Here is a 55,879-nt window from a genome sequence, read left to right as displayed (position 1 = left end):
GGTGCACGGCGGTTTCATCTCGTTCGCGGACAACAAGCTGTCGCTGCTGGCGGAGATCGCCGAACTCTCGGACGAGATCGACGTCCAGCGCACCGAGCGAGAGCTCGAACGGGCGAAGGCGGAGGGTGACGCTCACGCCGAGCGCCGCGCGGAGATCCGACTGCGCGCGGCGACGGCGAGCTGAACCCAGCCAGCCGTGTGATGACGTCACTCAGCCGCGGCCGGTACCGGAGCAATCCGGTACCGGCCGCGGCTGAGGTGAATGTGGGTGTTTTTTCCGTTCCATTACCTAGGAGACGAGGAGGTCGGTGCCGATGGTCCTCGCTCTGACTGTGTGCGGGCTGGTGGTCTTGCTCGTGGTGATGGGACTGTTCGTCTTCGGCCTGCGACGCAGACTCATCCAGCGCTCGGGCGGCACCTTCGACTGCAGTCTGCGGTGGGACGTACCGGAGAAGACCGACACCAGCGGCAAGGGCTGGAGCTACGGTGTCGCCCGCTACAACGGCGACCGCGTCGAGTGGTTCCGTGTCTTCTCCTACGCCTTTCGCCCGCGCCGCACCCTGGAACGGGCCTCCATCGAGGTGGCCGGCCGCCGTCTGCCCGAGGGCGAGGAGGAACTCGCCCTGCTCTCCGACGCGGTCGTCCTCACCTGCCTGCATCGCGGTACGCGCCTGGAACTCGCGATGAGCGAGGACGCGTTGACGGGTTTCCTCGCCTGGCTGGAGGCGGCGCCGCCCGGCCAGAGGGTGAACGTGGCGTAGGGACGGAAGAGCGCCCCCGGACCGTGGTCCGGGGGCGCTCTGCTGGTCTCGGGGACCGGTGGGCCTTACGACAGGCCGCTGTTGATGGCGTTCACCAGCTCGCCGTTGCCGGTGTCACCGCTGAACTCCCAGAAGAAGGCGCCGCCCAGACCCTGCTGCTTCGCCCAGGACATCTTCGTGCCGATGGTGGCCGGGGTGTCGTAGGACCACCAGTTGTTGCCGCACTTGGCGTAGGCGGTGCCGGCGATGGTGCCGGTGGCCGGGCAGGACGTCTTGAGCACCTTGTAGTCCTCGATGCCCTGCTCGTACGTGCCGTTAGCCGGGCCGGTGGCCGTGCCGCCCGGGGCGTCCTGGGTGACGCCGGTCCAGCCGCGGCCGTACAGGCCGATGCCGATGAGCAGCTTGCTCGCCGGGACGCCCTTGGACTTGTACTTGGCCATCGCGTCGGCCGTGGTGAAGCCGGCCTGCGGGATGCCGTTGTACGAGGTGAGCGGGGAGTGCGGGGCGGTGGGGCCCTTCGCGTCCCAGGCGCCGAAGAAGTCGTACGTCATCACGTTGTACCAGTCGAGGTACTGCGCGGCCCCGCCGTAGTCGGCGGCGTCGACCTTGCCGCCGGAGGTGCCGTCGGCGGAGACGGCCGCCGTGACCAGGGCGCTGTTGCCGAACTTGGCGCGCAGCGCGGCCGCCACGTTCTTGATGGCCGCGGAACCGCTGGTGTCACAGGTCAGACCGCAGGCGTTCGGGTACTCCCAGTCGATGTCGATGCCGTCGAACACGTCGGCCCAGCGGGAGTCCTTCACCAGGTCGTAGCAGGACTGGGCGAAGGCCGTCGGGTTCTTGGCCGCGTCCGCGAAGCCGCCGGACCAGGTCCAGCCGCCGAAGGACCACAGCACCTTGATGTTCGGGTACTTGGCCTTGAGCTGGCGAAGCTGGTTGAAGTTGCCGCGCAGCGGCTGGTCCCAGGTGTCGGCGACGCCGCTGACCGACTGGTCGGCGGTGAACGCCTTGTCGTAGTCGGCGTAGGAGTCGCCGATCGTGCACTTGCCGCCGGTGACGTTGCCGAAGGCGTAGTTGATGTGCGTGATCTTCGCGGCCGAGCCGGACGTCACGATGTTTTTGACGTTGTAGTTGCGGCCGTAGATGCCCCACTCGGTGAAGTAGCCGAGCCGGACCTTGTTGCCGGGCGGGGGAGTGGTGCCGCCGCCGGTGGTGCGCACGGCGACCGAGCCGCTGATCGGGCCGGTCTGGCCCGCGGTGTCGCGGGCCTGGACGCTGTAGGAGTAGTCGGTGCCGGCGGTCAGCCCGGTGTCCGTGTACGAGGTCGTCGTCACGGTCGCGACCGTCCTGCCGTCGCGCAGCACGTCGTAGTTCTTGACGCCCTTGTCGTCGGTGGCCGCGCCCCAGGTGAGCTTCACCGAGGTGTCGGTGATGTTCGAGGCGGTCGGGGTGCCCGGGGCGGAGGGCGGGTTGTCGCCGGGCACGGTGCTGCCGCCGTCACAACTGCCGCCGTTGAGCTTGCAGTTGCTCGGGGAGCCGGCGCCGGCGCCGTTGAAGCCGAAGGAGACGGAGGCGCCCGGGGCGAGGGTGCCGTTGTAGGACTTGTTCTTGGCGGTCCAGTGGGTGCCGGAGCTGGTCACGTCCGCGTCCCAGGCGGAGGTGACGGAGGTGCCGGAGGGGAAGTCCCACTCGATGGTCCACGAACTGATCGCGGCCGTCCCCGAGTTGGTCACCGTCCACTTGCCCTCGAAGCCGGTGCCCCAGTCCTGGGTCTTGGCGTAGGTGGCGGTGGCCGATGTCGCGGCCTGGGCGGAGCCCGCGAGGCCGACAAGGCCGGCCAGCGGGAGCAGCAGGGTCGCGAACCCGGCCGCGGCTCTGTGTCTGAAGCGCATACCGCGCCTCCTCTTGTGATGTCGCCTGCGGGGCGCTGTGGCCGCCCCTTCGGCGGTGGGGGTTGTGGTCGGGGGCGTGACTGAGCCATCACGCCACCGGTGCCGCGAGAATAGAAAGGTCTGGACCACGGGTCAATAGGTCTGGACCACTAGTTCCTTCGGCGCCTCAGAGCCCCAACTCCTGCGCCAAGACCGCCGCTTGCACCCGGCTGCGCAGCTCCAGCTTGCCCAGCAGGCGGCTGACGTGCGTTTTCACGGTGCCCTCCGCGAGGCCCAGGCGGAGGGCGATCCCGGCGTTGGACAGCCCCTCGCCCAGGCATGACAGCACCTCGCGCTCCCGCGGGGTGAGGGTGCCCAGCGCTGCCGGGGCCGCCTTCGGCTCCCGTACCGGCCCGGCGGCGAATGCGGCGATCAGACGCCGGGTGACGGCGGGCGCGACGATCCCCTCCCCGCGCGCCACCGTGCGCACCGCCTCCACCAGTTCGCGCGCCTCGGCGCTCTTGAGCAGGAACCCGGCCGCGCCCGCGCGCAGCGCCCCGAAGACGTACTCGTCGAGGTCGAAGGTGGTCAGCACGAGGACGTCCGCCAGCCGCTCCGCGACCACCTGCCGGGTCGCCGACACCCCGTCGAGAACAGGCATCTGAACGTCCATCAGCACCACGTCGGGCCGCAGTTCGCGGGCCAGCGCCACCGCCTGCTCGCCGTCGGCGGCCTCACCGGCCACGTCGATGCCGGGCGCGCTGCGCAGGATCAGGACCAGCCCGGCGCGGACGGCGGACTGGTCCTCGGCGACCAGGACACGGATCATGCGGGATCTCCTTCGCCGTCACCCAGCGGCAGGGTGGCGCGGACGGTCCAGACGGCGCCCTCGGGACCCGCGGCGAACGCGCCCCCGAGCAGCGCGGCCCGCTCCCGCATCCCGACCAGACCGGCACCGGAGCCCGGGGCGCGGGGTCCGTCCCGGTGCCCGTAGGGACTGCTCACCCGCACCTCCAGCGCACCGGCGCGCCGGGCCAGCGCGACGGTGACCCGGCCCGGGGCCGCGTGCTTGAGCGCGTTCGTCAGCGACTCCTGCACGATGCGGTACGCCGCCAGTTCCACCGACGCCGGCACCTTGCCGTGGCGGGCGTCGAGCGTGACCTGCAGCCCGTTGCCGCGGGCGGTCTCGGCCAGCGCCTGGAGGCCGTCCAGGGTCGGTGCGGCGGCAGGGGACCGCTCGTCCCCGCTGTCGCGCAGGATCCCGATCAGCCGCCGCATCTGAGCCAGTCCTTCGACGCTGTTCTCCCGGATCACGGTGAGCGCCTGCCGCGAGGTCTCCGGATCGTCCAGGGACAGCGCGGCCGTGGAGTGGATGGCGACGGCGGACAGGTGGTTGGCGATCATGTCGTGCAACTCCCTCGCCACCCGGGCACGTTCGGCGACGACCGCCTGCGCGCGGTCCATGTCCGCGAGCAGCGCGGTCTGTTCGGCCCGCAGCCGCTCGGCGACGGCCGTGTCACGGTGGTTGCGGACCACCCAGCCGGTCGCCGCCGGCACCAGGCCGACCAGCGCGACGCCCACGCCGAAGAGCAGTGCCTGCGGTGTGCGCCGTACGACGAGCGGCACGACCGTGCCGAGCACCGTGAGCAGACCGGTGATCCAGGGGATGCGGCGGGCCGAGGCGGGCGGTCCGTACAGCACCGCGGCGTAGACCAGGTCGGTGAACATCACCAGGGTGGCCAGGCTGCCCCGCGTCGGGAGGTCCGCGGCGAGCGCCGCGGTGCCGACGAGCAGGGCGGGCCCCGGCCGGGTGCGCCGCAGCAGTTCGCAGCCCGCCGTCACCAGCAGCGGGACGGCGACCGCCCAGCCCCGGTCCAGGACGGAGGCCGGGTGGTGGCCGGTGCGGGTGTACAGCCCGGCGCCGATCAGCGCCAGTCCGCCGAGCAGCCCGCTCACGGCGATGTACACGTCGTGGCGGTGCGGGCGGAGTCCTCGGGCCATGCGTCCATCCAACACGGGGGACAGGCCCGCCGCCTGATGCCCCGGGAGGGTCCCCGCGTACATCGAAGGATGCACCCGCGGTTCGTCACCGCCGACGACGCGCCGGACGCGGTCCGCCGCGAGCCTGGAGACGCAATCGAGGGGAGCAATAGTGATCGTCGCGCTGATCGTCGCCTGCGAGGTGGGCTTCTGGGTACTGCCGGTGCTGGGCCTGACCGCCCGCCACCTCCTGCGGTGGCGCCGCACCGGCACGGCCCTGCTGCTGTGCGTGCCGCTGCTGGACCTGGTCCTGTTCGTGGCCGGCGCCGTCGATCTGAGGAACGGCGCCGAGCCCGGCTGGGAACACGGCCTGGCCGCCCTGTACATCGGCTTCACCGCCGGCTACGGCCACCGCACCGTCCGCCGGCTCGACGCCCACGCGGCCCACCGCCTGGCCGGCGGTCCGCGCCCGCGGAAGCCGCCCCGCCACGGCCTGGCCCGGGCCCGCCACGAGGGCGGCCTCTGGCTGCGCACCGTGCTCGCGTCGTGCGTCGCCCTCGCCCTGCTCCAGGCGGCGATCCTCTACGTCGGCGACGCGTCCGTCACCGGGCCGCTCAGGGCCTGGCAGGGGACGACGCTGCGCATCGCCGCGATCCACGGGCTGATCGCCTTGTCGTACCTGCTCTTCCCCAAGAAGGCTCAGGCCGGGCCGGCCCGCCCGGACGAGGAGCGCACCCCGGCCGGACGGTGAGCCGGCGCCCTCGGCGGAGCGTGGCTCAGCGTTCGCCGCCCGGTACCCACAACACGTCCCCGGAGGCCTTGTTGGCCGTGCGCGCCAGGATGAACAGCAGGTCCGAGAGCCGGTTGAGGTAGGTCGCGGTGAGCGGGTTCATCGTCTCGCCGTGCGCCTCAAGGGCGGCCCAGGTCGAGCGCTCGGCCCGGCGGACCACCGTGCACGCCTGGTGGAGCAGGGCCGCGCCGGGCGTCCCGCCGGGGAGGATGAAGGAGCGGAGCTTGTCGAGCTCGGCGTTGAAGCGGTCGCAGTCCTCCTCCAGCCGGTCGACGTAGAACTGCTCGACCCGCAGCGGCGGGAACTCCGGGTTCTCCACCACCGGCGTGCACAGGTCCGCACCCACGTCGAACAGGTCGTTCTGCACCCGGGTGAGGACCTCGACGACGTCCTCGCCGAGCCCGCCCAGCGCGATCGCGGTGCCGATCGCCGCGTTCGCCTCGTTGGCGTCGGCGTACGCGGAGATCCGCAGGTCGGTCTTGGCGACCCTGCTCATGTCGCCGAGGGCGGTGGTGCCCTTGTCCCCGGTCCTGGTGTAGATGCGCGTCAGGTTGACCATGGGCCCAATCTAGACGCTCCCGCGCCGGACGCGGTGCGCCGTTTCCGCGGTGGCGCCAACCCGGCCCGGACCGCGCGGAATTCGTGGCCGGGCCCAACTTACCGGACGTGACGGGCGTCTCACGCCCTGAGACAGTGACACGCATTACTTACGGGTCTCAAGGACCCGTGTGAGCGCTAATGTCCGCACAGGAGCGATGCGTAAGCAGCGGGTGAGCGCCAAGCGCTCGCGCGGGTGTCGCGCAGTCCTCGCTCAGTCGTCGTGCAGTTGTTTCGAAGGGGAGTCGTCAGTGGCACGGAAGCTCGCCGTCATCGGGGCCGGTCTCATGGGAGCCGGCATCGCCCAGGTCTCCGCGCAGGCGGGCTGGGACGTCGTCCTGCGGGACGTCACTGACGAGGCACTGAGGCGTGGCACGGACGGCATCAAGGCCTCGTACGACAAGTTCGTCGCCAAGGGCCGGCTGGAGGCGCACGACGCCGACGCCGCCCTCGCCCGCATCACCGCGACCACCGACCTGGACGCGGCCGCCGACGCGGACGTCGTGGTCGAGGCCGTCTTCGAGAAGATCGAGGTCAAGCACGAGATCTTCCGCACCCTGGACAAGCTCGTGCGCGAGGACACCGTGCTCGCCTCCAACACCTCCGCCATCCCGATCACCAAGATCGCGGCCGTGACGGAGCGCCCGGAGCGGGTCGTCGGGGTGCACTTCTTCTCGCCGGTGCCGATGATGCAGCTCGTCGAGCTGGTCCGCGGCTACAAGACCAGCGACGAAACCCTCGCCCGGGCGCGGGAGTTCGCCGAGTCCGTGGGCAAGACCTGCATCGTGGTCAACCGGGACGTGGCCGGCTTCGTGACCACCCGGCTCATCTCGGCGCTCGTCGTCGAGGCGACCAAGCTCTACGAGTCGGGCGTCGCCACCGCCGAGGACATCGACCTCGCCTGCAAGCTCGGCTTCGGCCACGCCATGGGCCCGCTCGCGACCGCGGACCTGACCGGCGTCGACATCCTGCTGCACGCCGCCGACAACATCTACACCGAGACCCAGGACGAGAAGTTCGCACCGCCGGAGCTGATGCGCCGGATGGTTGACGCCGGTGACATCGGGCGCAAGAGCGGGCAGGGCTTCTACAAGCACTGAGACCGCACAGGGGCCACTGGGATCACCCTCAGGGGTGAATTCGGTATCGGTTCGCTTACAAGCAGCAACCAGATCGCCGCGGAAGCAGTCAGAGGTTGCACAGCCACCGCCACGGAGTACGCCACAGCATTCACGGGGAGCGCATATGCACATCAGGGGCGACCACGCCGAGCTGGTCGTCGGGGGCCGCCTCGACGTCCGCAGCGCGGCGGACGCCCGTACGGTCCTGCACTCGGCCGTCGACGACGGCGCCGGGGACCTGGTGCTCAACCTGTCCGAGCTCGACTCCTGGGACGCCACCGGACTCGGCGTGATCATGGGCGTCCACCGGCGGGCCGGGCGCTGCGGCAGGCGGCTGGTGCTGCGGGACGTGCCGCCGCAGATGCAGCGCCTGCTCGTGGCCACCCGGCTGCACCGCATCCTCGCCATCGAGGGCGGCATCGGCGTCGAGTCCCTGCCCCGCGTCTAGGGCCTCTCGTTTGGATCATGCCGGGCTCGCGGGCCCTGGCACCGCGCCTCGCCGCGTTGTCGTCGGTTGGCAGGGCTCCGCCCTGCCGCCCTCCTCCGCCTTGCGATCCACGGCACCAGACCCCGCTCCCTGATCCGGCCTGATCCAAACGAAAGACCCTGGACCAGTACTTTCCAGCCCCGCCCGAACAGGTGTGAACCGGGCGACGGGGGAGACCCGGGCGCACGTCGGCGAACCGTACGTGGTGCGCAATCCTCACGAGACCGTGATGTCTCGGGCCGCGCGGTACCCCGGGCTGTCGTGGATACTGGCCGAAGGTTTAGGGTTCGGTCGCCCGCAGCTCAGCAACCCTCGAGCGGGTCCGGACCAGAAGCGACAGCGCGGTGTGCGGCAAGGCCGGGAGGGGCCGGCCGTGGCCGGCACATGACGCTTTTGGGGGGCTTGGAACCTATGGACCCGAACACCCGGGAACCCGAGGACATGGGCCATGGCGGCGACGGTCACGTGCCGAGCCGGCGCCCACCCAGGGATTCCCTCGCATCCGACTTCGTCCAGCACGCGCCCGCACCGGCCCGCACGGCGCGGCTCGTCTCCGGCGACTTCCTGCTCACCGTCAACCCCGTGGACGGCAGCGAGATAGAGGTCTGCCCGCCCGGCGAGCACCCCGACCGGCCGCGCAAGTACACACCGGCCGAGCGCGCCGAGCACGACCGCGGCGCGGTACCGCCCGCCCTGCCCGGCCCCGCCCCGTCCGCACTGCCGCTCCTGGAGCGCCAGCACGAGCGCGAGCAACTGGTGCGGCTGCTCGCCCGCGGCCGCTCCGTACGCCTGACCGGGCCGGGCGGCTCCGGCCGCACCAGCCTGCTCGACCTCGTCGCCGAGGACTGCGGGGACCTCGCCCCCGACGGCGTCGTCCGCCTCAGCGGCTACCGCCGCACCGCGAGCGACCTGCTGCACGACCTCTTCCACGCCGTGCACAGCGCACAGCACTACCGGCCCGGCCCGGACGAACTGCTTGCCTACGTAGGCGAGATCGGCGCGGTCGTCGTGGTGGACGACATCGAGATCGGCGGCGACGCGCTCGACGAGCTGATCGACGCCACCCCCGAGTGCGCCTTCCTGCTCGGCGCGACCCCGGACGTGCCGGCGCCGTCCGCGGAGTCGGAGATCGAGGAGGTCGCCCTCAGCGGTCTGGACCGGGCCGGCGGCGTCGAGCTCATCGAGCGCGCCGTCGGCCGTGTGCTCACCGAGGAGGAGGCCAACTGGGCCGGAGACCTCTGGTTCGAGTCCGAGGGCCTGCCGCTGCGCTTCGTGCAGGCCGGTGCCCTGCTGAGCCAGCACGACCAGTTGCGGGCCGGTACGAACGCCGTCGAGGAGTTCGGCGTCTTCGAGGACGCGCCGCCCGTGGACGCCGTCCTGGACGACGGCGAAGGCGACGGCCTGCCCCTGCCCTCGCTCGGTGAGGCCGCCGCGCCCGCGCCGCTGCTCGCCTCCCGGCTGAGTGCCTCCGCGCGGGCCACGCTGCGGTTCGCCGTCGCGCTCGGCGGCGAGGTGCCCCACCAGTCGCACCTGCCCGCGCTGATCGGCGACACCCACGCCGACGCCGCGCTGGGCGAGCTGGCGACCTGCGGCCTGGTCGCCCCGGCCGGCCCCCGCCACCGGCTCGCCGCCGGTGTGCTGACCCAGCTCGAAGCCGCCGGATACGGCGAGGACATCGAGGAGCAGGCCCTCACCGCGGCCCGCCACTACACCTGGTGGGCCGGCCACCCCTCGGTCGCGCCGGAGCGGGTGTGCGCCGAGGCGGACGCCCTGCTCGCCGCGCTGGCCGTCCTGGTGCCGCTCACCGCACCCTCCGACGCGGACGAGGAGAGCACGGCCGTACGGCTCGCCCGCGCCGCCGCCCCCGCGTTCGCCGCGGGCCTCGACTGGAACGCCTGGGCGAGGGCGCTGCGTTACGGCACCGAGGCCTCCCGGCTCGCCGGAGACGTCGCCGAACAGGCCTACTTCCACCACGAGCTGGGCATCATCGCGCTCTGCGGCGGTCAGCTCGACCGGGCCCGTGCCGAGCTCGAGGCCTCCATCGGGCTGCGCGGTGCGCTCGCCGACAAGCGCGGCACGGTCGCCGGGCGCCGCGCCCTCGCCCTGGTCGCCGACCGCTCCGGCACGGCAGTGGCCCTCGGCGCGACGGCGGGCGAGGAGGTGCCGGAGGCCCGCACCGAGGTGTCGGCGTCACCGGCGGGCGGGGTGCCCGCGCCCTTCCCGGCGCTGAAGCAGCCCGGCCAGGACGCCTCCACGCTGGTCACCCACCAGGCGTCGGTACCGGGTTCGCCGTCCGAACCGTACGCCCCGGCCAAGCACCGTGTCGGCCTCAAGGGCCTGGCCCGGCGCAACCTCGTGGCGGCCGGCGCGGGCGCGCTGCTCGCGGCCGTCCTCGGCACCGTGGTGACGCTCGGCGCCACCTCCCAGAACGGCCCCGAGACCCCCTCCGACAACCTCAACCCGTCGGCCGGCCAGGACCTGGACGACGGCAGCCTGGGCGTCGACACGCCGAAGCAGGACGGCAGCGGGGGAGGCGACACCGGCACGGCGACCACGCGTCCGACGGATCCGGGCCACGGCACCGCCTCCGGCACGGCCGAGGACCCGGCGCCGGGCGGCGCCGAACCCTCGGAGAGCCTCGAGCCGGGCGGCGACGGCACGCCCAAGTCCCCGAAGCCGTCGGACTCCACCGGATCCGCGGGCGGCGGCACCGGCGGGAAGACCGGTGGGTCGAACGGCGGGTCGGGCGGCGGGAAGACCGGGGGCACGGGCGGCGGCACGCCGGGCGGAGGCAGCGGAAGCCCTTCCAGCGGCGGCGGAGCAGGCGGCCCCACGAGCGGCGGCGGCTCCTCCACCGGAGGCAGCGGCGATCCCACGGGCGGAAGCTCGGGAGATCCCGGCGGCGACCCCTCGGGCGGGACCACCACCGACCCCACCGACGGCGGCGCGTCCGGGGAGCCGTCGGGCGGCACCTCGGCGCCGACGTCCGGCCTGTCGGCCGACACCTCCGAGAGCGGCACGCCTCCGACGGCGTCCGACACCGCGACGGTCGCCTGACGCGCACGGAAACGGGGGCCGGGTCCGTGTCATACGGACCCGGCCCCCGGTGTCGTACGAGAGCCCCGCGGCCGTTCCCGGACCGGCCGGCGCCTGTCGTCAGAACAACCGCAGCTTGTCGTCCTCGATGCCGCGCAGGGCGTCGTAGTCCAGTACCTGGCAGCCGATGCCGCGGTCGGTGGCGAGGACACGGGCCTGCGGCTTGATCTCCTGGGCCGCGAAGACACCGCGGACCGGGGCGAGGTGGGGGTCGCGGTTCAGCAGTTCGAGATAGCGGGTGAGCTGTTCCACACCGTCGATCTCGCCGCGCCGCTTGATCTCGACCGCGACCGTCCGGCCCTCGGCGTCCCGGCACAGGATGTCGACCGGGCCGATGGCCGTCATGTACTCGCGGCGGATCAGCGTGTAGCCCTCGCCGAGCGTGTCGATGCGGTCGGCGAGCAGTTCCTGGAGGTGCGCTTCCACGCCGTCCTTGATCAGCCCCGGATCCACGCCGAGTTCGTGCGAGGAGTCGTGCAGGACCTCCTCCATCGTGATGATGAGCTTCTCGCCCGCCTTGTTGACGACGGTCCAGACGCCCTCCTCCTCGCCGGTGCCCTCCTTCAGCGTGCACGGAGGGGACATCCAGTTCAGCGGCTTGTAGGCGCGGTCGTCCGCGTGGATCGAGACGCTGCCGTCCGCCTTGACCAGGATCAGACGGGGCGCTGACGGCAGATGGGCGGTGAGCCGGCCGGCGTAGTCGACGGAGCACCGGGCAATGACGAGACGCATGGTCGGCAACGCTACTGGACGGACGGCGGTGCGCGCGATTCGCCCGGGGACCTCCAGCCGGGCGGAGGCCGGGACTCCCCGTGGGTCGCCCCATTTTTCCCTGGATCACCCGTGTTCACTTGTGGCCGATTGTGTGCCCAACTAGCCCGGTCTGTATATGCATTCGCCTGGTGGGCGTCCGTTCTTGTGCCTACCGTAGTGAACGGGAGGTCGCGACCCGTGCACTCACCGTATTGGGAGTCGCGTATCCCCTTATCTGTCCGGCAACCCCTGTCGTTCGGGGGTGCGAGAGGAGAACCCATGTCGCTCGACGTCTCACCGGCCCTACTCGAACAGGCCGAGCGAGGCGAGGTCGACGAAGCTGACTTCGTCGACTGCGTCCGGACCTCCCTGCCCTACGCATGGGAGATGATCAGCTCCCTGGTGGCCCAGCTGAAGGTGGACGGCGGCCAGTTCGCCGACAACCAGACGCCCCCGCCGGACGAGCAGGCACGCGGTCAACTGCTGCGTGTGCTGGCGAGTGACGCCATGCGCGGCGCGCTTCAGCGGCACTTCGGCGTGCGGCTCGCCTTCCAGAACTGCCACCGGGTGGCGGTGTTCCCGCTGGACGCCTCGGTCGACGAGACGCTGGCCCGTTTCACCTCGGTGCGCAGCCAGCTCCTCAACCAGTCCTCGGAACTGCGGGACTGCTGACGCCGTGAGTCGCCGCTTGCCGCTCCGTCCACGGGAGGTGCTTGGACTTCAGGGGCGGCAAGCCCACGACTGCTCCCGGTCACCGCAGCTGGGGCAGTACCTCGGCACCGAGCCGTCGCAGGTTCTCCTCCGTCGCCGCCAGATCGCCGGAACCCTCGGTGAACAGGGCGAAGCGGGAGATGCCGGTCCGCTCGGAGGTGGCCGCGAGCCGGTCGGCGCACAGCCGCGGGGTGCCCACCGGGTGCAGCCCGCAGAGCAGCTCGGTGTACTCCAGCGGATCGCGCATCCCGCGGGCCCGGCCGTCCACGGTGACATGGGCGTCCAGACCCTGTTTCAGCCAGCCCGGCATCGCCTTCAGCAGGGTCTCCACCGCGTCCGTGCGCCGGTCCGCGATCTGGCAGACGCCCGCCGAGACATGGGCGGCGCCCCGGATCTGCTCGCCCGTGCGTCCCGCCGCCCGCGCGCACCGCTGCCAGTGGGCGACCATCTCGGCCTTCTCCTCGTCCCCGATGTGCATTCCCAGCAGCATCGGCAGCCCGCGCTCGGCGGCCAGCCGCACGCTCGCCGCGGAGGTGCAGGCGACGACGACCTCGGGGCCCGTGACCTGGGTCAGCGCCTCCGAGGGGCGCGGTACGACGGGGACCTCGCGGAAGGCGAAGCGTTCCCCCGAGGCCGACACCGCCGGCTCACGCAGCCAGCGCACCAACAGGTCGAGCGACTCCGGGAACCCCTTCTCGTACGCCTCCAGTCCCATGCCGAACACTTCCAGGTCCACCCACGGGCCGCCGCGCCCGACGCCGAGCGAGAACCGCCCGCCGCTCGTCACGTGCAGCAGCGCCGCCTGCTCGCCGAGCGCGACCGGGTGGACCGTGGGCAGCACACTGACCGCCGTACCCACCCGCAGCCGGCGGGTGCGGCCGAGCAGCAGCGCGGCCAGGGTGATCGCGGACGGGCACGTCCCGTACGGGACGAAGTGGTGCTCGCCCAGCCAGACCGCGTCGAGACCGGCCTCCTCGGCGACCTCCGCGGAGCGGACCGCCCGGTGCAGCGCCTCGCCTTGGCCCTGCCCGGGGAACTGGGCCGCCAGCACGAAACTTCCAACGCGCATTGCTCTTTCCTGCTTCCTCGGCTCCGACACGGAGCTCCCCCACCCGGCATAACCGCGGGACACGTGCCGAGGACACGGCCTGGCGAAGAGATTTGCGGATTGTCAGCGGAATGGGTCGTCCGGGAAGGGGACTTGTGGTGGTTGGTTCTCCCCACATGCCCGTGATGGCGCCGCGTACGCTGGAGGAGGTCCCTGTCTTCCGCACAGCTTCGTGAGGTGTCCCGTGTCTCCCCGCCGCAACCGACCCAAGGAAGGAAGAGGCGCCGCCTCGTCCGGCCGGAGCGCCGAGGACGACGGCGCGGGCCGCTACGGCGGCTGGCAGTCCACCGAGAGCTGGCAGGGCGAGGACTTCAGCGTGCGCCATGTCGCGGGCTCCGCCGCCGAGGGAAAGACGTACCGCTGCCCCGGCTGCGACCAGCTGATCCCCTCCGGCGTCCCGCACGTGGTGGCCTGGCCCCAGCACGCGGGAGTGGACGACCGCCGGCACTGGCACAAGGCGTGCTGGAACGCCAAGGACCGCCGCACCACGCGGGTGCAGCGGTCCCGTAACGCACCGCGGTTCTAGGCCGCGGCTCCCGTCGCTCAGACGTCCCGCGTGCGCAGCAGGACCAGGGCGCCGGCGAACGCGGCCGCCGTCGCGCCCAGCAGGATCCACAGCGGGTCCCAGCCGCTCGGGCCCGAACTGGTGAGGGAGTTGGAGTAGAAGACGCTCAACTGGTTCGGGATCGAATACTCGAGCAGGAACTCGCGCACCTTCTCCAGCGAGCGCGTGAACATGAACAGCGCGATCACCAGCGGGGCGAGCACGACACCGATCATGATCGTGATGGCGCCCGCCGAGTGCCGCAGCACCGAGCCGATGACGAGCGAGAACAGCCCGAGCAGGGCCATGAAGAGGCTGACGCCCACGGTGGCCTTGAACCACTCCGCGCCGGTGGGCTGCCGGGCGCCGACACCCTGCAGCATGGCCGTCTGCGCGAGGCCGACCACGCCGGTGGAGACCAGGGTCACCGTGAAGGCGACCAGGAAGAACACCACCGCCTTGGCCGTGAGCACCCGCCCACGGCTCGGGCACGCCGTCATCGTGGTCCGGATCATGCCGGTGCCGTACTCCGAGGCCGTGGTCAGCACGCCGAGGGTGATGACGCAGATGCTGCCGAGCAGCAGCCCGAAGAAGCCCAGCGACAGCATGTTCTGGTCGCCGTGCATCTCACCGCCGGCGTCGGAGACGACCAGGCAGACGAGCAGCCCGATCCCGACCACCAGCAGGATGAACACCCCGAGCGTCCACATCGTGGAGCGCACCGACTTGATCTTCGTCCACTCCGAGGCGACGGCGTGCCCGAGGTGCGTGCGCACGACGGGGATCGGCGAGGTGTAGCCGGAGTGGGGGGAGCCGGCCGCCGCCTCCCAGGCGGGCGGCGCGGCCTGCGGCACAGGGGTCTGCGGCGTGCTCATCGGTCGTCCTCGGGCTTGGCGGGGTCGGCGGCGGGTGCGGGGGCCTGGGGCGCGGGGGAGGCGGCCGGTGCGGCCTCCGCGTGCGGCGCCGTGGCGGGCTGCGCGGGTACCTGCGGGGCCTGCGGCGCGTTCCGCGCGTACGGGTTCGGGGTGCCCGCGTCCGGGGCGCCGTAGGGGCCGGGACGGCGCGCGCCCGGAGCCGCGTACGGGTTCGGCTGCGAGCCCGCGTACGGGTGTCCGCCCGGCTGGGGCGGTGGCGGGGCGTACCAGCCGGGCTGGCCCTGACCGGGCACCGGCATCGGCGGTTCGGCGCCGGGTGGCAGGGGCTGCATCAGCCCGGCCTTCTGGTCGGTGGTGGAGCGGTAGTCGACGACCCCCTGGGTCATCCGCATGTACGCCTCCTCCAGCGAGGCCTGGTGCGGCGACAGCTCCCACAGGCGTACGTCCGCCTCGTGCGCGAGGTCGCTGATGCGCGCCAGCGGCAGCCCGGTCACGCGCAGCGCGCCGTCCTGCTCGGGCAGCACGTGCCCGCCCGCCTCGGTCAGCGCGGACGTCAGCTTCTCCCGCTGCTGCGGCTCGCTGTCGGGCGTGCGGACCCGCGCGAAGTCCGCGGAGTTCGCGGAGATGAAGTCCGTCACACCCATGTCGGCGAGCAGCTGCCCGCGACCGATGACGATCAGATGGTCGGCGGTCAGGGCCATCTCGCTCATCAGGTGACTGGAGACGAACACGGTCCGTCCCTCCGCCGCCAGCGACTTCATCAGATTGCGCACCCAGAGGATGCCCTCGGGGTCGAGACCGTTCACCGGCTCGTCGAACAGCAGCACCTGCGGGTCGCCGAGCAGCGCGGCGGCGATCCCCAGCCGCTGGCCCATGCCGAGGGAGAAGCCCTTGGAGCGTCTCCTCGCCACCTCCTGGAGGCCGACGACCCCGAGCACCTCGTCGACGCGGCGGGCCGGGATGCCGGACAGCTGCGCCAGGGACAGCAGGTGGTTGCGCGCGGACCGGCCGCCGTGCACCGCCTTGGCGTCCAGCAGGGCGCCGACCTGGCGGGGCGCGTTCGGCAGCGTCCGGTAGGGATGGCCGCCGATCGTCACCGTCCCCGAGGTGGGGTTGTCCAGACCCAGGATCATCCGCATCGTCGTGGACTTGCCCGAGCCGTTCGGACCGAGGAAGCCGGTGACGGCACCCGGCCGCACCTGGAAGGAGAGATTGTGCACGGCGGTCTTGTCGCCATAGCGCTTGGTCAGGCCGACTGCCTCGATCATGCTCCGCACCCATCGAACGGTTCAGGTCCGCGGGGCGCATGCCCCCCGTAAGGGTTAGGAGGATATCCGGGCGCTGACGGTTCCGCCCAAAGGAAAGTAAAAGCCCGCGTGCTCAGGCGTCCCGTCTCCGCAGCAGTACGTATCCTCCGGCGAGCGCCGCGACCACCCACAGCAGCATGATCCCGAGGCCGCCCCAGGGACCGTAGGGGGTGTCGTCGCCGACCCGGGGGACCACCTGCATGATGCGGCTCCCGGCCTGGTCGGGCAGGAAGCGGCCGACCTTCTTCGTCGCCGAGACATTGCCCAGGATGTTGGAGATCAGGAAGAAGAACGGCATCAGGATGCCCAGCGACAGCATCGGTGAGCGCAGCATCACGGTGACGCCCATGGAGAACAGGGCGATGAGCGTCATGTAGAGGCCGCCGCCGACGACCGCGCGCAGCACACCCGGTTCGCCGAGGGAGGTGCCGATCGAGCCGAGCATCGCCTGACCGAGGAAGAACGACGCGAAGCTGGTGACCATGCCGACCACGAGGGCCAGCCCGGCGGCCACCGCCACCTTGCTCGCCAGGAAGGCCCCGCGCTGCGGAACGGCGGCCAGCGAGGTGCGGATCATGCCGGTGCTGTACTCGTTGGACACGACCAGCACCGCGAACACGATCATCGCGAGCTGGCCCAGGCCCATGCCGGCGAAGCTGACATAGGTGGGGTCGAAGGAGACCCGGTCCCGGGCGTCCATGTTTCCGAACTCGTGCTTCGACAGGGCCGAGAGCAGCATGCCGAGGGCGATCGTGACGACCGCCGTCAGGGACAGCGTCCACACCGTGGACGCCACCGACCGGATCTTGGTCCACTCGGACCTGATGACCTGAGTCGCCGCCATCGCTCAGCCCTCCCTCTCGCTGTCGGCGCCCGACGGCTGGGCGGGCGCCTCCTCCGGCGCGGCCCCTCCGGCGTGCGCGTGGTACTCCACCGCACCGGCCGTCAGCCGCATGAACGCCTCCTCCAGCGAAGACTGCTGACTGCTCAGCTCGTGCAGCACGACCTGGTGCTGTGCCGCCAGCTCCCCGATGCGCTCCGCCTTGCCGCCCTCGACCTGGAGCAGCCCGCCCTCACCCGGCACGGCCGTGATCCCGGCGTCGTGCAGCACGTCGAGCAGGCGTTCGCGCTGCGGGGTGCGGACCCGCACGTGGGAGCGGGAGTTCCGCTCGATGAAGTCGGCCATGGAGGTGTCGGCGAGCAGCCGGCCCTGGCCGATGACGACGAGGTGGTCCGCGGTCAGCGCCATCTCGCTCATCAGGTGCGAGGAGACGAACACCGTACGGCCCTGGGCGGCGAGGGCCTTCATCAGACCGCGGATCCAGTGGATGCCCTCGGGGTCGAGGCCGTTGACCGGCTCGTCGAACATCAGGATCCGCGGGTCGCCGAGCAGCGCGCCGGCGATGCCGAGCCGTTGGCTCATGCCGAGCGAGAACCCCTTCGCCTTCTTCCGCGCCACCGGGGTCAGTCCGACGGTGTCCAGGACCTCGTTCACCCGCTGGGTGGGGATGCCGTTGCTCTGCGCCAGGCACAGCAGGTGGTTGTAGGCGCTGCGCCCGCCGTGCATGGCCTTGGCGTCCAGCAGGGCGCCGATGTACGTCAGCGGATCCTTGAGCTGCTGGTAGTGCCGGCCGTCGATGCGGACGTACCCGGAGGTGGGCCGGTCGAGGCCGAGGATCATCCGCATCGTCGTGGACTTCCCGGCGCCGTTGGGCCCGAGGAACCCGGTGACGGTGCCCGGCCGGACCGTGAAGGTGAGGCCGTCGACCGCCAGCTTGTCTCCGTACCGCTTGGTCAACCCCTCCAGTTCGATCATGGCAGACACGCTAGAACGCCGCGAAGCTCTCCGCCACCCCTGGGGCAGAGAGCTTCGCGGTCAGCGGCGGATGTCAGCCGCGGTCGGGCCCGGCGAACGCCGTTCAGCGGGTCTGCTGGGCCGGAACGCCGCGGGAGATCGGCTCGTCCTCGGTCGGCGCGCCCGCGGCGGCCACCGCGGCACCGGTGAGGGTCGCCAGCATCTCGCGCACGTTCGTCAGCTGCGCGTTGATGGAGTCGCGGCGGTTGGTCAGCGCGGCGAGCTCGCGCTCCGATTCCGAACGGATGCGGTCGGCCTTGGCGTTGGCGTCGGCCACGATGTCCTCGGCCTGGCGCTGGGCCGTCTCCACCGTCTGGCGGGCGCGGCGCTCGGCGTCGGTGCGCAGCTTCTCCGCCTCCAGGCGGAGCTGCTCGGCGCGGTGCTCGATCTCCGCCAGCCGCTTCTCGGCCTTGGCCTGACGGGAGGCCAGGTCCCGCTCGGACTGCTCGCGCCGCTTGGCGAGGTTCGTCTCGAAGTCGGCGGCGGCCTGCGCGGCCTTGGCGCGGGTCTCCTCGAAGAGGGCGTCCGCCTCCTCACGCTTGGACTGCGCGTCCTTCTGCGCCTCGGCGCGCAGCTGGGAGGCCTCGCCCTTGGCCTTCTCGACGATCCGGACGCCCTCGTCCTCGGCCTTGGACTTGCGGTCCGCGGCGAAGGACTCGGCGTCGTTGCGAACCTGCTGGGCCGCCGACTCGGCGAGTTCGCGGTGCTGTTCGGACGCGCGCCGGGCCTCCTCACGCAGATCCTTGGCCTCCTCCTCGGCGAGGCGGAGGATCTTCTCGACCCGCGCGCCGAGGCCCGCGTACGACGGTTCGGCGTCGCCGATCTGTGCCTGGGCGTTCTGCGTCTCGAGATGGAGCTCCTCGATGCGCTTCTCCAGGGCGGTGATGCGGGAGAGAGCACTGTCGCGGTCGGAGACGAGCTTGGAGATACGTTCGTCCACCTGAGCGCGGTCGTACCCACGCCGCACAAGCTCGAAGCCGTAGGGGGAAGTGTCGCTCATGGGGTTCCTGTCCGAATGAGACCGGTGAGGTGATAGGTGGAATCCTAGGGGCCGAAGCGGTGTGTCATCGAGCGGATACGTGTTTGATCTGGAGAATGACACCTCTTTTGAGTGGCTGACCGTCCCAGGGCTTGCCAAGAGAACGGGTCAAACCGCCCAGAAGGCCGGAATCCCCCTCCAGGCTATCCGTCTGACGACTTGCCACCCGACCGGGGTGCCCCCACCGTCGCTCCCGCCTTCACCGCGCCGTCCTTCGCACCCGGCGCCTCGAACGACTCCAACGCCTCCAGCACGTCCTGCACCCGGGAGATCTCGGCGTTGATGTCCTCGCGCCGGCGCACCAGGATCTCCAGTTCGCGCTTGCCCTCCTCGACCGTGCGCCGGGCCTCCTGGACCGCCTCGGCCTTGAGTTCCTCGGCCTCCTTCACGAGTGAGGCCTTCTTCTGCTCGGCCTCCTTCAGCAGCCCCTCGGCCTTCTTCACCGCGGCGATCCGCACCTTGCCCGCCTCGGAGTTGGCCTCCGAGACGATCTCCTTCGCCTTGGACTGCGCCTTGGCGAGCTGCTCCTCGGCCGCCTTGACGAGCGCGTCGCAGCGGTCGCCCGCCGACTTCATCGTCTCGGCCGCCTCGCGGCGGGCCCGCTCGTGCAGTTCCTCGATCTCGGTCGTCAGGCGCTTGTGCAGCTCCTCCGCGCGCTCCCGGATCTGCGTGGCGTCCCGGCGCGCGCCGACGAGCAGTTCGTCCGCGTCCGTACGGGCCTTCTCCACCGTGGAGTTGCCCTCGACCCTCGCCTCGGACAGGATCCGGTCGGCCTCCTTGCGGGCCGCGCCCACCATCGTGTCGGCCTGGGACTCGGCGTCCGCCTTCGTCTTGACCGCGCTCGCCTGCGCCTCGGTGAGCAGCTTGTCGGCCTCGGCGGTGGTCTCGTTGATGAGCGTGTCGACCTGCTCGGCCGCCTCCGAGCGCCGCTTGTTGGCGTCCCGGCGGGCCTCGTCCAGGGTCCGCTCGGCCTCCGCCCGCGCCTGGGATTTGACCCGCTCGGACTCGGCGCGGACCCGCTCGGCGTGCGCCTGCGCGGAGCCGACCGTCTCGGCGGCGTCGGCGCGCAGCCGCTCCGCGTCGCCGGTGGCGTCCGAGATCAGCTTCTCCGCCTTGGCGACGGACTCGGCGCGGACCCGGTCGGCCTCCGCGATCGTCTCCGTCTGGAGCCGCTCCGCCTCCGAGCGCGCCTCGGAGATGAGCGTGTCCGCCTGGGTGGCCGCCTCCGAACGGATGCGGTTGGCGTCCTCGCGGGCCTCCGCGCGGGTGCGGGAGGCGTCCTGCTCGGCCTGCGCGACGGTGTCGGAGGCCTCGGTGCGCACCCGCTGGGCGTGCTCGGAGACGTCCGCGCGGATCCGCTCCGCCTCCGTGATCGCCTCGGACACGGTCCGCTCGGCGAGCACCTTGGCGGCCTCGGTCTCCTCCCGCGCCTCGCTGCGCAGCCGGCCCGCGTCCTCGCTCGCCCGCTCCCGCTCGGCGTAGGCGTCGCTGCGGACCCGGTCCGCCTCCTCCTCGGCCTCCCTGCGGGTGCGCTCCGCCGCGTGCTCGGCGGCCGAACGCAGTCCGGCGATTTCCTCCTGCGTCTGCTCGTGCAGCCCGGCGACGGAGTCCCGCACCTGCTGCGCGTGCTGCTCGGCGGCCGACACCATCTCGGTGGCGCGCCGGTCGGCCTCCTCCACCAGACGGGTGGCCTCGGCCTGCGCCTCCTCCACCCGCTTGCGCGCCGAGGCCAGCAGTTCCTCGCTCCGTTCGCGGGCCCGCTCGCGCTCCTGGTCGGCCTCGGCGCGCGCGGCGCCGAGCAGTTCCTCGGCCTCGCGGCGGCGCCGGGCGGCCTCCTCCTGGGCGGCGGCCAGCGCCTGAGACGCCTCCGTGCCCAGCCGTTCCGCGGCGGCCTGCGCCTCCGCGCGCACCCGGTCCGCGGTGTCCTGTGCCTCCGCCTTGAGCCGCTCGGCCTCCGCCGCGGCCTCCGAGCGCAGCCGTACCGCGACGGCCTCGCCCTCGGCGCGGGAGGCGGACGCGTCGGCGGCGGCCTCGTCGCGCAGCCGCACGGCCTCCGTCTCCGCCTGCTGCTGCAGGGTGCGGATGCGCTCGGCGGCCTCGGTGCGCAGCCGCTCGGCCTCCTCCGCCGCCTCACGGCGGATACGGGAGGCCTCCTCGCGGGCGTCGCTGAGCGCCTTCTCGGCGTTCGTCAGCCGTTCCTCGGCCTCGGTGTGCAGACGGGTGAGCTCCTCGGTGGCCTCCGCCTTACGGGCGGCGACCGCCTCCTCGGTCTCCTCGCGCAGCTCGCGCGCGGCACGCTCGGCGTCCGCCTTGACCGACTCGGCCTGCTCGGTGGCCTCGGCACGGTGCCGCTCGGCCTCCTTGCGGGTGCGCTCCAGGGTCTCCTCGGCCTGCCGGCGCAGCGTGGTGGCCCGCTCGATGGCCTCGGTGCGGACCTTCTCGCTGTCGCTCTGCGCGGTGCCGCGCAGCTCGTCGGCGTCGGCCTTCGCCTTGGCCAGCAGCTCCTCGGCGGACTTGGCCGCCTCCTCGATCTGCGCCACGGCCTCGCGCCGGGCCTCGGCGCGGATCCGCTCGCCCTCGGCGACAGCGTCGGCCCGCAACTGCTCGGCCTCGCCACGCAGCCGGCGGGCCTCCTCCTGGAGCTCGACCGTCTTGGCGCGGTACTCCTTGGTGTCGTCCTTGGCGGCGCCCTTGAGCTGCTCGGCGAGGTCGTGCGCCTCGTCGCGCAGCCGGTCCGCCTCGGCCTCGGCCTCCTTGCGGATCCGCTCGGCCTCCTCGGACGCCGCCCTGGTCGTCCTCCTGGCGTCCTCCGCCGCCTTGTTCAGCACGTCCTCGGCGGTCTTCGCCGCCTTGGAAAGCTGGGTCGCGCTCTCCTCGGCGGTGATCGTGCGGGCCTTCTCGGAGGCCTCCGCGACGATCTTCTCCGCCTCCGCGCGGGCGTCCGCGACGAGCTGCTCGGCCTCGGACTTGGTGGCCTCGGCCTCCTTGGTAGCCTCCTGCACCAGCCGGGCGACCTGCTCCTTGGCGGTGCGGGTGCGCTGCTCGTTGGCCGACTCGGCGCCGGCGAGCGTCTTGGCCGCGGCGTCCTTGGCCTCGGTGAGCACCTTGTCGGCCTCGGTCTGCGCCTTGCGCAGCGCCTCCTCGGCCTCGGCCATGCGCTGCTCGGCGGACCGGCTCAGCTCGGCGGCCTGCCGGCGGGCGGCGTCCGACTCGCTGGCGGTGGCCGAGCGGAGCTGCTCGGCGTGGTCGGTGGCCTCCTGGGCCTGGTTGGATGCGGCGTTCAGCAGCCGCTCGGCGTCGGTGCGGGCGCGGCGCAGGAGCTGCTCGGCCTCCGCGCGGGCCGCCTCGGCCTCGCTCTGCAGCCGCTGCCGGGCCTCGGCGGCCAGCCGCTCGGCCTCCGCGCGGGCCGCGGCCATGGCCTGCTCGGCCTCGGCGCGGGACTCGTCCAGCAGACGCCGGGCCTGCTGCTCGGTGCGGGCACGCAGCTGCTCCGCCCACGCCACGTTCTCGTTGACGTGCGACTCGACGGTCTGCCGGCGCTCGGCGAGCTCCTGGTCGAGCTGCTGGCGCCGGTTGACCGCCTCGGCGTGCAGCTCGGCCTGCAGACGCGCGGCCTGCTCCGCGTGCTCCTGGAGGATGCGCTGGGTCTGCGCTCTGGCCTGGCTCAGCTCGCGCTCGGCGTCGGCGCGGATCTGGTCGGCCTGCACCTGAGCGTTGCGCAGCAACTGCTCGGCCTGGTAGCCGAGGTCGGCGCCGTCGTAGGCGGGCCGGGTCATGATGGTGCGGCGCGCCTCGTGAAGCTTGGCGCGCAGCACCTCGACCTGGTAGCCGAGGTCCTCGGCGTGCTGGATCGCCTTTTCCCGCTCGGTCTTCAGCCGATCCATCTCGGCCTCGAACCGAGAGAGGTGGTCGACGTCAGCCGCCGGCTCTCGCTCCTGGCGTTCGTAGCCCCGCACTGCGCGGTCCCATCCGTCCCCTGGTCGCAAGCCTGTCCAAACGAGCTCCGTCCATCCGCCGAACGGGGCCCCCGGGAAATGGTGTCAGATCAACAGCGGAGCACGGGCTGCTGCCCCGCCGCTCGTCCCCCGAAACACGGACCCCGGCGGTCCTGTCGTTCTTGACGGCAGGACCGGGTCGTCCCCGCTCGGGGGACGACCGCCCCCAACCCTACCGGCCCTTATGTACGGGAGTCAGTGCTCAACCGACTCAACGGCCGCCGAAGTGACCAGTTCTGTCAGGACTCCATGGCAATCCTTCGGGTGCAGGAAGGTGATCCTGGACCCCATCGAGCCGCGTCGCGGCTCGTCGTACAGAACGCGTACGCCCTTGTCGCGGACGGCGGCCGCCTCCGCGTCGACGTCCGCCGTACCGAAGGCGATGTGGTGCACGCCCTCGCCGTTCTTCGCGAGCCACTTCGCGACGGTGGAGTCGTCGCGGACCGGTTCGAGGAGCTGCAGGTAGGAGGCCCCGCCGTCGGAGGTCTCGTTGATCTTGAGCATGGCCTCGCGCACGCCCTGTTCCTCGTTGACCTCGGTGTGGAACACCTCGAAGCCGTACGTGGACCGGTAGAACTCGACTGTGGCGTCGAGGTCGTGGCAGGCGATTCCGATGTGGTCGATTCGCGTCAGCATGGAATCAGTGCAGCGCCACCGGGGTGGTTACGCAACGTGCGCGCGATCACACCGACGGCCCGATGACGGGGCGGAGTACCGCTCAGTACGCTCGAAGTAAACCCTCGTTCACTCCTCGGCCGCGCAGGCCGGTAAGGGGATCGCAGCTCATGTCTTCTGGAACTTCCGGTACGACCGGCTCGGTGATCGTCGCGGGCGCGCGGACGCCCATGGGGCGGCTGCTGGGCTCGCTGAAGTCCTTCTCGGGAGCCGACCTCGGCGGCTTCGCGATCAAGGCCGCCCTCGACCGCGCGGGGATCGGTGGCGACCAGGTGCAGTATGTGATCATGGGCCAGGTGCTCCAGGCGGGTGCGGGGCAGATCCCGGCCCGCCAGGCCGCCGTCAAGGCCGGCATCCCGATGAGCGTCCCCGCGCTCACCGTCAACAAGGTCTGCCTGTCGGGCCTGGACGCCATCGCGCTCGCCGACCAGTTGATCCGTGCGGGTGAGTTCGACATCGTCGTGGCCGGCGGCCAGGAGTCCATGACCAACGCCCCGCACCTCCTGCCGAAGTCCCGCGAGGGCTACAAGTACGGCGCCGTGGAGATGCTGGACTCGATGGCCCACGACGGCCTCACCGACTCCTTCGAGGGCATCGCCATGGGCGCGTCGACGGAGAAGCACAACACCCGCCTGGGCATCGGGCGCGCCGAGCAGGACGAGATCGCCGCCCTGTCCCACCAGCGCGCCGCCGCCGCGCAGAAGAACGGCGTCTTCGAGGCCGAGATCACCCCGGTGGAGATCCCGCAGCGCAAGGGCGACCCGGTCCTGTTCAGCAAGGACGAGGGCATCCGCGGCGACACCACGGCCGAGGGCCTGGCCAAGCTGCGCCCGGCCTTCGCCAAGGACGGCACGATCACCGCCGGCTCCTCCTCGCAGATCTCCGACGGCGCCGCCGCCGTGGTGGTGATGAGCAGGGCCAAGGCCGAGGAGCTGGGCCTGGAGTGGATCGCCGAGATCGGCGCCCACGGCAATGTCGCGGGACCGGACAACTCGCTGCAGTCCCAGCCCTCCAACGCCATCCTGCACGCCCTGAAGAAGGAGGGCCTGGACGTCGCCGACCTGGATCTCGTCGAGATCAACGAGGCGTTCGCCGCCGTGGCCGTGCAGTCAATGAAGGACCTCGGCGTGTCCACGGAAAAGGTGAACGTGAACGGCGGCGCCATCGCCCTGGGTCACCCGATCGGGATGTCCGGCGCCCGTCTCGTGCTGCACCTGGCGCTGGAGCTGAAGCGGCGCGGCGGCGGTGTCGGCGCGGCCGCGCTGTGCGGCGGCGGCGGTCAGGGCGACGCGCTGATCGTCCGGGTACCGAAGGCCTGAGCCGACCTCATTCGTAGGACCTCTCGTACGCCGACCGCGTACGTGGATCACGTGAACGGAGCTGTGATGCAGGACGTCTCCTCTCTGGTGGCCCAGGCCAGGGAAGGCCGGCCGAGGGCCGTGGCCCGGCTGATCTCCCTGGTGGAGGGGGCGTCCCCGCAGTTGCGGGAGGTGATGCGCACGCTCGCGCCCCTGACGGGCAACGCCTACGTCGTCGGTCTGACGGGCTCCCCGGGCGTGGGCAAGTCGACGTCCACGTCGGCGCTGGTGACCGCGTACCGCAAGCAGGGCAGGCGGGTCGGCGTCCTGGCCGTCGACCCGTCCTCGCCCTTCTCCGGCGGCGCCCTGCTCGGCGACCGGGTGCGGATGTCGGAGCACGCCTCCGACCCGGGCGTCTACATCCGCTCCATGGCCACCCGCGGCCACCTGGGCGGGCTCGCGTGGGCCGCCCCGCAGGCGATCCGCGTCCTGGACGCGGCGGGCTGCGACGTGATCCTGGTCGAGACGGTCGGCGTCGGCCAGTCGGAGGTGGAGATCGCCTCCCAGGCCGACACGTCCGTCGTCCTGCTGGCCCCGGGGATGGGCGACGGCATCCAGGCGGCCAAGGCCGGCATCCTGGAGATCGGCGACGTCTACGTCGTCAACAAGGCCGACCGGGACGGTGCGGACGCCACCGCCCGCGAGCTGAACCACATGCTGGGCCTCGGCGAGGCCCGCGGCCCCGGCGACTGGCGCCCGCCCATCGTCAGGACGGTCGCGGCGCGCTCCGAGGGCATCGACGAGGTCGTCGAGGCGCTGGAGAAGCACCGGGCCTGGATGGAGGAGCGGGGCGTCCTGGCCGAGCGCCGCCGCGCCCGCGCCGCCCGCGAGGTGGAGACGATCGCGGTCACGGCCCTGCGCGAACGCATCGGCGACCTGCACGGCGACCGCCGCCTGAGCGCCCTCGCGGAGCGCATCGTCGCCGGTGAACTGGACCCGTACCAGGCGGCGGACGAACTGGTGACGGGCCTGACCGAGGGCTGAACCCGGCCTCGTCCGGAAATACCGTGGCCGATCCCCCGCGGTACCGCTACCTTGATCCGCATGTTCCTCCTCCTGGCATAGACCGCGCACCCGCGCCGCGTTTCGGACCGACGACCGACCGTCGGCGGACGCGGCGCTCCGGTGTCCCGTCTCCATGCCTTCACGTGAGGAACACCCGTGTCCGCGCCCACTTCGTCGCGTCCTGTCCTGCCCGCGCGGCCCTCGTACGCCGCCGTCCTGCGCGTCCCGCACGCGCGCCGCACCTTCGCCGCCGCCCTGACGGCACGCCTGTCCTACGGGATGGTGTCGCTCGCGGTGATGCTGTCCGTCACCCGGGCCACCGGCTCGTACGCCGTGTCCGGTGCCGTGATGTCCCTGTTCGGCGCCACGTCGGTCTTCCTGATGCCCCTGCGGGCGTCCCTCGTCGACCGGTACGGGCCGCGCCGCGCCCTGCTTCCCATGGCCGCGCTCCACGGCGCTCTGCTGTGCGCCCTGGCCGTCCTGACCTGGGGGCCCGGCGCACCGGCCGCAGCGGTCGCCACGGCCGCCGCCCTCGCGGGCGCCTGCGCGCCCCCGCTGGGCCCGACCATGCGTGCCCTGTGGTCCGAACTCGTCGCCGACCGGGGCCTCCTGGCACGTGCCTACAGCCTGGACGGCGTGGCCGAGGAGCTGCTGTTCGTCTCCGGCCCGGCCCTTGTCGGCGTGCTCGTGGGCTTCGCGCCCCCGGCGTCCGGCATCCTGCTCAGCGCGCTGCTGATCGTCGCCGGCACCTGTGCCTTCGTCACCTCGCCGGTGATGACCGGCCCGCGTCCGGCGCCGCGGCGGGAGAAGTCCCGCGGCCGCCTCGCCGGGTTCCGCGGTCTTCTGCCGCCGGTCGCCGTGGCCACGGGCGTCGGCCTGGCGCTCAGCGGGGTGGAGCTGCTGGTGATGGCGTTCGCCGCCGATCGGTCGTACGACGCGGCCCTGGTGCCGTGGGTCCTGGGCGCCCTCTCGGCGGGCAGCGCGGTGGGCGGCCTCGTCAACGGGGCGATCGACTGGCGTACACCCGCCCGTGTACGCCTGACCTGGTTCGTGGCCGGCCTGGGCCCGGTGATTGCCGCGGCGGGCCTCGCGCCCGGCCTGTGGACCCTGACGGCGGCCATGGCCTGCGCGGGCGCGTTCATCGCTCCGGCGCTGACCACGGCGTACCTGCTGGCCGACGAGACGGCGGCGGAAGGCTCCCGGACGCGGGCCGGAGCGTGGGTGAACGCGGGGGTGAACGCCGGCAGCTCGGGTGGAGCGCTGGTGACGGGACTGCTGATCGGCGCCCTGCCGCTCGGGGTGTGCTTCCTGCTGGCGGGAGGGGTGGCCGTGGCGGCGGCGCTGATCGCGGGACCGCGGTGGCGCCGGTAGGCACGCTCCCTCCCGCAGGGTCCGGGGGCTCGGGCCGGCCCGAGCCCCCGGACGCCCCGCACGGGCTCAGGGACGCCCCCGCTGCCCCCGCAGATGCTGGGCGATCGGTTTCAGGGCCTTGTCCAGTTCCGTCAGGGTCTCGTGGTCGAGCAGGTCGATGAAGTGCCTGCGGACGGACGCCACATGGTGGGGGGCGACCTTCTGCATGGTCTCCATGCCGTGGTCGGTGAGGACCGCGTAGAGGCCCCGGCGGTCGGACTCGCAGTTCTCGCGGCGGACCAGGTTCGCGTTCTCCATGCGGGTGATCTGGTGCGAGAGGCGGCTCTTGGACTGGAGCGTGGCGGACGCGAGGTCGCTCATGCGCATCCGCACGTCCTCCGACTCGGAGAGATTCACGAGGATCTCGTAGTCGTTCATCGTCAGGCCGAACGGCTGCAGGTCCTTTTCGAGCTGGTACGTCAACAGCCTGTTGACCTCCAGGTGGGTGCGCCAGGCGCACTGCTCCGCATCGGTCAGCCAGGAAGTGGCCGTCTCGGTCTCCATGAATGAAGTCTACCTAAGAAGTTGAAAGGCGAACTAGTGAGGGTCGTGTGACTGCGCGCACGCGTTCGATGTCACACTCCGCAGACTACCGTTCACACACCGAAGCGACGCTGGAGATCTCCGAGCTGTCCGGGAAGGCGCGGTTGGCCGGCCTGCTGTCCGCGCGTTCCGGACACCCTTCCCCCACCGGGTACCCCCGGCTCGTCCGGAAGCACCCCCGCCGCCAGTTCGGCCATGAGGCTCTCGCTCGACTGGAGCAGCACCGTACCCGCCCCCACGAACTCGAACTGGTGCTCCTCCCCGGAGACCGGCCCGAGGCCCGTCATCGAACGCAGCCCGCCCAGTACTCCGGTCAGGTACCCGTGGTCGTAGTGATGGCACGGTGACGGGCAGTCGGCCCAGCCGACCAGCGCCTGCGGGTCCACCCGGACCGGCGGCTCCAGGAACACCACCGGCCCGTTGGACGCGGCCACGAACTTCCCGGTTCCGATGAGGGTCAGGAAGCCGGGCACGATCGACTGCTTCAGCGCGAGACTTGGCTGAAAAGCGAGCAGATTGCCGGAGCGAATGGTCAGATTGCCGTCGTCCAGATCGAAGGAGTTGACATCGAAGGCCCGGTCGGCGAGCAGCATCCGCCCCGAACCCTGGGCCACCACCCAGTCGCTCGCGTGCAGAGGCGAATGGAACGACGTACGGGTCAGCAGGTCCAGCGCGCCGTGCCCGATGCCGTTGAACTCGATCGACCCGTAGTAGGCGATCATCTTCCCCTTCTGCAGGAACCACTGGCTCCCCTTGAGCTCCACGCAGAAGGTGTACGGGTTCACGTTGTCGTCGGCCGGCAGGGTCGACGGGTCGTGGACCACCGGCCCGGAGCCGGGCGTTCCGTACGCGCTCACAGCTTCTCCTCCGAGGCCTGGACGTACACCGTGCCGTTGCCGCTCAGCTCGAGCTGGAAGCCCTCACCGGAGCCGCGTCCCACCATCTCGCGCCAGCCCAGCGCCGTGGACAGCTTGTTGCGGACGTCGCCGTGGTGGGCGACGTAGGCCTGCGGGTCGACGTGGACGGGGCGCTGCGGGGTGATCGGCACCTCGAAGACGCCGCCGTGCGCCATCACCGCCACCGAGCCGTGCCCCTGGAGGGTCGTCGTGAACAGTCCCTGGCCCGTCGCCTGGCCCCGCACCAGGCCCATGACCCCGCCCTGCGAGCCCATGAACATCGTGCCCTGCTGGAGCGTGCCCTCGAAGGCGAGCAGGCGGTCCGCCTCCACGTACAGCGTGTCGCCCGTCATCTCGATCAGGTGCACATGGTGGCCGCCGTGCCCGAAGAACACCGTGCCGCTGCCCTCCACGGTCATCAGCGGGGTCGCCTCACCCGCCACCCGGCGTCCGATCATCGACATCAGACCGCCCTGACCGCCCTGGATGTTGGGCGTGAACGCCACGTCGCCCCGGTAGGCGAGCATCGCGCCGCGCTGGCTGAACAGGCGCCGGCCGGGCACGACCGTCGCCTCGACCATCTTCGAGTTGATCTCCCGGAAGGTCATCTCACAGGTCCCCCGCGATCGTGTTCCGCTCACTCGGCTGGACGTACACCAGCCCGTCCCCCTCGAAGCGGATCTGGAAGGCCTCCCCGCCGCCCTCCCCGAGGAACGTGCGGAAGGTCACCCCGGACTGGAAGGACTGCCGGACGTCGCCCTGGTGCGCCACGTAGGCGCCGGGGTCGACGATCAGCGGGTACTGCGGGCTGACCCTGAGCACCACCGCCGGCCCGTCCGACATGATCGCCGCCTGCCCGTGCCCCTCGACCGTCGTCGTGAACAGCCCGTTGCCCTGGGACGCGCCGCGCAGCCCGGTGAACGTCGTCCCCGTGCGCAGCCCGGCGTCCGTCGCGAGCAGGTTGCTCGACTCGACGTACAGCTTCTCCCCCTGGAGCCGGACCAGATTGATCTCCGCCGCCCGGTCGGCGAACCAGCACGTTCCCTGCCCCCGCACCTCCATCACGGTCATCTGCTCGCCGGTGAGCCGCCGGGTCACCATGCCGCGCAGCCCCTCGCCGCCACCGGTCAGCCTCTTGAAGGCCATCTGCCCGTCGTACGCGACCATCGAGCCGTTCTTCGCCTTCACGGCGTCCCCGGTCATGTCGACGGCGAGCACCCTGCTGTCTTGAAGTCGGAACATCGCCACGGAGCGAAGGTAGCGGCGGACGACGGAGCACGACAGGGTCCGCGGGAGGACAACGACCCTGATTCACACCCTTACGGGACGACCGCGCCCACCCCCTGCCCGGACTCGCCCCGCGGGTTTGCCACAATGGACGAACGTTTGTGCTCGCATTCACAAGCCGGCCCGCGACACCCCAGCGGCCCGCCGGTCCGTCTCCCACCGAAGGTGACCCGTGGACATCAAGACCGCCACCGCCCTCCGCCGCCTCCGCCTGGTCTCCGCCCCCGAGGCGGTCTCCTTCCTCCTGCTGCTGGTCTGCTCGGTACTGAAGCGGACCACGGACTTCAACGCGGTGCCCGTGATGGGCTCGATCCACGGCGTCCTGTTCATCCTGTACGTGATCTTCTGGGCCGACGCCTGGAACCGCGCCAAGTGGTCGCTGGGCACCGCCGCCCTCTACTTCGTCCTCTCGGTCCTGCCCACCGGCGGCTTCTTCGCCGAGCGCAGGCTCAAGCGCGAGGCCGAGGACGCGGTGATCGCCTCCCGGGCCCGCCGCGAAGGAGTCGTGAACGCGTGATCGTCGCCTTTTCCGTGACCCCGCTGGGCGTCGGCGAGGACGTGGGGGAGTACGTCGCCGACGCCGTCCGGGTCGTCCGCGAGTCCGGCCTGCCCCACCGCACCGACGCGATGTTCACCTCCGTGGAGGGGGAGTGGGACCAGGTCATGGACGTCGTCAGGCGAGCCGTCGCCGCGGTGGAGGCACGCGCGCCGCGCGTGTCCCTGATCCTCAAGGCGGACATCCGCCCCGGCGTGACGGACGGCCTGACCGCCAAGGTGGAACGGGTCGAGAGGTACCTCGCCCAGGACACCCGGCAAGCCGACTAGGCACCCCGCGGCGCGTGCCGGGACCCCCGTCCCGCGCCGCGCGGGCCCTCACCCGCCCGAGACCAGCGCCATCCCCAGCGGTGTGCGTTCGTACAGCACCTGGTGCCCGTACCGGCGGGACGTGAGCAGGCCCGCGTCCCGCAGCACCGTCAGATGCGCCGACACCGACGACGGGGCGAGACCCAGCCGGTGGGCCAGCGCCGTCGTCGTCGCCGGATCGCTCAGCGCGGCCAGGACCCCGGCCCGCCCCCGCCCCAGCAGCCGCACCAGGGGCTCGCCGCCCTCCGAGCCCGGCCGCGCCCACAGGCCCGCGAGGCCCCGTGCCGGGTAGACCAGCGTGGGCTGCCAGGGCGGCTCGAAGCCGCTGATCACGTCCGGCCAGGAGAACACGCTCGGCATCAGCACCAGCCCCCGCCCGTCGAGGTCGCGCCCGTGCTCGCCCGGCCAGTCGATCGTCAGCGTCCGCCCGTCCCAGGACAGCCGCCGGTCCAGCTCCGGCAGCAGCGCCCCCAGGCCCACCTCGGCCAGCCGCCGCGAGTGGAAGGCGACATCGGCCTCGAGCAGCGCCCGCAGCCGCGGCCACTCCGGCTCGACCAGCGCATGCCACGCGGCCTCCATCAGATCGGCCAGCTCCCGCACCGCGCGCCCCGGATCGGCCAGCATCGCCCGCCCCCGCGACGACTCCAGCGCACCCGGTGTGTCGGCGAGCGCCCGCGCCAGGTCCTCCCGCGCCGCCCCGGGGTCCGCCGCCCGCACCTGGGCGATCTCGTCCTCGAACACGGCCGCCGGCCCGATCGGCGGCGGCCCGAGGAAGTCGGGGCTGTGCCCGCGCCGCGGCATGAGCAGCCACAGCGGGGCGAGGTCGATCCCCCGCGCCGCCTCCCGGATGCGGCGCAGCCAGTGCGGGTGGTAGCCGTGCCGGTCCGGCCGCCGCAGCGTCCGCACCGCCTCCTGCGTCTCCCACAGCGGCGACACCGCGAACCGGCACCGCAGGAGGTCGTCGCCTCCGAAGTGCAGACGGAACGGCACGACACCTCCGGGAAAGAGCAGACAGCCGACGAAGATTCGGCAGTGGCCGAAACTCTACGCCGACGGCCCCACCCACCGGCACGCTGCCGCCCATGCAGCAGCAAGTCCCCGAGCCCACCCCGGCCCCGCAGGCCCCGGACCGGCCGGAACCCCCGCCCGTGCCCGCCCCCGTGGCCGAACCGGCCGCCGGCTACGCCCGGGTCTTCGCCGTCCCCGAGTTCCGGGCGGTCTTCGCCGCCCACGCCCTCTCCCTGCTCGGCGTGATGGTCAGCGAGATCGCCCTGTCGGTCCTCGTCTACGACCTCACCGGCTCGCCCCTGATGAGCGCCCTCACCTTCGCGCTCGGCCTCATGCCCTACGTCGTCGGCGGCACCCTCCTCAGCGGGATCGCCGACCGCTTCCCGGCCCGCCGGGTGCTCGTCACCTGCGACCTGGTGTGCGCGGCCTGCGTGGCGCCGATGGTGGTGCCCGGAGCCCACATCGGCGTCCTGCTCGCGCTGCGCTGCGCCGTCGCCGTCGTGTCACCGGTGTTCCAGGGGACACGGATGGCCGGCCTCACCGACATCCTCGGCGACGGCGAGCTGTTCGTCCTCGGCCGCTCCCTGCTGCGGATCGTCTCGCAGAGCGCGCTGCTCGTCGGCTTCGGCCTCGGCGGCCTGCTGCTCACCGTGGTCAGCCCCCGGCACGCCCTGCTGATCACCGTCGGCACCTTCCTCGCCTCCGCCGCCCTGCTCCGCCTGGGCACCCGGAACCGTCCGGCCCGGACCGGGCAGCCCGGCGCCCTGGTGGGCGACTCGCTGCGCGGTGCCCGGCAGGTCCTCGCCGACCGCCGGGTCCGCGTACTGCTCCTGCTGTTCTGGGTGCCGCCGATGTTCACCGTCGTGCCGGAGGCCCTCGCGGCCCCGTACGCCGACGCGCTCGGCACCGGATCCGCCGGTCTCGGCCTGCTGATGTGCGGGCTGCCGGTCGGCACGATCGCGAGCGAGCTGTACGCCGGCTCCCGGCTGCGGCCGGCCGTACGGGAGCGGATCGCCCTGCCGCTGGTCTGCCTGACCCTGCTGCCCTACCTCGGCTACGCCCTGCGCCCCGGCCTCGCCGTCTCCCTGCTCCTGCTGGTGCTCTCCGGCGCCGGGTCGGCGTACACGCTCGGCCTCGACCAGTGGTTCGTGCGGGCGGTGCCCGAGGAACTGCGCGGCCGGGCGATGACCCTGCTGACCGCCGGACTGATGACGATCCAGGGCGTGGGCATGGCACTGGCCGGGGTCGCGGCGGAGTTCGCCGGGGTGGCGGCGACGGTCGCGGGGGCCGGAGTGCTGGGGACCGTGTGCTGCGTGTGGCTGGCGGTGGCCGCCCGCCGGACCGAGGACCGAGCCCGCGGGACCGAAAGCTGAGACGGGGCTGAGCCGCATATGACCGCCCGGTAGGGTCTGGTGACGTGCCGAAGCCCCTCAGTCTTCCTTTCGACCCCATCGCCCGTGCCGACGAACTCTGGAAGCAGCGCTGGGGAAGCGTGCCCTCCATGGCCGCGATCACCTCGATCATGCGTGCCCACCAGATCCTGCTGGCCGAGGTCGACGCGGTGGTCAAGCCGTACGGGCTGACCTTCGCGCGCTACGAGGCCCTGGTGCTGCTCACCTTCTCCAAGGCCGGCGAACTGCCGATGTCCAAGATCGGCGAGCGTCTGATGGTGCACCCCACGTCCGTGACGAACACCGTGGACCGGCTGGTCAAGTCCGGCCTGGTCGCCCGGCGCCCCAATCCGAACGACGGGCGCGGCACGCTCGCCGTCATCACCGACAAGGGCCGCGAGGTGGTCGAGTCGGCCACCCGCGACCTGATGGCGATGGAGTTCGGCCTCGGGGCCTACGACGCCGAGGAGTGCGGCGAGATCTTCGCGATGCTGCGCCCCCTGCGGATGGCCGCGCACGACTTCCACGAGGACTGACGTGCACGGCCACCCCGGGCAAGATCTCCCGGAACGGGTGGTTACGCTCGTCCCCATGAAACGAAGCGTGCTGACCCGCTACCGGGTCATGGCCTACGTCACCGGTGTGCTCCTCGTCCTGCTGACTCTCGGCGTGATCGCCAAGTACGTGCTCGGCATGAACGGCGCGGCGAGCTTCACGAGCGTCGTCGGCATCGCGCACGGCTGGCTGTACGTCGTGTACCTGGTGTTCGCCTTCGACCTGGGCTCCAAGGCCAAGTGGCCGGTCACCAAGCAGCTGTGGGTCCTCCTGGCGGGGACCGTCCCGACCGCCGCCTTCTTCGTCGAGCGCAGGGTCAGCCGCGAGCTGGAGTCCCGGCTCGCCGCGCAGGACGAGGCCCCCGCGGTCGCCAAGGCCTGAGCGCGCCACCGCCGTACGGAACCCGTACGGCGGTCAGCCGTCGACATTTACTTGGACGTCCTAGTAAATTCGAGGGTATGGACGCTGACGCCATCGAGGAGGGCCGCCACCGCTGGCAGGCCCGGTACGACGCCGCACGCAAGCGCGAGGCGGATTTCACCACGCTCTCCGGCGACCCCGTGGAGCCGGTGTACGGTCCCCGACCGGGAGACACGTACGAGGGATTCGAGCGGATCGGCTGGCCGGGGGAGTACCCCTTCACCCGCGGCCTGTACCCGACCGGCTACCGGGGGCGCACGTGGACGATCCGGCAGTTCGCCGGGTTCGGCAACGCCGAGCAGACCAACGAGCGCTACAAGATGATCCTCGGCAACGGCGGAGGCGGGCTCTCGGTCGCCTTCGACATGCCGACGCTCATGGGCCGCGACTCCGACGAGCCCCGTTCGCTGGGCGAGGTCGGCCACTGCGGCGTGGCCATCGACTCGGCGGCCGACATGGAGGTGCTCTTCAAGGACATCCCGCTCGGTGACGTCACCACGTCGATGACGATCAGCGGGCCGGCCGTCCCCGTCTTCTGCATGTACCTGGTCGCCGCGGAGCGGCAGGGCGTGGACACCGGCGTCCTCAACGGCACGCTCCAGACGGACATCTTCAAGGAGTACATCGCGCAGAAGGAGTGGCTGTTCCAGCCCGAGCCCCATCTGCGCCTCATCGGGGACCTCATGGAGCACTGCGCCTCCAGAATCCCCGCGTACAAGCCGCTGTCCGTCTCCGGCTACCACATCCGCGAGGCCGGGGCGACGGCCGCGCAGGAACTGGCCTACACGCTCGCCGACGGCTTCGGGTACGTCGAACTGGGGCTCAGCCGCGGTCTCGACGTCGACGTCTTCGCGCCCGGCCTGTCCTTCTTCTTCGACGCGCACGTCGACTTCTTCGAGGAAATCGCCAAGTTCCGTGCCGCGCGCCGCATCTGGGCCCGCTGGATGCGGGACGTCTACGGCGCGAAGACCGACAAGGCGCAGTGGCTGCGCTTCCACACGCAGACCGCCGGGGTCTCGCTGACCGCCCAGCAGCCGTACAACAACGTCGTGCGTACGGCCGTCGAGGCGCTCGCGGCGGTGCTCGGCGGCACCAACTCGCTGCACACCAACGCGCTCGACGAGACGCTGGCGCTGCCGAGCGAGCAGGCCGCGGAGATCGCGCTGCGCACGCAGCAGGTGCTGATGGAGGAGACCGGGGTCGCCAACGTGGCCGACCCGCTGGGCGGTTCCTGGTACATCGAGCAGCTGACGGACCGGATCGAGGCCGACGCCGAGAAGATCTTCGAGCAGATCAAGGAGCGGGGGCTGCGGGCGCACCCCGACGGGCAGCACCCGATCGGGCCGATCACGTCCGGGATCCTGCGGGGCATCGAGGACGGGTGGTTCACCGGCGAGATCGCGGAGTCGGCGTTCCGGTACCAGCGGTCGCTGGAGAAGGGTGACAAGCAGGTCGTCGGCGTCAACGTGCACACCGGCTCGGTCACCGGCGATCTGGAGATCCTGCGGGTCAGCCACGAGGTGGAGCGGGAGCAGGTGCGGGTGCTCGGGGAGCGCAAGGCCGGACGGGACGAGAACGCCGTCCGCTCCGGGCTGGACGCGATGCTGGCGGCCGCGCGGTCCGGCGCCAACATGATCGAGCCGATGCTCGAGGCGGTGCGCGCCGAGGCGACCCTGGGCGAGATCTGCGGGGTGCTGCGGGACGAGTGGGGGGTCTACACGGAGCCCGCGGGGTTCTGAGGTTGAGGTCCCGGCGCCGGGGCGGTCGCTTCCGTCCCGGCGCCCTCGTCAACTGCTCGCCGCCAGCCCGCTCAGAAGGACCCGGGTGAAGCCGCGCACCCATTCCTCGTCCGCCGGTTCGGCGCTGACCAGGGTGCGGTGCACCACGGCGCCCGCGACGATGTCGAAGATCAGGCCGACCGTGCGGGCGGCCTCCTCCGGGTCCGGTTCCGGGGGGAGTTCGCCCCGGTGCTGGGCGCGGGCGCGGCCCTCCAGGACCAGGCGCTTCTGCCGGTCCACGATCGAGGTGCGGATGCGTTCGCGCAGCGCCTCGTCGCGCGTCGACTCGGCGACCACGGCCATCAGGCCGCTCCTGGCCTCGGGCCGGGCCAGTATCTCCGCGAACTGGAGCACCACGCCCTCGATGTCGGCGGCGAGGCTGCCGCGGTCGGGGAGGCGGAGTTCGTCGAAGAGTTCGGCGACGGCGTCGACCACGAGTTCGTTCTTGCCCGCCCAGCGGCGGTACAGCGTCGTCTTCGCGACCCCGGCCCGGGCGGCCACGTCCCCCAGGGTGAGCCTGGACCAGCCCAGCTCCACCAGCGCCGCCCGGGTGGCGGCCAGGATCGCCGCGTCGGCGGTGGCGCTGCGCGGCCGGCCGGCGCGGGCGGCGGGGGTGCGGCTCTGCATCCCCTGACCATAACCGGACCGGAAACGAGTGGTTCCTGCCCGGTCGTGAGAGAGATCACCGCGCTGCGCTTCCGCGCGGGAGTCCGCGGCCATTACGCTACGGGTCGTAGCGAAACGCGGGCGCGAGCCCGCGTCCGAGCGATGACCACAGGGTGCCAGGTGGGGACCGGGCGCCCGGCGCGGTACGGCTTTCCCGGCGGTTTTCACTCAAGCGGGCAGAACGGGGGAGGATGGGCGCATGCAGCCACGGAACATGTCCATGAGCGGAGTCGTCGACCTCGCCGCGGTGAAGGCGGCCCAGGAGGCGAAGGCGAAGGCGGAGCAGGCGCGCGCCCAGGCGGCCAGGGAGGGCGGCGCGGGGGCGGTCTCCCCGGCCGATCTCGTGATCGACGTCGACGAGGCCACTTTCGAGCGCGACGTCCTGCAGCGGTCGGCGGAGGTGCCCGTCGTCATCGACTTCTGGGCCGAGTGGTGTCAGCCCTGCAAGCAGCTGAGCCCGGTCCTGGAGCGGCTGGCCGTCGAGTACAACGGGCGCTTCCTCCTCGCCAAGATCGACGTAGACGCCAATCAGATGCTGATGCAGCAGTTCGGCATCCAGGGGATCCCCGCGGTCTTCGCGGTGGTCGCCGGCCAGGCCCTGCCCCTCTTCCAGGGAGCGGCGGACGAGGCGCAGATCCGGCAGACGCTGGACCAGTTGGTGGAGGTCGCCGAGCAGCGGTTCGGGCTGACCGGCCTGACCGTCGACCCGGACGCCGAGGCGGGCGCTCAGACGGCGCCGCAGGCCCCGGTCGGCCCGTACGACGCCCTGCTGAACGCGGCCTCGCAGGCGCTCGACGCGGGAGATCTGGGCGGCGCGGTCCAGGCCTACAAGAACGTACTGGCCGACGACCCGGCCAACCCGGAGGCCAAACTCGGCCTGGTGCAGGCCGAGTTGCTCCAGCGGGTGCAGGGTCTGGACCCGCAGCGGGTGCGCCGGGAGGCGGCCGAGAAGCCGGCCGACGTGCAGGCCCAGATCGCCGCCGCCGACCTGGATCTGGTGGGCGGTCATGTCGAGGACGCCTTCGGCCGGCTCATCGACACCGTGCGGCGCACGGCCGGTGAGGACCGGGACGCGGTGCGGCTGAGGCTGCTGGAACTCTTCGAGGTCGTCGGGCCCGAGGACCCGCGAGTCACGGGGGCGCGCAGGGCGTTGGCGCGGGCACTGTTCTGACCCGGGCCGGTGCCGTCGTGCTGACCAGTCGTTAAACACCCGGGCTGTGATGCCCGAGTGAAAGATTGGCCGAGGAGTCGTCAGGGCGGCCGCGCTTTACCAAAACTTGGTCATCGCGGCCGCTGTTACTGGCAGTAAATCAACGGTGTGGTTCCGCCCGGTTCCATCCGGGCATCCACCGTTTTGTTCTGCCCTTTGTTAGCACCGAGTGTCGCCGTTCGGGGCCGGTGAGTCGTGTCCCGGTTATCCAGCCGTTACTAGCGAGTAACGAACCCCCTTGTGCGGGCGGCGAGAATGCACCACGATCGGCGACGCTCGGTCCATCCCCGTACCCCGGCAGCCGGCCGGGTCATGGGGTGCCTGGGTCCCCACCGAGCAGGGTCGGCGGCAGTGGCGCCGCCCCTTTGGACAGGGGGGTCTTCGCCGGCTGGCGAAGCCTGTCCAGCAAGGTTGTGCGTGATGCGTGTCAGGCGCGACCAGTGGTTGTCGCTCGGGGGTGATCGCCGGTGATTCGGGCGCGGTTGGCGCCACCGAGCGCGGGCGCTCTCCTTCCCGAGGACGTAGCACTTCTCCCATCCCTGCCCGGCCGAGCCGCCGGCCGGTGGTGAGCCGGGCCAGGAGATGTACGTCCGAGAAGGAGGAAATATGGAGTCCCAAGTGCGTGGCGGGACCAGATGGAAGCGGTTCGCTGTGGTCATGGTGCCCAGCGTGGCCGCGACGGCGGCGATAGGCGTGGCCCTGGCGCAGGGTGCCCTCGCCGCGTCGTTCAGTGTGTCGGGCCAGTCGTTCAAGGTGACGGCCGACAAGCTGGTGGGCAAGGGGTTCGTCCAGTACGGAGCGATGGACTCGGGGTACACCCTCGAGGGCAAGGACACGGCTCACCCGGTCGCGGTCTCGGCGTTCAAGACGGCCACGATCAACAACCTGTGCCAGTCGGTCGTCACCCCGGTCGGCCTCCCCGGCCTGCCGAAGGTCAGCCTGATCCTGAAGGCGGGCGGCGGCGACAAGCCGGTCAAGGCCGACAACCTCTACATCGACGTCGCCGACCTGCAGGCCGACGCCACGTTCAAGAACATCGACATCGGTGTCGCGGCCAAGGACGCCGGCAAGGGTCCCGGCATCAAGGCGGGCGAGGTCGAGCAGAAGAAGACCAACCCCTACGGGTTCGCCCAGCAGGCCGACTCGGCCACGCTGACCGGCGTGAAGCAGACGGCGTGGGCGACCACCGCCGGAACCTTCAAGCTCAGCGGACTGAAGATGTCGCTGTCGACGGATGCCAAGGAGTGCTACTAGGCACTCGGTGACGGGCGGGGGAGCCGACGGCGCCCCCGCCCGTTCCACCTTCCGTCCGCTCTTCACACACCCCCCACACCGACCAAGCACCACCCTCATCACAGCAACGCCGCACCAGGGAGCTGTTTTCCATGAGCGCCGAGACTCCTGCCGCAGCCGGCCAGTTCACCCGCCGGAGGCTGCAGTTCCGCGCCTGGCGGGGCACGCGTCCGTTCTGGGCCGGTCTGTTCGTCCTGCTCGGCGGCTTTCCGATCATGTACTTCCCGTACGCCCACCTCAAGCTCGGTCATCTGACGCTGGCGATGGCCACCACCGCGGGCGCCGGGTCCCTGATCATCGGCGTGCTGCTCGTCGTCCTGGGCGTCAGCCTGTGGTTCCAGAAGCACATCCGGGTGTTCGCGGGTGTCGCGGCGATACTGCTGGCGCTGGTGTCCATCCCCGTCTCCAACTTCGGCGGCTTCGTCATGGGCTTCCTGTCCGCGCTCATCGGCGGCGCGATGGCCGTGTCGTGGGCGGAGGGCGTACCGCCCGCGCCGGAGGACGCCGAACGGGACGGACCGGTACGGGGCGGTGCCCCCGAGGCCGCGCCCGGCCCGGCGGCGGATGACGACCCGGTACCGCCCGGGCCGTTGGCGGACCCGCTGGGCAAGGAGGGCCCCTCCCAGGGCTTCGAGGCGCTGGGGGAGAACGACCTGTCAGGAACGAGCCCGGCCAACGGGGCGAACGGGAGGCGAAGTGCCGGCTGACGAGGTGACTCACGGAACGGGAGTGGAGGAGTTCCGTGTGAGAACCGGGCCGCGCCACGCGGCACCCAAGAAGCCGCTGTTCACCAGGTTCCACATGCCGGCCGGCAAGGCGATAGCCATGGCGGCGATGCCGACGGCCGTCCTCATGGGGATGGGCTTCACGTCCACGCACGCCGTCGCCGACAACAACGCGTCGAAGCCGTCCGCCAAGAGCCTGACGGCCGACGAGTACAAGGACTGCGTCGCGGCACTGGACGGCTCCCGCGACGAGCCCTCGGCCTCGCCGACGCCGTCCGCCTCCGCGAGCGCCGGTGACGCCGCGGAGGGCGGCGACGGCGCCACCGCGACGCCGGCGCCCTCGGCCACCTCCGCCACGGGCCAGGACGGCCAGGCGGACCAGAACGGCCGGCAGGACGAGGGCTCCTCGCACGCGTCCTCCTCGCCCGGCACGGCCTCCGGCGACAAGGCCGCGCCCAAGCCGGCCCCCACCGCCTCGGAGAGCAAGCCCGGAGGTTCGGGGACCGGGGGAGCCGCCACGACGGCCCCTCCGGCGTCCGGGGGCGGCGGCCTGCTGGGGACCGTCGGGGACACGCTCGGAGGCGTCGGGGACGCGCTCGGAGGACTCCTCGCCGGCGGCAAGCAGGGCTCCGGGGCCTCCGCGGACCCGGGGGCCGCGCCGTCCGCCTCCGCCACGCCCGCGGCGGGCGGGAGCAAGGACACCGGCGACGGCGCCTCGGATCCGGTCAAGGACACCGCCCGGAAGGTCACCGACACCGTCAAGGACACGGTCGAGGGCACCGTGAAGGACACGACCGGCACGGTGTCCAGGACGGCCGGGAAGGCCGTCGAGGGTGTCAAGGACACAGCCGGTGAAGCGGCCGGCGAGGCTGCCGACGCGGCGACGGCCTCCCCGAGCCCGTCGGCGAGCTCCACGACGGACCCGGAGGACTGTCCGGCCGCCACCGACGCCGAGGGCGGCGTGGACAACGACGTGCTCCTGGCCGACGACCCCTGGTACCTGGACGCCAGTTCGCTGCTGCTGAAGGGCGCCGACTACCAGGGCGTCGTGGAGGTGCGCACGGCGAGCGGAAAGGTCAAGAAGGTGCTGAAGTACGTCATTTCGGATGGCACCGACATCGGCGACCTGCACCAGACGGTGAAGGACGAGGGGATCGGCAAGACCTACCACGTCCAGGCCGCCAAGGGTTCGATCTCCACGATCCGCAACGGCGACACGGTGATGTACACCGAGAGCATCTCCGGCAACCTGTTCGGTCTGATCCCCGTCACCTTCAGCCCGAAGAGCCCTCCGCCGCTGAACATCCCGCTGATCTACTTCACCAAGGTCAAAGTGGTCCAGGCGGCCCAGTTCGGCGGCGACCTGCACGTCCCCGGAATGCGCCAGTACACCACCGACTGACCGGCCGCGGGCCCGTCCGGGAGCCGCGACACCGCTGAGGGCGCCCCCTGTGCGCGGGGGGCGCCCTCAGTCGTGTGCCGGTCGGCCGTGCGCGGGGTCAGTCGCGGGAGCCGCCGCCCAGGTGGTGGACGCGGACCATGTTGGTGGTGCCGGGGACGCCGGGGGGCGATCCGGCGGTGATGATGACCGTGTCGCCGGGGGCGAAGCGGTTGAGCTTGACCAGCTCCTGGTCGACCAGGTCGACCATCTCGTCGGTGCTGTTGACGAACGGCACCACGTGCGGTTCCACGCCCCAGCTCAGCGCGAGCTGGTTGCGGGTGGACTCGTCGGTGGTGAACGCCAGGATCGGCTGGCAGGCGCGGTAGCGGGACAGCCGGCGCGCGGTGTCGCCGGACTGGGTGAAGGCCACCAGGCCCGTGGCGCCCAGGAAGTCGGCGATCTCGCAGGCGGCGCGGGCCACCGAACCGCCCTGTGTGCGCGGCTTCTTGCCCGGCACCAGCGGTTGCAGGCCCTTGGAGAGCAGCTCCTCCTCGGCCGCCTTGACGATCTTCGACATCGTCTTGACGGTCTCGACCGGGTAGGCGCCCACGCTCGACTCGGCCGACAGCATGACCGCGTCGGCCCCGTCCAGGATCGCGTTGGCCACGTCGGAGGCCTCGGCGCGGGTCGGACGGGAGTTGGTGATCATCGACTCCATCATCTGGGTCGCCACGATCACCGGCTTGGCGTTGCGACGGCACAGCTCGATCAGGCGCTTCTGCACCATGGGGACCTTCTCGAGCGGGTACTCGACGGCCAGGTCGCCGCGGGCGACCATCACACCGTCGAACGCCATCACGACGTCCTGCATGTTCTCCACCGCCTGCGGCTTCTCCACCTTGGCGATGACGGGGACGCGGCGGCCCTCCTCGTCCATGACCCGATGGACGTCGGAGACGTCCTTGGCGTCGCGGACGAAGGACAGGGCGACCATGTCGCAGCCCATGCGCAGCGCGAAGCGCAGGTCCTCGACGTCCTTCTCGGACAGCGCGGGCACGTTCACCGCGGCGCCGGGCAGGTTGATGCCCTTGTGGTCGGAGATGACGCCGCCCTCGATGACGATCGTCCTCACCCGCGGGCCCTCGACTTCCAGGACCTTCAGCTCGACGTTGCCGTCGTTGATGAGGACCTGGTCGCCGCGCGAGACGTCGGCGGGCAGCCCCTTGTACGTCGTACCGCAGATCTGCTTGTCGCCCGGGACGTCCTCGGTGGTGATGGTGAACTCGTCACCCCGCTCGAGCTCCACCGGACCCTCGGCGAAGGTCTCCAGCCGGATCTTCGGGCCCTGGAGGTCGGCGAGGACGGCGATGGCCCGGCCGGTCTCCTTGGCCGCGGCGCGGACCCGGTCGTACCGTGCCTGGTGCTCGGCGTGCGTTCCGTGGCTGAAGTTGAAACGGGCCACGTTCATGCCCGCGTCGATCATGGCGACGAGCATCTCGTGGGAGTCGACCGCTGGGCCGAGAGTACAGACGATTTTCGAACGGCGCATGGGGCGATCCTATCGGTTTGTTTCGCTCCGGAATATTCCGTCTGATGGAAGATACAAATGGGCGCCTTGGCGCTCAGTCGAGTGCCGGCCGGAATTCCGCGGACGTGCTCAGCCGTCCTTTCCGACCAGTGCGTAAGTCTGGGTGGCGATCTCCATTTCCTCGTCCGTGGGAACCACGGCCACGGCGACCCGCGCGCCCTCGGGCGAGATCAGCCGCGCCTCGTCGCCGCGTACGGCGTTCCGGTCGCGGTCCACCGCCAGGCCCAGGCCCTCCAGGCCCGCGAGGGCGGCCTCACGCACAAAGGCCGCGTTCTCGCCGACCCCGGCCGTGAAGGCGACCGCGTCCACCGTGCCGAGTACCGCGTAATAGGCACCCACGTACTTCTTCAGCCGATGGACGTAGATCTCGAACGCGAGCCGTGCCTCGTCGTCGCCCTCCTCCGTCCGGCGCCGAATCTCCCGCATGTCGTTGTCGCCGCACAGACCGAACAAACCGCTCCTCTTGTTGAGGAGAGTGTCGACCTCGTCCATGGACATTCCGCCGACTCGCTGCAAATGGAAGATGACGGCCGGGTCGAGGTCACCGGAACGCGTTCCCATCACCAGTCCCTCCAGCGGGGTGAGCCCCATGGAGGTGTCCACGCACCGGCCGCCCCGGACCGCCGAGGCCGACGCGCCGTTGCCCAGGTGCAGCACGATGACGTTGACGTCCTCGGGGGCCCTGCCGAGCAGCTCGGCGGTCGCCCGGGAGACGTAGGCGTGCGAGGTGCCGTGGAAGCCGTAGCGCCGCACCCGGTGCCGGTCGGCGATCTTCGTGTCGATCGCGTAGCGGGCCGCGGACTCCGGCATGGTCGTGTGGAACGCCGTGTCGAAGACGGCGACCTGCGGCAGGTCGGGGCGCAGCGCCATGGCCGTGCGGATGCCGGTGAGGTTGGCCGGGTTGTGCAGCGGCGCCACCGGGATCAGCCGCTCGATCTCGGTGAGCACGGTGTCATCGATGACGGTGGGCTCGGTGAAGAACAGGCCGCCGTGCACCACCCGGTGCCCGATCGCGGCCAGTTCGGGGGAGTCGATGCCGAGTCCGTCCCTGGCCAGTTCCTCCGCGACCGCCTTCAGCGCGGCGTCGTGGTCGGCGATCGGGCCGTTCTGCTCGCGGCCGGCCCCCGTGGCCAGGCAGGTGTGCTTGAGCCGGGAGGTCCGCTCGCCGATGCGCTCCACCAGGCCGACGGCGAGCCGGGTCGCGTCGCGCATGTCGAGCAGCTGGTACTTCACCGACGAGGAGCCGGAGTTGAGGACGAGGACGCGGGTCGCGGTCACGAGGCGCTGGCGCTTTCTGGTCGGGAGCTGTGGAGGTCTTCGGCCGCGCACGCCGGGACGGCTGCCCCGGCGGACGCGGCCGGGCAGGGTCAGTTGCCGGACGACTGGGCCTGGATCGCCGTGATGGCCACGGTGGTGACGATGTCCGGCACCAGGGCGCCGCGGGACAGGTCGTTGATCGGCTTGCGCAGGCCCTGGAGGACCGGGCCGACCGCGACCGCGCCGGCCGAACGCTGCACGGCCTTGTAGGTGTTGTTGCCGGTGTTCAGGTCCGGGAAGATCAGCACGGTGGCCTGCCCCGCCACCTCCGAACCGGGCAGCTTGGTGGCGGCCACCGACGGCTCCACGGCCGCGTCGTACTGGATCGGCCCCTCGATCATCAGGTCCGGGCGGCGCAGCCGCACCAGATCGGTCGCCTCGCGCACCTTGTCCACGTCGGCGCCCGAGCCGGAGTCGCCGGTGGAGTACGACAGCATGGCGATCCGCGGTTCCACGCCGAACCGGGCGGCGGTGGCCGCCGACTGGACGGCGATGTCGGCCAGTTGCTCGGCGTCCGGAACGGGGTTGACCGCGCAGTCGCCGTAGACGAGGACCTTGTCGGCCAGGCACATGAAGAACACCGAGGAGACGATCGCGGCGTCCCGGCGGGTCTTGATGATCTCGAACGCGGGCCGGATGGTCGCGGCCGTGGAGTGCACCGAGCCCGACACCATGCCGTCGGCCAGGCCCTCCTGCACCATGAGCGTGCCGAAGTAGTTGACGTCCGAGACGACGTCGTACGCCAGCTCCACCGTGACGCCCTTGTGGGCGCGCAGCGCCGCGTACCGCTCGGCGAAGGCGTCCCGCAGGTCGGAGGTGGCCGGGTCGATGAGCTGGGCGTCCCCGAGGTCGATGCCGAGGTCGGCGGCCTTCTTGCGGATCGTCTCCACCGGGCCGAGCAGCGTCAGGTCGCACACGCCCCGGCGCAGCAGCACCTCCGCCGCGTGCAGCACGCGCTCCTCGGTGCCCTCCGGCAGCACGACCCGGCGCCGGTCGCCGCGGGCCTGTTCGAGCAGCTGGTGCTCGAACATCATCGGCGTGACCCGGTCGGTGCTGGGCGCGGAGACGCGCTTGCTGAGGTCGGCGGTGTCGACGTACCGCTCGAACAGGCCGAGCGCGGTCTCCGCCTTGCGCGGGGTGGCCGCGTTGAGCTTGCCCTCCAGGGAGAACAGCCGCTCGGCGGTGAGGAAGCTGTTGCCGGACACAGAGACGACCGGGGTGCCCGGGGCGAGGCGGTCGGCCAGGGTGAGGATCTCCTGCCGCGGCGCCTCGTTCAGGGTGAGCAGCACGCCGGCTATCGGCGGGGTGCCGGCGCTGTGCGCGGCGAGCGAGCCGATGACCAGGTCGGCGCGGTCGCCGGGGGTGACCACCAGGCAGCCGGGGGTCAGCGCCTTGAGGAGGTTGGGCAGCATGGCGCCGCCGAAGACGAAGTCCAGGGCGTCGCGGGCCAGTCCGGAGTCGTCGCCCAGCAGGACCCGGCCGTCCAGGGTCTGGGTGATCTGCGCGACCGTCGGCGCGGACAGGGCCGGCTCGTCCGGCACCACCCAGCAGGGCACCGGCAGCCGGCCGGCCAGCCGCTCGGCGATCTCGTCGCGCTGCTCGCGGGCCACCCGGTTGGTGACCATGGCCAGCACGTCGCAGCCGAGGCCGTCGTAGGCGCGGTAGGCGTTGCGGGTCTCGGCGAGCACCGACTCGGCGCTCTGCCTGCGGCCGCCCACGACGGGCAGGACGGAGGCCCCGAACTCGTTGGCGAGCCGGGCGTTGAGGGACAGCTCGTCCGGGAGCTGGGTGTCGGCGAAGTCGGTGCCGAGGACGAGGACCACGTCGTAGTCCCGGGCGACCAGGTGGAAGCGGTCGACGAGGGCCGACACCAGTTCGTCCGTGCCCTGCTCGGCCTGGAGGGCGGACGCCTCCTGATAGTTCATGCCGTAGACGGTCGCCGGGTCCTGGGGGAGCCGGTAGCGGGCGCGCAGCAGCTCGAAGAGGCGGTCGGGGCCGTCGTGGACGAGGGGGCGGAAGACGCCCACCCGGTCCACCTGCCGGGTCAGCAGCTCCATGACTCCCAGCTCGACGACCTGCCGGCCGTCACCGCGGTCGATACCGGTCACGTACACGCTGCGGGTCACGCGGGCTCTCCGTTTCCTCGGGGGATCACTCGTCGGCCGGGGATGGCGTCCTGCAAAAAACGCCCACCGGGGTGAGCGGAATCCCCTTGACAGTACCCCCGCCGGTAGCTATGGCGCCCGTCAGGCCATGGCCGTCCCCGGGACATGAAACAATCGGACGGGATCACCGGTGTCAACAGTGAGCGGGAGACACAGCAGCATGCGTATCGGAGTTCTCACGGCCGGCGGCGACTGCCCGGGGCTGAACGCGGTGATCCGGTCGGTCGTGCACCGGGCGGTCACGGCGTACGGCGACGAGGTCATCGGCTTCGAGGACGGCTACGCCGGCCTGCTCGACGGCCGTTACCGCACCCTCGACCTCAACGCGGTGGGCGGCATCCTCGCCCGCGGCGGCACCATCCTCGGCTCCTCCCGGCTGGAGCGCGACCGGCTCCGCGAGGCCTGCGAGAACGCCTCGGACATGATCCACCGGTTCGGCATCGACGCGCTGATCCCGATCGGCGGCGAGGGCACGCTGACCGCGGCGCGCATGCTGTCGGACGCCGGGCTGCCGGTGGTCGGCGTGCCGAAGACGATCGACAACGACATCTCCTCCACCGACCGCACCTTCGGCTTCGACACGGCCGTCGGCGTGGCCACCGAGGCCATGGACCGGCTGAAGACCACGGCCGAGTCGCACCAGCGCGTGATGGTCGTCGAGGTCATGGGCCGGCACGCGGGCTGGATCGCGCTGGAGTCCGGCATGGCGGCCGGCGCGCACGGCATCTGCCTGCCCGAGCGGCCCTTCGACCCGGCCGACCTGGTGAAGATGGTCGAGGAGCGGTTCGCCCGCGGCAAGAAGTTCGCGGTGATCTGCGTCGCCGAGGGCGCCCACCCGGCCGAGGGCACCATGGACTACGGCAAGGGCGAGATCGACAAGTTCGGCCACGAGCGCTTCCAGGGCATCGGCACGGCGCTGGCGTACGAGCTGGAGAGCCGGCTCGGCAAGGAGGCCAAGCCGGTCATCCTCGGCCACGTCCAGCGCGGCGGTGTCCCGACCGCCTACGACCGCGTCCTCGCCACCCGCTTCGGCTGGCACGCGGTGGAGGCCGCCCACCGCGGCGAGTTCGGCCACATGACCTCACTGCGCGGCACCGACATCGTGATGGTCCCGCTGGCCCGGGCGGTGACCGAGCTGAAGACCGTCCCCAAGGACCGCATGGACGAGACGGAGTCGGTGTTCTAGAGGTTCCCCCGCGCTCCCGGGAGGTGCGGCCGTCCCCTACCGGTCGGTGCCGCCCTCCCGCACCCACCGGTACACCAGCTCCGGCCTGCCCACCTGCCCGTACAGCGGGCTGCGTACGGCCCGGCCCGCGTCCACCAGGTGCTCCAGGTAGCGCCGGGCGGTGATCCGGGAGATGCCGACCGTCCCGGCGACGCCCGCCGCCGGGAGCCCCTCCCGCGCCGCGCGCAGCGCGTCCGTCACCCGCTGGAGCGTCGGCGCGCTCAGGCCCTTGGGGAGGGCCGCCGGGCTCGGGGCGCGCAGCGTCGCGATCGCCCGGTCCACCTCGTCCTGGCCGCCCACCTCCCCGACCGCCGCGCGGAACTCGGCGTACCGCACGAGCCGGTCCCGGAGCGTGGCGAAGGTGAACGGTTTCAGGACGTACTGGACCACCCCCAGCGAGACCCCTTCGCGCACCACGGCCAGGTCCCGCGCCGAGGTCACCGCGATCACGTCCGCGTGATGGCCGCCCGCCCGCAGGGACCGGGCCAGCTTCAGGCCGTGCACGTCCGGCAGGTGGAGGTCGAGCAGCAGCAGGTCCACCGGGGTGCGCTCGAGCGCCCGGCGGGCCTCGGCGCCCGTGTGCGCCGTGCCGACGGCGACGAACCCCGGCACCCGGCCCACGTACATCACGTGCGCGTCCGCCGCGACCGGGTCGTCCTCCACCACCAGGACGCGGATGGGCTGCGTCCCGCTCCCGCCGTCGCTCATGCCACGCCTCCGGTAAGGCCGCGCCCGGTCCCGGACACGGCCCTGCCGGTCACCGGGTTCTCCGTCCCGTGGGTCAGGGGCAGCCGCGCCTCGAACACCGCGCCGCCTCCTTCCGCCTCCGTCACCGTCAGCGTCCCCTCGTGCCGCCGTACCGCCTGCCGTACCAGCGCCAGGCCCAGTCCCCGCCCGCCCGGGCCCGTCGGCTTGGTGGAGAAGCCGTGCTGGAACACCCGGTCCGCATGGGCCGGGTGGACGCCCGGTCCGGTGTCCGCGACCCGCAGCACCAGCTCGCCGTCCTCCGCGCACGCCGTGACCGTCACCCGCGCCGGCATGCCGCCCTGCGCCGCGTCCACCGCGTTGTCGACGAGATTGCCGAGGATCGTCACCAGGTCCCGGGGCGGCAGGCCGCGCGGCAGCAGTCCGTCGTCCAGGCCGCTGTCCGAGGACACCACCAGTTCCACGCCGCGCTCGTTGGCCTGGGCCGTCTTGCCGAGCAGCAGCGCGGCCAGCACGGGCTCGCTCACCGCCGTGACCACCTGGTCGGTCAGCGCCTGGGCCAGTTCCAGCTCCGCCGTCGCGAACTCCACGGCCTCCTCCGCCCGCCCCAGTTCGATCAGTGACACCACCGTGTGCAGCCGGTTGGCCGCCTCGTGCGCCTGGGAGCGCAGCGCCTGGCTGAAGCCGCGCTCCGAGTCCAGTTCGCCCATCAGCGACTGGAGTTCGGTGACGTCCCGCAGGGTCACCACCGTGCCCCGGCGCTGACCGCCCGAGACCGGTGAGGTGTTGACCACCAGCACCCGCGCGTCGGTCAGGTGCACCTCGTCCACCCGCGGTTCGGAGGCCAGCAGCGCACCCGTCAGCGGGGCCGGCAGGCCGAGGTCCGCCACCGACCGGCCCATCACGTCCTCCTGGCGTCCCACGTCCAGCAGTTCCCGCCCGCCGTCGTTGATGAGCGCCACCCGGTGCTGGGCGTCCAGCATCAGCAGGCCCTCGCGCACCGCGTGCAGGGCGGCCTGGTGGTAGTCGTGCATCCGGCTGAGCTCCGCCGCGTTCATGCCGTGGGTGTGGCGGCGCAGACGCGCGTTGATGACGTACGTGGCGATCGCGCCGAGCGCGAGGATCCCGGCCGCGACCGAGAAGAGGGCGATGACCTGTTCCCGTACCCGCTCGCTGATCGCCTGCACCTTGATGCCGGCGCTGACCAGGCCGACGACGCGGCCGTGCTCCTCGACGGGTGTGACCGCGCGGACGGACGGGCCGAGGGTGCCGGTGTAGGTCTCGGTGAAGGACTCGCCGCGCTGGGCGCGGGAGATGTTGCCGAGGAAGGGCAGCCCGATCTGGTCCGGGTCCGGGTGCGTCCAGCGGATGCCGTCCGGCGTCATGATCGTGACGAAGTCGACCCCGGTGTCCTGCTGGACCCTCAGCGCGTACGGCTGGAGCTCCGCGGACGGGTCGGAGGTCCCGATGGCCGTCAGGACCGAGGGGGCGTCGGCGATGGAACGGGCCACCGCCGTGGTCTGCCGGCGGGCCGACTCCTCGGCCTGGCCGCGGTCGCTGAGGTAGCTGAAGAGCGCGTACCCGGCCACGACGAGCGCCAGCAGCACGGCCTGCATGGCGAAGAGCTGGCCCGCCAGGCTGCGGGGTCTGGGGAGGACGGGTATGCGCATGCCGCCAGTCTGCCTCTTTCGTTCTGGCGTGAACTATGTGGCGTGAACTTAATGAACGGAAGCGTGACCCCCCTCACAGGGCGGGAGATAGTCGCGGCATTCCCCCATGCCCGGACGTGAGCCGCACGCCGGTGATGCCGATGACGTCGTCAAGGAGGGCCGCCTTGAGCAGCGCAGCCGATACGGCACCTGCCGCTCCCGCAGCCAAGCGGGACCGTACCCACTATCTGTACATAGCGGTGATCGCCGCTGTCGTCCTGGGCGTCGCCGTCGGGTTCGCCGCACCCGACTTCGCCAAGGAGCTCAAGCCGCTCGGCACCGGCTTCGTGAACCTGATCAAGATGATGATCTCGCCGATCATCTTCTGCACGATCGTGCTCGGCGTCGGGTCGGTGCGCAAGGCCGCGAAGGTCGGCAAGGTCGGCGGCCTCGCGCTCGGCTACTTCCTCGCCATGTCGTTCGTCGCGCTGGCCATCGGGCTCGTGATCGGCAACATCGTCCACCCGGGCAGCGGGATGCACCTGACGGAGGCGGTCAAGGGCGCCGGCCAGGCGCAGGCGCAGGCCGGGAGCGAGGGCCCGGTCGACTTCGTGCTCGGCATCATCCCGACCACGCTCGTGTCGGCGTTCACCCAGGGCCAGGTGCTGCAGACCCTGCTGGTCGCCCTGCTCGTCGGATTCGCGCTCCAGGCCATGGGCCGCAAGGGCGAGCCGGTCCTGCGCGGGGTGGAGCACATCCAGCGGCTGGTGTTCCGTGTGCTCGCCATGATCATGTGGGCCGCCCCGATCGGCGCCTTCGGCGCCATGGCCGCCGTCGTCGGCGAGACGGGCGTCGACGCGCTGAAGGCACTCGGCGCGATCATGCTCGGCTTCTACGTCACCTGTCTGCTGTTCGTGCTGGTGGTGCTGGGCACGCTGACCCGGCTGGTGGCCGGCGTCAACATCTTCCAGCTGCTGAAGTACCTGGGCCGTGAGTTCCTGCTGATCCTGTCGACGTCGTCGTCGGAGTCCGCGCTGCCCCGGCTCATCGCCAAGATGGAGCACCTGGGCGTGAGCCGTCCGGTCGTCGGCATCACCGTGCCGACCGGCTACTCCTTCAACCTCGACGGCACGATGATCTACCTGACCATGGCCTCCCTGTTCATCGCCGACGCGATGGACCAGCCGCTGTCCATCGGCCAGCAGATCACGCTGCTGCTGTTCATGATGATCGCGTCCAAGGGCGCCGCCGGTGTCACCGGCGCCGGACTCGCCACCCTCGCCGGTGCCCTCCAGTCCCACAAGCCCGCCCTGGTCGACGGCGTCGGCCTGATCGTCGGCATCGACCGCTTCATGAGCGAGGCCCGCGCCCTGACCAACTTCGCGGGCAACGCGGTCGCCACCCTGCTGATCGGCACCTGGACCGGCGAGGTCGACAAGGACCGCGTCCGGCGGGTCCTCTCCGGCGAGCTGCCCTTCGACGAGAAGACACTGCTGGACGACGACGCCGAGGACGGCGCCGGGATCCCCGAGCAGCGCGAACTGGCCAAGGCCTAGCGCGGGCAGGACGCCGAGAGCCCGCACCCCGTCAAGGGGTGCGGGCTCTCGGCGTCCTGCCGGAGGTGGGGGTCAGTCGCTGAGCCCGGCCACCAGGGCCGCGGCCAGGGAGGCGGGCACCCCGGCCGCCGTCAGGACCGTCACCGCGGCCGTGCGGCCCGCCTCCCGGGGGTCGAGCAGTCCGTCGTTCACCGCCTCCATCAGGGCGAACAGGATCTGCTCCTTCACGTAGGCCAGGGCCGGCGCGGGCAGGGGAGAGGCGAAGACGCCCTCGTCCAGGCCGCGCTGGAGGAGTCCCGCGGCGCTCTCCCGGACGGGGGTGAGGCGTTCACGGATGCCTTCCATGGTCACCGTGCGCTGGGCGAGCGCGACCAGCAGCCGGTAGCGGTCGGCGATCTCCCAGACCGCCAGCACCGACCGCGCCACGGCCTCCGCCGGATCCTCGACGCCCTCCCGGCCCGCCGTGTGCGCGCCGGCGAGCGCGAGCACCGCCTCGTCGACGAGCGTGCTGATCAGCGCCTCCCGGCTGGGGAAGTGGCCGTACACGGTGCGTCGTACGACACCGGCCGCGCGCGCGATCTGGTCCATGGACGCGTCGGGGTCGCGCAGCAGCTCCGCGAGGGCGACATCGAGGATCCGGCGCCGGTTCACGTCGGCGCGACTGGTGCTACCCGTGGTCATGGCTGACATTCTGCCTCTTCCTCGACTTGCACAGCGCTGTGCAAGGGTCGTACATTGCACATCGTTGTGCAATTGCACTCCGCTGTGCAAGTCGATCGAGGAAGGCGACTCATGCCCATGCGACCCGTCATGAACGAACCGGCCGAGAGGATGGACCGGCCCTACGCCCGGCGCTGGTGGGCGCTCCTCGTGCTCTGCCTGAGCCTGCTGATCATCGTGATGGCGAACACCGCGCTCACAGTCGCCGCGCCCGACATGACCCGGGACCTCGGGCTGTCCAGCGCCGACCTCCAGTGGGTCATCGACGGCTACACCGTCCCGTACGCGGCGCTGATGCTGCTGCTCGGCGCGATCGGCGACAAGTACAGCCGGCGCGGCGCGCTCGTCCTCGGGCTCGTCGTGTTCGGCGGCGGCGCCGTCCTCGGCCACCTCGCCGACAGCGCGGCGACCGTCATCGCGGCCCGCGCCGTGATGGGTGTGGGCGCCGCGCTGATCATGCCGGCCACCCTCTCCCTGCTGGCCGCGACGTTCCCGCGCGCCGAGCGCGCCAAGGCGATCACCCTGTGGACCGCAACCGCCGGCCTCGCCATCGCCGCCGGCCCGCTCGTCGCCGGCGCGCTGCTCGAGGACCACGGCTGGTCCTCGACCTTCCTGATCAACGTGCCGGTCGCCGCCGTCGCGCTGGTCGGCGCCCTCGTCCTCGTACCGCCCTCCAGGGCGGCGCACCACGGCCGGATCGACTACGTCGGCGGACTGCTGTCGGTGGTGTGGATCGGCTCGCTGGTCTACATGATCATCGAGGGCCCCCACTTCGGCTGGGACGCCAAGGCGGTCACCGCGGCCGCGGTCGCGGGCGTGAGCCTGGTGGCCTTCGTCCTGTGGGAGCTGCGCCACCCGCGCCCGGTCCTCGACGTACGGCGCTTCGGACAGCGCCGCTTCGCCGGCTCCAACCTGGCCGTGGCCCTGTTCTTCCTGGCCGTCTTCGGCGCCTTCTACTACCTCACCCAGCACCTCCAGTTCGTCCTTGGTCACGACGCCCTCGCCACCGGCCTGCGCATGCTGCCGCTGGCCGGCGCCGTCTTCGCCGGCTCGGCGCTGACCGGGTACCTCACCCCGCGCGTCGGCATGAAGTGGACGGTGACCGCGGGCATGGTCGGCGGCACCGCGGCCCTGGCGCTGCTGACCCGGGTTGACGGCTCGTCCGCCTACGGCGACCTCGTGGCGCCCCTGGTGATCCTGGGCCTGGCGATCGGGCTCGCCCTCTCGCCCTGCACCGACGCCATCATGGGCGCGTTCCCCGAGTCCGAGCTGGGCGTCGGCGGCGCCGTGAACGACACCTCCCTGGAGCTGGGCGGCTCGCTCGGCATCGCGATCCTCGGCTCGCTCCTTTCCACCTCGTACGCCCAGCACCTCTCCGACGCCACCGCCGGCAGCGGGCTCCCGGCGGGCGCCCTGTCCACCGCCCAGGACTCGGTCGGCGCCGGATACGCCGTGGCCCAGGGCATCGGGGAGAAGGCGCAGAAGCTCGCGGCGCAGGCCGCCCACGCGACCGACCCGCAGCAGGCCGCGCAGCTCAAGGCGCAGGCCGGAGGGCTCGCCGAGGGCGCCCAGCGGATGAAGGAGGCGGTCGGCTCGTCCTTCTCCGACGCGGTGGCCCACACCAGCCTCGTCGGCGCGGTGATCCTGGGCGTGGGCACCCTCGCCGTCGCCCTGCTGCTGCCGCGCGGCGCCGCCCGCGACGAACAGCCGGCCGAGGAGGCGAAGGAGCTGGTGGCCGGCGGCGCGAAGTCGGCGACCCGGGACTGAAGTCCCGGGATCCCGTGCGGGCGACGTCCTTGCGTGGCGCCCGGGTGGGGCCGGCCCTCCCGTCCCGGCCCCCTCCGCACGCTCCGCCGCGGCGCTAGTGCTGTGACCGGAAAGGTTTGCCGGGAAGCTCGCGGCGTTTGGTGCGGTGCATCGCAAGGCGGAGCATCGCCCGCGGACTGGATGTACTCGGGTGATGCGACAACGCGGCGAGGTGCCGTGCCTGACGCCGCGAGCCGGTGAACTTTTCCGGTCGCAGCACTAGCCCCGCCGTGTCCACGGCCGCAGCTTCTCCGGGTTGCGGACCACCCAGATCCGGGTGACACGCCCGTCGGAGACGTCGAACGAGGCGACGGTCATGACGACGCCGGCACGCTGGGCCACCAGGCCCGGCACACCGTTGACCGACCGCTCCAGGAGTTCGAGCCCCGGAGCCTTGCCGGCGATGGCGACCATGTACTGGGCGATACGCTCGCCGCCCTCGACCGGGCGCAGGACGGTGCCGACCGAATTGCCGCCGTCGGCGGTCATCACGGCGGCCGGGTCGAGGAGACCGACGAGGGCTGCGATGTCCTTGCCCTCCCATGCCTCTTTGACGTGCCTCACCACATCCGCCTGGCCGGTCGCCGTGACCGGAACGCGCGCGACGCCCGCCCGGCGTCGGGCGGACGCGGCCAACTGCTTGCAGGCCGCGGGGGTCCGGCCGAGAACGTCGGCGATCTCGGCGAACGGGTACCGGAAGACGTCGTGCAGGACGAACGCCACCCGCTCGGCGGGCGTCATCGACTCCAGGACGACGAGGAAGGCCATGACCACCGACTCGTCCAGGACGATCCGGTCGGCGGGGTCGGAGTCGTCCGCGTGGCCCCACTCGGTGCGGTCGGGCAGCGGCTCGGGCAGCCACGCGCCGACATAGCGTTCGCGGCGGGCCCGCGCCGAGCCGAGCAGGTCCAGGCAGATGCGGCCGGTCACCTTCGTCAGCCAGGCGCCGGGGGAGAGGATCTCCTCCTGCCGGCTTGGTGACAGCCCGTACCAGCGTGCGTAGGCATCCTGCACGGCGTCCTCGGCCTCGGACGCCGAACCGAGCAACCGGTAAGCGACATTGATCAGCCGGCGCCGCTCGCCGGCTATCCCCTCCGTGCTGTTCCCGACAGTCCCCATGCTTCCGGCCGCCCCCTCGCCTTACCTTTCGCAGGCCCGCGTCGTCGAACTGCTGAGACCTTATAGACCTACTGCCCGAGGGCGGAAAAGGAGAGTGTGGCGTGGCCACTCACGTGACGGCGGACGCACGGCGCGGCTCCTCGTTCCTGCAGATCGCGATCGCGGTGCAGACCCTGACCATCTTCTTTCAGGCGGTCTCCGCCGGACTGCTGCTGACCTCGTCCTACGGAGAGACGCTGCACAGTGTCGGAGCCCGTGTGATGTACGGGGCGGCGATGCTGTACGTGCTCGCGGCGGTGCTGGCGTGGAAGCCGGGCGGCGGCTCGCCCCGGCCCGTCCGGCACGCGTCGGGTTTCCTCGTACTCGCCTCGGTCCAGGTCGTGCTCGGCATCGCGCACGTCCCGTCGGTCCATCTCCCCCTGGGTGTCCTGATGTTCGCTCTGAGCGTGCTCGCGCTGACCCGGCGCTGAGCGGTCCGTCCCCGGCCACGACGCCCTGTGAACTGAAAGCTCTCGGCGACCGTCTCTTACCACGATGGACTAGCGTGGCGGGGGGGGGGGGGGGGGGGGGGGGGGGGGGGGGGCGGGCCCGGGGGGGGGGGGGCCGGGGGGGGGGGGCCGCGCCCCGCGCCCCCCCGCCCCCGCGCCCGCGCAGCCCGCCCCCACCCCCCGCCGCGC

At 71.9% G+C, this 55,879-nt stretch carries 51 protein-coding genes (1 of these 51 cut by a window edge); 25 read left to right on the top strand and 26 right to left on the bottom strand.

What is annotated here, in order from left to right:
* Together ACF09J_RS33150 and ACF09J_RS33145 are read left to right on the top strand one after the other, a co-directional pair.
* On the top strand, positions 1-184 hold the final stretch of the coding sequence (locus tag ACF09J_RS33150) for a F0F1 ATP synthase subunit epsilon (protein ID WP_392309177.1). It extends 191 nt beyond the left edge of the window; only the last 184 of its 375 coding nucleotides appear in the window; its start codon lies off the left edge, out of view; its stop codon occupies positions 182-184.
* 130 nt (positions 185-314) lie between these two features.
* Complete coding sequence (locus ACF09J_RS33145) at positions 315-761, top strand: DUF2550 domain-containing protein (protein WP_392309176.1); 447 nt, start codon at positions 315-317, stop codon at positions 759-761.
* 65 nt (positions 762-826) lie between these two features.
* Here ACF09J_RS33145 and ACF09J_RS33140 read toward each other — a convergent pair whose 3' ends face one another.
* From ACF09J_RS33140 to ACF09J_RS33130, 3 genes are all read right to left on the bottom strand, one after another.
* On the bottom strand, positions 827-2,650 hold the full coding sequence (locus tag ACF09J_RS33140) for a glycosyl hydrolase family 18 protein (RefSeq protein ID WP_392309175.1): 1,824 nt from the start codon (positions 2,648-2,650) through the stop codon (positions 827-829).
* 166 nt (positions 2,651-2,816) lie between these two features.
* Positions 2,817-3,458 carry a response regulator gene (locus tag ACF09J_RS33135; RefSeq protein WP_392309174.1) on the bottom strand — a complete coding sequence of 214 codons (642 nt, stop codon included), beginning with the start codon at positions 3,456-3,458 and terminating at the stop codon, positions 2,817-2,819.
* The gene (locus ACF09J_RS33130) at positions 3,455-4,630 is read right to left on the bottom strand and encodes a sensor histidine kinase (protein ID WP_392309173.1); all 1,176 of its coding nucleotides are present in this window, start codon (positions 4,628-4,630) and stop codon (positions 3,455-3,457) included. Before ACF09J_RS33130 ends, ACF09J_RS33135 begins: the two co-directional genes overlap by 4 nt.
* Before the next feature lie 151 nt (positions 4,631-4,781).
* Here ACF09J_RS33130 and ACF09J_RS33125 point away from each other — a divergent pair, with 151 nt between their 5' ends.
* Positions 4,782-5,360, top strand: coding sequence for a hypothetical protein (locus ACF09J_RS33125; protein ID WP_392309172.1), 579 nt, complete (start codon positions 4,782-4,784; stop codon positions 5,358-5,360).
* 25 nt (positions 5,361-5,385) lie between these two features.
* On the opposite strand, the gene ACF09J_RS33120 is transcribed toward ACF09J_RS33125, so the two are convergent.
* Complete coding sequence (locus ACF09J_RS33120; protein WP_392309171.1) at positions 5,386-5,958, bottom strand: cob(I)yrinic acid a,c-diamide adenosyltransferase; 573 nt, start codon at positions 5,956-5,958, stop codon at positions 5,386-5,388.
* A gap of 289 nt (positions 5,959-6,247) precedes the next feature.
* On the opposite strand from ACF09J_RS33120, the gene ACF09J_RS33115 reads away from it, so the two are divergent.
* The 3 genes from ACF09J_RS33115 to ACF09J_RS33105 all read left to right on the top strand — a co-directional run bounded on the left by ACF09J_RS33115 (position 6,248) and on the right by ACF09J_RS33105 (position 10,661).
* Positions 6,248-7,096, top strand: coding sequence for a 3-hydroxyacyl-CoA dehydrogenase family protein (locus ACF09J_RS33115; protein WP_392309170.1), 849 nt, complete (start codon positions 6,248-6,250; stop codon positions 7,094-7,096).
* Positions 7,097-7,241: 145 nt separating this feature from the next.
* Positions 7,242-7,565 carry an STAS domain-containing protein gene (locus tag ACF09J_RS33110; protein ID WP_392309169.1) on the top strand — a complete coding sequence of 108 codons (324 nt, stop codon included), beginning with the start codon at positions 7,242-7,244 and terminating at the stop codon, positions 7,563-7,565.
* 450 nt (positions 7,566-8,015) lie between these two features.
* A complete protein-coding gene (locus ACF09J_RS33105) occupies positions 8,016-10,661 on the top strand; it encodes an ATP-binding protein (RefSeq protein WP_392309168.1) in 2,646 nt (881 codons plus the stop codon).
* Between the two features lie 99 nt (positions 10,662-10,760).
* On the opposite strand, the gene nucS is transcribed toward ACF09J_RS33105, so the two are convergent.
* Entirely contained in the window at positions 10,761-11,432 is a 672-nt protein-coding gene (gene nucS, locus ACF09J_RS33100) for an endonuclease NucS (protein ID WP_392309167.1), read from the bottom strand.
* A 300-nt stretch (positions 11,433-11,732) separates the two neighbouring features.
* On the opposite strand from nucS, the gene ACF09J_RS33095 reads away from it, so the two are divergent.
* A complete protein-coding gene (locus ACF09J_RS33095) occupies positions 11,733-12,125 on the top strand; it encodes an SCO5389 family protein (RefSeq protein WP_392309166.1) in 393 nt (130 codons plus the stop codon).
* 79 nt (positions 12,126-12,204) lie between these two features.
* Here the strand turns inward: ACF09J_RS33095 and ACF09J_RS33090 are convergent, their stop codons facing one another.
* Positions 12,205-13,233: an LLM class flavin-dependent oxidoreductase gene (locus ACF09J_RS33090; RefSeq protein ID WP_392309165.1), complete on the bottom strand. Its 1,029-nt coding sequence runs from the start codon at positions 13,231-13,233 to the stop codon at positions 12,205-12,207.
* 223 nt (positions 13,234-13,456) lie between these two features.
* On the opposite strand from ACF09J_RS33090, the gene ACF09J_RS33085 reads away from it, so the two are divergent.
* Positions 13,457-13,798, top strand: a complete 342-nt coding sequence (locus ACF09J_RS33085) for an ATP/GTP-binding protein (RefSeq protein ID WP_392309164.1) — start codon at positions 13,457-13,459, stop codon at positions 13,796-13,798.
* Positions 13,799-13,815: 17 nt separating this feature from the next.
* Here ACF09J_RS33085 and ACF09J_RS33080 read toward each other — a convergent pair whose 3' ends face one another.
* From ACF09J_RS33080 to mce, 7 genes are all read right to left on the bottom strand, one after another.
* Positions 13,816-14,691 (bottom strand): ABC transporter permease subunit, encoded by an 876-nt coding sequence (locus tag ACF09J_RS33080; protein WP_392309163.1) that lies wholly within the window; start codon positions 14,689-14,691, stop codon positions 13,816-13,818.
* Positions 14,688-15,959, bottom strand: a complete 1,272-nt coding sequence (locus ACF09J_RS33075; protein ID WP_392309162.1) for an ATP-binding cassette domain-containing protein — start codon at positions 15,957-15,959, stop codon at positions 14,688-14,690. The genes ACF09J_RS33080 and ACF09J_RS33075 overlap by 4 nt, the downstream gene beginning before the upstream one ends.
* Positions 15,960-16,071: 112 nt before the next feature.
* Complete coding sequence (locus ACF09J_RS33070; RefSeq protein WP_392309161.1) at positions 16,072-16,842, bottom strand: ABC transporter permease; 771 nt, start codon at positions 16,840-16,842, stop codon at positions 16,072-16,074.
* A gap of 3 nt (positions 16,843-16,845) precedes the next feature.
* Complete coding sequence (locus ACF09J_RS33065; RefSeq protein ID WP_392309160.1) at positions 16,846-17,814, bottom strand: ABC transporter ATP-binding protein; 969 nt, start codon at positions 17,812-17,814, stop codon at positions 16,846-16,848.
* A 103-nt stretch (positions 17,815-17,917) separates the two neighbouring features.
* A complete protein-coding gene (locus tag ACF09J_RS33060) occupies positions 17,918-18,853 on the bottom strand; it encodes a cellulose-binding protein (protein ID WP_392309159.1) in 936 nt (311 codons plus the stop codon).
* 182 nt (positions 18,854-19,035) lie between these two features.
* Entirely contained in the window at positions 19,036-22,848 is a 3,813-nt protein-coding gene (gene scy / locus ACF09J_RS33055; RefSeq protein WP_392309158.1) for a polarized growth protein Scy, read from the bottom strand.
* Between the two features lie 234 nt (positions 22,849-23,082).
* Positions 23,083-23,523 carry a methylmalonyl-CoA epimerase gene (gene mce, locus ACF09J_RS33050; protein WP_392309157.1) on the bottom strand — a complete coding sequence of 147 codons (441 nt, stop codon included), beginning with the start codon at positions 23,521-23,523 and terminating at the stop codon, positions 23,083-23,085.
* 149 nt (positions 23,524-23,672) lie between these two features.
* Between mce and ACF09J_RS33045 the strand changes: the two genes are divergently transcribed.
* From ACF09J_RS33045 to ACF09J_RS33035, 3 genes are all read left to right on the top strand, one after another.
* Positions 23,673-24,881 (top strand): acetyl-CoA C-acetyltransferase, encoded by a 1,209-nt coding sequence (locus tag ACF09J_RS33045; RefSeq protein ID WP_392309156.1) that lies wholly within the window; start codon positions 23,673-23,675, stop codon positions 24,879-24,881.
* A 66-nt stretch (positions 24,882-24,947) separates the two neighbouring features.
* A complete protein-coding gene (meaB, locus tag ACF09J_RS33040; RefSeq protein WP_392309155.1) occupies positions 24,948-25,904 on the top strand; it encodes a methylmalonyl Co-A mutase-associated GTPase MeaB in 957 nt (318 codons plus the stop codon).
* A 177-nt stretch (positions 25,905-26,081) separates the two neighbouring features.
* Positions 26,082-27,296: an MFS transporter gene (locus ACF09J_RS33035; RefSeq protein ID WP_392309154.1), complete on the top strand. Its 1,215-nt coding sequence runs from the start codon at positions 26,082-26,084 to the stop codon at positions 27,294-27,296.
* A 66-nt stretch (positions 27,297-27,362) separates the two neighbouring features.
* Here ACF09J_RS33035 and ACF09J_RS33030 read toward each other — a convergent pair whose 3' ends face one another.
* The 4 genes from ACF09J_RS33030 to ACF09J_RS33015 form a co-directional block, all read right to left on the bottom strand.
* Complete coding sequence (locus tag ACF09J_RS33030; RefSeq protein WP_392309153.1) at positions 27,363-27,839, bottom strand: MarR family winged helix-turn-helix transcriptional regulator; 477 nt, start codon at positions 27,837-27,839, stop codon at positions 27,363-27,365.
* Positions 27,840-27,931: 92 nt separating this feature from the next.
* Complete coding sequence (locus ACF09J_RS33025; protein ID WP_392309152.1) at positions 27,932-28,735, bottom strand: AIM24 family protein; 804 nt, start codon at positions 28,733-28,735, stop codon at positions 27,932-27,934.
* The gene (locus ACF09J_RS33020; RefSeq protein ID WP_392309151.1) at positions 28,732-29,382 is read right to left on the bottom strand and encodes an AIM24 family protein; all 651 of its coding nucleotides are present in this window, start codon (positions 29,380-29,382) and stop codon (positions 28,732-28,734) included. Before ACF09J_RS33020 ends, ACF09J_RS33025 begins: the two co-directional genes overlap by 4 nt.
* A 1-nt stretch (position 29,383) precedes the next feature.
* Positions 29,384-30,016: an AIM24 family protein gene (locus ACF09J_RS33015; protein ID WP_392309206.1), complete on the bottom strand. Its 633-nt coding sequence runs from the start codon at positions 30,014-30,016 to the stop codon at positions 29,384-29,386.
* Between the two features lie 217 nt (positions 30,017-30,233).
* On the opposite strand from ACF09J_RS33015, the gene ACF09J_RS33010 reads away from it, so the two are divergent.
* Together ACF09J_RS33010 and ACF09J_RS33005 are read left to right on the top strand one after the other, a co-directional pair.
* Complete coding sequence (locus ACF09J_RS33010; protein ID WP_392309150.1) at positions 30,234-30,578, top strand: DUF3817 domain-containing protein; 345 nt, start codon at positions 30,234-30,236, stop codon at positions 30,576-30,578.
* Positions 30,575-30,886, top strand: coding sequence for an MTH1187 family thiamine-binding protein (locus ACF09J_RS33005; RefSeq protein ID WP_392309149.1), 312 nt, complete (start codon positions 30,575-30,577; stop codon positions 30,884-30,886). Before ACF09J_RS33010 ends, ACF09J_RS33005 begins: the two co-directional genes overlap by 4 nt.
* A gap of 48 nt (positions 30,887-30,934) precedes the next feature.
* Here the strand turns inward: ACF09J_RS33005 and ACF09J_RS33000 are convergent, their stop codons facing one another.
* On the bottom strand, positions 30,935-31,915 hold the full coding sequence (locus ACF09J_RS33000) for a DUF5937 family protein (RefSeq protein WP_392309148.1): 981 nt from the start codon (positions 31,913-31,915) through the stop codon (positions 30,935-30,937).
* Positions 31,916-32,007: 92 nt separating this feature from the next.
* Between ACF09J_RS33000 and ACF09J_RS32995 the strand changes: the two genes are divergently transcribed.
* The 4 genes from ACF09J_RS32995 (at position 32,008) to ACF09J_RS32980 (ending at position 36,038) form a co-directional block, all read left to right on the top strand.
* The gene (locus tag ACF09J_RS32995; protein ID WP_392309147.1) at positions 32,008-33,306 is read left to right on the top strand and encodes an MFS transporter; all 1,299 of its coding nucleotides are present in this window, start codon (positions 32,008-32,010) and stop codon (positions 33,304-33,306) included.
* A gap of 44 nt (positions 33,307-33,350) precedes the next feature.
* Entirely contained in the window at positions 33,351-33,860 is a 510-nt protein-coding gene (locus ACF09J_RS32990) for a MarR family winged helix-turn-helix transcriptional regulator (protein ID WP_392309146.1), read from the top strand.
* Between the two features lie 55 nt (positions 33,861-33,915).
* The gene (locus ACF09J_RS32985) at positions 33,916-34,260 is read left to right on the top strand and encodes a DUF3817 domain-containing protein (protein WP_392309145.1); all 345 of its coding nucleotides are present in this window, start codon (positions 33,916-33,918) and stop codon (positions 34,258-34,260) included.
* Between the two features lie 77 nt (positions 34,261-34,337).
* The gene (locus ACF09J_RS32980; protein WP_392309144.1) at positions 34,338-36,038 is read left to right on the top strand and encodes a methylmalonyl-CoA mutase; all 1,701 of its coding nucleotides are present in this window, start codon (positions 34,338-34,340) and stop codon (positions 36,036-36,038) included.
* Between the two features lie 48 nt (positions 36,039-36,086).
* On the opposite strand, the gene ACF09J_RS32975 is transcribed toward ACF09J_RS32980, so the two are convergent.
* Positions 36,087-36,704: a TetR/AcrR family transcriptional regulator gene (locus tag ACF09J_RS32975; RefSeq protein WP_392309143.1), complete on the bottom strand. Its 618-nt coding sequence runs from the start codon at positions 36,702-36,704 to the stop codon at positions 36,087-36,089.
* Positions 36,705-36,942: 238 nt separating this feature from the next.
* Between ACF09J_RS32975 and ACF09J_RS32970 the strand changes: the two genes are divergently transcribed.
* The 4 genes from ACF09J_RS32970 to ACF09J_RS32955 all read left to right on the top strand — a co-directional run bounded on the left by ACF09J_RS32970 (position 36,943) and on the right by ACF09J_RS32955 (position 41,373).
* A complete protein-coding gene (locus tag ACF09J_RS32970) occupies positions 36,943-37,914 on the top strand; it encodes a tetratricopeptide repeat protein (protein WP_392309142.1) in 972 nt (323 codons plus the stop codon).
* 645 nt (positions 37,915-38,559) lie between these two features.
* Positions 38,560-39,207 (top strand): DUF6230 family protein, encoded by a 648-nt coding sequence (locus ACF09J_RS32965; RefSeq protein WP_392309141.1) that lies wholly within the window; start codon positions 38,560-38,562, stop codon positions 39,205-39,207.
* Between the two features lie 131 nt (positions 39,208-39,338).
* Positions 39,339-39,953: a DUF6114 domain-containing protein gene (locus tag ACF09J_RS32960; protein WP_392309140.1), complete on the top strand. Its 615-nt coding sequence runs from the start codon at positions 39,339-39,341 to the stop codon at positions 39,951-39,953.
* The gene (locus ACF09J_RS32955) at positions 39,943-41,373 is read left to right on the top strand and encodes a hypothetical protein (protein WP_392309139.1); all 1,431 of its coding nucleotides are present in this window, start codon (positions 39,943-39,945) and stop codon (positions 41,371-41,373) included. Before ACF09J_RS32960 ends, ACF09J_RS32955 begins: the two co-directional genes overlap by 11 nt.
* 97 nt (positions 41,374-41,470) lie before the next feature.
* Here the strand turns inward: ACF09J_RS32955 and pyk are convergent, their stop codons facing one another.
* The 3 genes from pyk to pta all read right to left on the bottom strand — a co-directional run bounded on the left by pyk (position 41,471) and on the right by pta (position 46,383).
* On the bottom strand, positions 41,471-42,901 hold the full coding sequence (gene pyk, locus ACF09J_RS32950; RefSeq protein ID WP_392309138.1) for a pyruvate kinase: 1,431 nt from the start codon (positions 42,899-42,901) through the stop codon (positions 41,471-41,473).
* A gap of 108 nt (positions 42,902-43,009) precedes the next feature.
* A complete protein-coding gene (locus tag ACF09J_RS32945; protein ID WP_392309137.1) occupies positions 43,010-44,218 on the bottom strand; it encodes an acetate kinase in 1,209 nt (402 codons plus the stop codon).
* A gap of 89 nt (positions 44,219-44,307) precedes the next feature.
* On the bottom strand, positions 44,308-46,383 hold the full coding sequence (gene pta / locus ACF09J_RS32940) for a phosphate acetyltransferase (RefSeq protein WP_392309136.1): 2,076 nt from the start codon (positions 46,381-46,383) through the stop codon (positions 44,308-44,310).
* Positions 46,384-46,582: 199 nt separating this feature from the next.
* On the opposite strand from pta, the gene ACF09J_RS32935 reads away from it, so the two are divergent.
* Entirely contained in the window at positions 46,583-47,608 is a 1,026-nt protein-coding gene (locus ACF09J_RS32935; protein WP_392309135.1) for an ATP-dependent 6-phosphofructokinase, read from the top strand.
* A gap of 36 nt (positions 47,609-47,644) precedes the next feature.
* Here ACF09J_RS32935 and ACF09J_RS32930 read toward each other — a convergent pair whose 3' ends face one another.
* A complete protein-coding gene (locus ACF09J_RS32930; RefSeq protein ID WP_392309134.1) occupies positions 47,645-48,355 on the bottom strand; it encodes a response regulator in 711 nt (236 codons plus the stop codon).
* Positions 48,352-50,022 carry an ATP-binding protein gene (locus tag ACF09J_RS32925; RefSeq protein WP_392309133.1) on the bottom strand — a complete coding sequence of 557 codons (1,671 nt, stop codon included), beginning with the start codon at positions 50,020-50,022 and terminating at the stop codon, positions 48,352-48,354. The genes ACF09J_RS32930 and ACF09J_RS32925 overlap by 4 nt, the downstream gene beginning before the upstream one ends.
* Positions 50,023-50,186: 164 nt before the next feature.
* Between ACF09J_RS32925 and ACF09J_RS32920 the strand changes: the two genes are divergently transcribed.
* Complete coding sequence (locus tag ACF09J_RS32920) at positions 50,187-51,557, top strand: cation:dicarboxylate symporter family transporter (protein ID WP_392309132.1); 1,371 nt, start codon at positions 50,187-50,189, stop codon at positions 51,555-51,557.
* 72 nt (positions 51,558-51,629) lie between these two features.
* On the opposite strand, the gene ACF09J_RS32915 is transcribed toward ACF09J_RS32920, so the two are convergent.
* A complete protein-coding gene (locus tag ACF09J_RS32915) occupies positions 51,630-52,247 on the bottom strand; it encodes a TetR/AcrR family transcriptional regulator (RefSeq protein ID WP_392309131.1) in 618 nt (205 codons plus the stop codon).
* 108 nt (positions 52,248-52,355) lie between these two features.
* Between ACF09J_RS32915 and ACF09J_RS32910 the strand changes: the two genes are divergently transcribed.
* On the top strand, positions 52,356-54,044 hold the full coding sequence (locus ACF09J_RS32910; RefSeq protein WP_392309205.1) for an MFS transporter: 1,689 nt from the start codon (positions 52,356-52,358) through the stop codon (positions 54,042-54,044).
* Between the two features lie 258 nt (positions 54,045-54,302).
* Here the strand turns inward: ACF09J_RS32910 and sigJ are convergent, their stop codons facing one another.
* Positions 54,303-55,202 (bottom strand): RNA polymerase sigma factor SigJ, encoded by a 900-nt coding sequence (gene sigJ, locus ACF09J_RS32905; protein WP_392309130.1) that lies wholly within the window; start codon positions 55,200-55,202, stop codon positions 54,303-54,305.
* A gap of 101 nt (positions 55,203-55,303) precedes the next feature.
* Here sigJ and ACF09J_RS32900 point away from each other — a divergent pair, with 101 nt between their 5' ends.
* Positions 55,304-55,672: a hypothetical protein gene (locus ACF09J_RS32900; RefSeq protein WP_392309129.1), complete on the top strand. Its 369-nt coding sequence runs from the start codon at positions 55,304-55,306 to the stop codon at positions 55,670-55,672.
* Positions 55,673-55,879 lie beyond the last annotated feature (207 nt).

Origin of the sequence: Streptomyces sp. NPDC014889 (genome assembly GCF_043081205.1) — a bacterium.
Lineage (GTDB): Bacteria > Actinomycetota > Actinomycetes > Streptomycetales > Streptomycetaceae > Streptomyces.
Note: the sequence above shows the minus strand (reverse complement) of the source record. Positions and strands in the feature narration are given on the sequence as shown.

Excerpts from the sequence above, each read along its gene's own strand:
- ACF09J_RS33130 (WP_392309173.1), bottom strand. The coding sequence starts at position 4,630 with ATGGCCCGAGGACTCCGCCCGCACCGCCACGACGTGTACATCGCCGTG.
- ACF09J_RS32925 (WP_392309133.1), bottom strand. The coding sequence starts at position 50,022 with ATGCGCATACCCGTCCTCCCCAGACCCCGCAGCCTGGCGGGCCAGCTC.
- ACF09J_RS32960 (WP_392309140.1), top strand. The coding sequence starts at position 39,339 with ATGAGCGCCGAGACTCCTGCCGCAGCCGGCCAGTTCACCCGCCGGAGG.
- ACF09J_RS33020 (WP_392309151.1), bottom strand. The coding sequence starts at position 29,382 with ATGACCTTCCGGGAGATCAACTCGAAGATGGTCGAGGCGACGGTCGTG.
- ACF09J_RS33090 (WP_392309165.1), bottom strand. The coding sequence starts at position 13,233 with ATGCGCGTTGGAAGTTTCGTGCTGGCGGCCCAGTTCCCCGGGCAGGGC.
- ACF09J_RS32995 (WP_392309147.1), top strand. The coding sequence starts at position 32,008 with ATGCAGCAGCAAGTCCCCGAGCCCACCCCGGCCCCGCAGGCCCCGGAC.
- ACF09J_RS33105 (WP_392309168.1), top strand. The coding sequence starts at position 8,016 with ATGGACCCGAACACCCGGGAACCCGAGGACATGGGCCATGGCGGCGAC.
- ACF09J_RS33135 (WP_392309174.1), bottom strand. The coding sequence starts at position 3,458 with ATGATCCGTGTCCTGGTCGCCGAGGACCAGTCCGCCGTCCGCGCCGGG.
- ACF09J_RS33045 (WP_392309156.1), top strand. The coding sequence starts at position 23,673 with ATGTCTTCTGGAACTTCCGGTACGACCGGCTCGGTGATCGTCGCGGGC.
- ACF09J_RS33110 (WP_392309169.1), top strand. The coding sequence starts at position 7,242 with ATGCACATCAGGGGCGACCACGCCGAGCTGGTCGTCGGGGGCCGCCTC.
- ACF09J_RS33095 (WP_392309166.1), top strand. The coding sequence starts at position 11,733 with ATGTCGCTCGACGTCTCACCGGCCCTACTCGAACAGGCCGAGCGAGGC.
- ACF09J_RS32965 (WP_392309141.1), top strand. The coding sequence starts at position 38,560 with ATGGAGTCCCAAGTGCGTGGCGGGACCAGATGGAAGCGGTTCGCTGTG.
- ACF09J_RS32930 (WP_392309134.1), bottom strand. The coding sequence starts at position 48,355 with ATGAGCGACGGCGGGAGCGGGACGCAGCCCATCCGCGTCCTGGTGGTG.
- ACF09J_RS33070 (WP_392309161.1), bottom strand. The coding sequence starts at position 16,842 with ATGGCGGCGACTCAGGTCATCAGGTCCGAGTGGACCAAGATCCGGTCG.
- ACF09J_RS33145 (WP_392309176.1), top strand. The coding sequence starts at position 315 with ATGGTCCTCGCTCTGACTGTGTGCGGGCTGGTGGTCTTGCTCGTGGTG.
- ACF09J_RS32915 (WP_392309131.1), bottom strand. The coding sequence starts at position 52,247 with ATGTCAGCCATGACCACGGGTAGCACCAGTCGCGCCGACGTGAACCGG.
- ACF09J_RS33060 (WP_392309159.1), bottom strand. The coding sequence starts at position 18,853 with ATGAGCGACACTTCCCCCTACGGCTTCGAGCTTGTGCGGCGTGGGTAC.
- nucS (WP_392309167.1), bottom strand. The coding sequence starts at position 11,432 with ATGCGTCTCGTCATTGCCCGGTGCTCCGTCGACTACGCCGGCCGGCTC.
- ACF09J_RS32980 (WP_392309144.1), top strand. The coding sequence starts at position 34,338 with ATGGACGCTGACGCCATCGAGGAGGGCCGCCACCGCTGGCAGGCCCGG.
- ACF09J_RS33140 (WP_392309175.1), bottom strand. The coding sequence starts at position 2,650 with ATGCGCTTCAGACACAGAGCCGCGGCCGGGTTCGCGACCCTGCTGCTC.
- ACF09J_RS33065 (WP_392309160.1), bottom strand. The coding sequence starts at position 17,814 with ATGATCGAACTGGAGGGGTTGACCAAGCGGTACGGAGACAAGCTGGCG.
- ACF09J_RS33015 (WP_392309206.1), bottom strand. The coding sequence starts at position 30,016 with ATGTTCCGACTTCAAGACAGCAGGGTGCTCGCCGTCGACATGACCGGG.
- ACF09J_RS32975 (WP_392309143.1), bottom strand. The coding sequence starts at position 36,704 with ATGCAGAGCCGCACCCCCGCCGCCCGCGCCGGCCGGCCGCGCAGCGCC.
- mce (WP_392309157.1), bottom strand. The coding sequence starts at position 23,523 with ATGCTGACGCGAATCGACCACATCGGAATCGCCTGCCACGACCTCGAC.
- ACF09J_RS33030 (WP_392309153.1), bottom strand. The coding sequence starts at position 27,839 with ATGGAGACCGAGACGGCCACTTCCTGGCTGACCGATGCGGAGCAGTGC.
- meaB (WP_392309155.1), top strand. The coding sequence starts at position 24,948 with ATGCAGGACGTCTCCTCTCTGGTGGCCCAGGCCAGGGAAGGCCGGCCG.
- ACF09J_RS33120 (WP_392309171.1), bottom strand. The coding sequence starts at position 5,958 with ATGGTCAACCTGACGCGCATCTACACCAGGACCGGGGACAAGGGCACC.
- pyk (WP_392309138.1), bottom strand. The coding sequence starts at position 42,901 with ATGCGCCGTTCGAAAATCGTCTGTACTCTCGGCCCAGCGGTCGACTCC.
- ACF09J_RS32985 (WP_392309145.1), top strand. The coding sequence starts at position 33,916 with ATGAAACGAAGCGTGCTGACCCGCTACCGGGTCATGGCCTACGTCACC.
- ACF09J_RS33075 (WP_392309162.1), bottom strand. The coding sequence starts at position 15,959 with ATGATCGAGGCAGTCGGCCTGACCAAGCGCTATGGCGACAAGACCGCC.
- sigJ (WP_392309130.1), bottom strand. The coding sequence starts at position 55,202 with ATGGGGACTGTCGGGAACAGCACGGAGGGGATAGCCGGCGAGCGGCGC.
- ACF09J_RS32970 (WP_392309142.1), top strand. The coding sequence starts at position 36,943 with ATGCAGCCACGGAACATGTCCATGAGCGGAGTCGTCGACCTCGCCGCG.
- ACF09J_RS32935 (WP_392309135.1), top strand. The coding sequence starts at position 46,583 with ATGCGTATCGGAGTTCTCACGGCCGGCGGCGACTGCCCGGGGCTGAAC.
- ACF09J_RS33080 (WP_392309163.1), bottom strand. The coding sequence starts at position 14,691 with ATGAGCACGCCGCAGACCCCTGTGCCGCAGGCCGCGCCGCCCGCCTGG.
- ACF09J_RS32910 (WP_392309205.1), top strand. The coding sequence starts at position 52,356 with ATGCGACCCGTCATGAACGAACCGGCCGAGAGGATGGACCGGCCCTAC.